Genomic DNA, 57,671 nt, shown 5'->3' with positions numbered 1-57,671 from the left:
CACATGTCGTAGGCACCGCGCATACCGCCTTCGTCGGTGGCGTGGCTGACCTTGTCGCCGTTTTCAGTGGTGATTTCGCGGTTCAGGCCGCGATTGACCAGGATCGGCGCGTCGACGCCGGCGTACGAGCCGCGCTGCACGCGGTCCCACGCTTCGGCGTCGTCGGGGCTGCCGAAACCGAACGGGCCCTGGAAGTGTTCGTGAATGCGCATGCGTTCGCGGTTGGCGATTTCCGGACCGCCGTCCATGCCGAGGGCAACGTGACGGATCTCGGTTTCAGTGACCGACACCGGGCGCAGCACACGGAAGAACGACATCGACATCGCCACGTTGGGGAACAGGTTCAGGTTGAAACCGGCGCCGTGCAGCGAGCGCACGATGCGGCGGACCTGATCGGCCGGCATCGTCTTCGACAGTTCTTCGGTGACGTGGGCAAACCGTTCTTGCAGTTGCTCAGTGCCGTCGTCGTGATCCAGATCGACATGCTCCGGCACCATCACCATCACGCTGTGACCGTTGCCCAGGGAGTGGGTGACGGCTTGTTCGTCGGTCATGAACGAGAGCATTTCCGAGGTTTCTTCATCCACCGACGACATGAACGACTTGTGCACGATCGGGAAGTGGTAGCCGTCGGTGGTGTTTTCCAGCTGGATCTTCCAGTTGCCCTTGAAGCTGAACTTGTGTTCGCCCTGGGTCTTGATCGGGTAGCCGGCGCCCTGCTTCATGAACAGGTCCATCCAGTGCTTGGCGCCGCCGAGGAAATCTTCCAGCGGTTCGATCTCGTCGTTGTAGCTGGCGAAGACCATGCCGGCGTAGCTTTCCACGCGCAGGCTGGTCAGCGGCAGTTCGGACTTTTCCAGGATGCCTTCATAGCCGTCCGGATACGGCAGCGCGCGCAGCTTGCCGTCCAGGCCATAGGACCAGCTGTGGTACGGGCAGGTAAAACCGGTGGCATTGCCCTTGTGCTTCTCGCACACGGTGGCGCCACGGTGACGGCAACGGTTTTCCAGCACGTTGATGTTGTTCTTCTTGTCGCGCACGACAATCACCGGGCGACGGCCGATGGTGGCGGTCTTGAAATCGCCGCTGTTGCGCACTTCGCTTTCGTGGGCAACCCACACCCAGGTGCGGTAGAAAATCTTCTCGAGCTCGGCTTCGAACAGCGCCGGGTCGTTGTACAGCGAGACGTCAACGCGGTCATGCTGGACCAGGTCTTCGGGGCTTTTCGACGTTGCGATCAGCCGGTATTCATGAGTGCTCATGCGGTTCTCCTCATGGCTTCTTTTTATGATTGATTGGTTGAGGCTTGCAGCTGCGCACCTAAGGCGCAGACCAGTTCGTCCTGACCTTTGCGACCGACGATCTGCAGACCGACTTTCAGCCCGCCGCAATCGAGTTCCACCGGCACGCTCAGCGCCGGGTGACCGCTGAGATTGAAAGGCCTTACCAGCGGAGTCATGCCGGCCACGGCCTTGCTGCCGCTACGCGCCTCGCTCAGCGTCGGTGGAAGGCTTGGCAGCGTTGGCAGCAGCAATACGGCAAAGTCTTCCAGCGCCGCGTCCACTTGTTGAGTGAACGCTGTGCGCACGGCTTCGGCCCGGGCCAGCTCTTCGCGGGTGGTGCGGCTGGCCGCCAGCAGGCGTGTTTCCACATCGGCGCCAATCAGGCCCTTGCCGGTCAGGTGGCCGAACGCCGCCCAGTTTTCGAAATTGATCACGGTCAGGCCGGCGGCAAAGGCTGCCTCGAATTCGCTCAGGTGCACGTTGCCACGTCGCCATCCGGCGCGGTCAGCGGCGGCTCCCAGGCTGGCTTGCAGGTGCGGGTCGCAGCTCACTTCAACGAACGCGACTCTGGAACCGGCGCCCGGCAGGCCCTGCACTTCAAAGCCCGGGCAAATCACCTGCATGGCAGCGATCAGGTCGTCCATGGATCTGGCGAACGGCCCGACGCAATCGAGGCTGGATTCCAGCGGATGGGCGCCAACGCGACTGACACGGCCGTAAGTCGGCTTGAGCCCGGCGATGCCGCAGCAGGCCGCCGGCACCCGCACAGATCCACCGGTGTCGGTGCCGATGGCGATGTCCGCAAGGCCCGCCGCGACCGCCGAAGCCGAACCGCTGGAGGAACCACCGGGCACACGGTCCGGTGCTTGCGGATTGATCGGCGTGCCGGTCCAGTCGTTGATGCCGGTGACGCCGAAAGCCAGCTCATGCAGGTTGGTCTTGCCGACGATCTGCCACCCGGCATTGAGAATCGCGTCCACCACTTCAGCGTTTTTAGTTGCTGCAGGTGCATCGGCAAAGGCGCGGCTGCCCGAACGGGTCGGATGGCCGGCGATGTCGATGGAATCCTTGATGGCCACGCGCTTGCCGCTGCCACCGAGGAGGAATTCACTGATGAACGTACTCATGCATTGAGCTCCGTGTTGAACAGCCGTTGCGTACGGAAATGCGCGATCAGCCAGGTGCCGTCGACACAGCGAAAATCGATGTTCAGCCGCGTGCCGAACAACTCGCTGCGGCCATCGGCGTAGGTGGAAATCTGCTGCATGATCCACTGCCCTTGCGCCGTGCTGCCGTCGACCTGGATCGACTCGCTGGTGAGGTAATGCAGGTTCAGGCGGAAGTGGTCCGATGGCGGCAGGTAACCACCGACAAAGGCTGCCACCGCTTCACGTCCACGGTGTTGGCCAAACGTCTGTGCGGTGGTACTGCCAACGCCTTCCCATATCGCATCGACGGTGAACAGCCGGGCCAACTCACTGACTTCAACCAGCGCCCGCGGCACATCGCACAGGTCCATGTAGCGCGCCATCAAGCGACGCACAGCACTTTCCCCTTCGAGCGTCGCCAGACGCTGCAGCAAGGCCTCGTTCATGGCTTACACCTTGGCCGCATCAGGGATGGTCAGCGGGCGACCGATGCGCGCTTCGATCTTGGCGTAGCGCCACAGGCTGTATTGGCCGACCGGCGTGGTGCGGAACAGGTTGCAGGCGTCGATCACCGACTGGTGGCAGTCGACGTCGGCCATGATGTACACGGTCCAGGGCGAAGTGGTCGAGGGGCCGACCATCAAGCGGTCGTCGTCCATGGCGCCGAGCACGGTGATGCCGGGCATCGCGCCGAGGTCGCCCATCATCTGGCTGAAGCCTTTCCACACGCTCAGGCCTTCGCCGGTGGGCAGGTCGAAAAAGTTCTGGGTGATGCCGATGCAGAAGACGACGCGCAGTGGTTCTTGAGTGGTCTGGGTCATGGGTGTTGATCCTTGGAAAAGAGGGTTCAGATGTAGCCCGGGAACGGCGGTACGCCGAGGAACACCGAGCCGGCGCCGTCGTACAGCCCTTCGCTGAGAAAGGCGTGCTGGGTCACCACCATCGAGTCGCGCAGGTAGCGCTGTAACGGATGGCGCAGGTAAATGGCGGTGGTACCGGCCAGGCTGTAGGCGCTCTGCACCACGGCGGCACCGGCCTGGGACACGTGGATCGCGGACAGGCGCAGCAGGCTCGTTTGTTCCGGCGTGACCGGGTTGCCGGCCAGGATCGAGTTCCACACCTGTTCGGTGGCGTTGTAGAAGAACCCGCGGGCAGCGGCGAGCTTCGCTTCAGCCTTGGCAATCTCGATACGCACATAAGCGCGGTCGGCCATTTTCGGCGCACCCGTGATACCTCCCCCGCCGGCCATGCGGCTGACTTCGTCGATGGCAGCGCGGGCCAGACCGAGGTTGACCACCGCCAGCACTTGCGCGGCGTAGGCAATCGACGGGTAGCGGAACAGCGGCTCATCGATGGTTGCCGCCCCGCCGCGAATAAACGTCCAGCGCTCGTCGATGCGCTTGTCGGTGACGCGCAGGTCGTGGCTGCCGGTGCCCTTGAGGCCCACCACGTCCCAGTTTTCGACGATCTCGACCTGGTCCGGACGGAACACCGCTGTGCGCGGCTTGCCGCCGGCGGCACCAATGCCCACGCCCAGCAGGTCGGCGCCTTTGCAGCCGCTGGCAAATTTCCAGGTGCCGTTGACTTGATAGCCACCTTCGACCACCTCGGCGGGTTGCAGCGGAAACAGGCCGCCGGCGAAGACAAGGTCAGGGCTTTGCGAATAAAGTTCGGCCAGGGTTTCTGCCGGCAACGCGGCGAGATAGACACCGGCGCTGCCGAAGCTGGCAACCCAGCCGGCAGAGCCGTCGGCTTCGGAGATGCGCTCGATCATCTGCAGAAACTTTGCCGGGGCCAGGGCATCGCCGCCGTAGCATTTCGGCGTGGCGGCACGGTAGATGCCCACCTGCTTGAAGCGCTCGATCATGTCCCGCGGCACATGGGAGCCGGCGTCGAATTCGTTGCGGCGTTGGCGTACTTCTTCCAGTACCTGCGCAAAGGCCGGGCTGTCGACGACATTCTCGTCAACATCGATCGATGCGTCTTGTTGCGCGACCGCTGAACGCAGCATGGGCTTTCTCCGTTTTGCTTTTTGTGTAGGAGCAAGCTTGCTCGCGATGGACGACCCGACACCGTGGGCCATCGGACAGCCCGCGTCATCGTTGACGTTTTGCGCGAGCAAGCTCGCTCCTACAGGTAAAGGGTGTTGGTCACCCTTGCATTTCGGTCCAGTGTAAAAACCGCATGCCGGCGCAACTATTGGTGCGTGCAGCCTCCCGACTAAAGAAATCCCCTAGCGCCACGCCGGTTACCTCTGAGCGCATCCCCATGCGTGAGCAGGTATAAAAAGCCATACTTGCGATTCCACCGGTCGCAACCTTCTGCCGCCAAGGGCCGTGCGATGTACTTGCCAAAACCGAATGATTTTTTTGCGCTGATCGAAGCCATGCCGCTGTGCATCATTCTTCACGATGCGCAGACCAAGGAAATTCTCTGGGCTAACGCCGCCGCCCTGGCGGCGCTGGGTTTCACCCTGGAGGAATTGACGCCACTCAAGGCCCCGGACATGACCCGCGATGCGCCCAAGTACCGGCGCTCGGTGGGCCTGCGCTGGCTGGAAGGTGCCGCGCGCACCGGCCAGCGCGCCATCGAGTGGTGCTATCGCTCCAAGCAAGGCGTCGAGATTCTTTCCGAGGCGGTGGCGACCCTGGTGCACCTGGATGGGCGCGATGTGCTGATGGTGCAGTTTCGCGACATCTCCAAGGAGGACAAGGTCAAGCGTGACCTCAAGCGTTTCGAAAGCCGGCTCAAGGCCTTCATGCAGGATTTGGCCGAAGGCGTGGCGGTGCTGGGCCCCGAGGGTGACATCCGGTTTATCAGCGACTCCGGCGCGCACTTGCTCGGCAATGAAGTGCACCCACTGATGGGCAAGAACTTCCTGGCCGGGTGCGACGACGCTTCGCGCCAGCGCCTGCTGCAACGGTTCGCCCATGAATCCCCGGAGCACGCGCCGTTCAACGTGCATTACAAAGTGCAGCGACGGGACGGCGAATGGCGCTGGCATGACGCAACGTGCCGCTATATAGAGATCGAGGATGACCTGGTCGGCCATCTGCTGCTGTTTCGCGACGTCACCGAGCAGGTGCAAGCCGAAGAAGCCCGACGGGTCAGCGAGCAGAAACTCGAATACCTGGCGCGCTACAACGCCATGGGCGAGATGGCCGTGGCCATCGCCCATGAACTGAGCCAGCCGCTGGCCGCCACGCGCAATTTCATCGAAGGCGCGGTGATTCGCCTGGGCAATGCCGCTGACGCCGATCAAGGCGTCGCCTGGGGTCTGCACAATGCCGTGCGGCAGATCGAGCACGCCTCGGTGATCATCAAGAGCGTGCGCGATTACGTGGTGAAACTGGAGCAGAGCGAAGAGCTGGTCGACCTCAACGAGCTGCTGCGCGAAACCCGCTACTTCATCAGCCTGAGGGCCGACCCGAGCCTGGTGCGCGTGGAGGTCGTGACCTCGCCCGAGCCGCTGCGGGTGAGCTGCGAGAAGGTGTTGATCGGCCAGGTGATCCTCAACCTGGCTTTCAATGCGATCGAAGAAATGGCCGACCTGCCAATCGAACGCCGATTGTTGCGCATTCATGCCAGCGCCCAGGACGGCGTGGCGCTGGTACGCATCGAAGACAGAGGCCGCGGCATCCAGGCCCAGGCGCAGGAGAAGCTGTTCGATGGCTTCTTCTCCTCCAAGGTCAGCGGCAATGGCATCGGCCTGGCGCTGTGCAAGAACATCATCGGCCGTCATCGGGGCGATATCTGGGCGCAAAACCTGGAGCCTTGTGGTGCCGTGTTCAGTTTTTCCCTTCCCCTCGCAATTCCCGCCTGACACCCCCTTCTCCTGCTCGTTCCCTCGCTCTGCGTGGGAACGAGCGATCCTCCCCCACGACTGGCACAGATACACAAACACTTGGCAGGCAGGGCAATTCCCCCGATCGCCGGGCGAGGCACTATTCGATGGTCAGAATCTGCCCACTCACCCGCGATCCGCGTTACCTACAATTCAGGAAGTTCCCCTTATGCGAACAAACAGGATCTCCGTACAGTCAGCGCTAGGCCTGAGCCTGCTTGTACTCGGTTTGAACAGTGCCCGTGCGGACCTGCCAGCCGACACCATCGGCCAGACCACCCTGGCCTTCCCCGCCGAGCCGCACCGTGCGTTCGTGGTCGATGTCGAGTTCGAGAGCTTCGTCGCCGGGCGTATCACCGTGGTCGATCCCGACCAGAAACGCGTGCTCGGCATGGTGCCGACCGGCTTTGCCGCCCCTTCGACCCTGAGCCACGACGGCAAGCTGATCTACAGTGCCGACATCTGGTACTCGCGTGGTACCCGCGGCACCCGCACCGACGTCCTGACCGCCTGGGACAGCTCGACCCTGTCGCCGGCCTGGGAAGTGCTGATCCCGAACAAGCGCGCCGAATCGCTGACCCAGCGCTACGGCCTGAAGACCAGCGGCGACGACCGTTTCGTCTACGTCTACAACTTCACCCCGTCGACCTCGGTAACCGTGGTCGACACCCAGAGCAAGGCCGTCGCCAGCGAAATCTCGATCCCTGGCTGCGTGCTCAATTACCCGGTGGGCAAACGTCGTTTCGCCTCGCTGTGCGGCGACGGCAGCCTGCAGGTGGTGACCCTCAACGACCAGGGCCAGGAAACCGCGCGCAACCGCACGCCGTTCTTCGACCCGAATGCGCAGAAGCTGGTGGAGCGCGCGGTCAACGTCGGCGACACCTACTACTTCACCACCACCACCGGCACCGTGCGCGCCGTGGACTTCTCCGGCGACACGCCAAAAATCCTGCCGAGCTGGTCGCTGGTCACCGAGGAAGAAAAGAAAGCCGGCTGGGCCCCGGGCGGCTGGCAACTGATGGCCGTCGCGCCGAAGCTCAACCGCCTGTACGTGCTGATGCATGACGCCCACGAACCGATGAAGTGGGAAGACCCGAGCACCTTCATCTGGGCCTTCGATCTCAAGACCCTGAAAAAAGTCGCCACCCTGGAAGCCCCGGCTCCGGTGTGGAGCATGCAGGCAACCGGCGACGACAAGCCGCTGTTGCTGGGCACCGACGTTGAGGGCGGCTTGCAGATCTTCGACCTCAAGACCAACCAGCACACCGGCAGCATGGCCAAGGTCGCCAAAACCGCGACCCAGGTCATGAGCTACTAAAAGAGATTCGGCCCATGCAATCAGATCCGATCTTCATTAATGCCTGCGCCCTCGCCATTTCGGCGTTGCTGGCCAGTGCCGCGACCCACAAGGTGCGGGCCCCGGGGCGCTTCGCCAGGCAGTTGGCGGATTATCAGCTGCTGCCTGCCGCCCTGGTTCGCCCGAGCGCCCGCTTGATCCCGCTGCTGGAACTGGCCATCGCTTTCGCGCTGCTGGTCCCGGTCAGCCGGGGCTGGGCGGCGTTGGGCGCGGCCAGCCTGCTGGCACTGTACGCCGCCGCCATCGGCATCAACCTGTGGCGCGGTCGTCGCGACATCGACTGCGGCTGTGCCGGCCCAGACCAGGCGCAACCGCTGCGCCCGGTGCTGCTGCTGCGCAACAGCGTGCTGGTGGCGCTGGCGTTGCTGGCCAGCGTGGCGCCGGTGGTGCGTGACATGACTGTGTTCGATGGCTTCGTGACCCTGGCTGCCGCCGCTGTCGCGCTGCTCATCTACGCCGCGGCCGATGGCTTGCTGGCGAACTCCCCTCTTCTGCTCAAACTGATTGGTAGGTAATCGAAATGGAAGGCTTGATCGTTTCCAATGTTCTGCTCTGGGTGCTGCTGGTGGCGGTGGCGTTTGTCGTCATGGGCCTGGTCCGTCAGATCGGCGTGCTGCACGGTCGCCTGGCGCCGGCCGGCGCACTGATGGTGGACAAAGGCGTGGCCGTCAACGAAGCCGCACCGCAAATCACCGCCGCCGATCGCAAGGGCCGCCCGGTGAACTTCGGCTACGCCGGTGAAAAATCGCAACTGCTGTTTTTCCTCTCGCCGACCTGCCCGATCTGCAAATCCCTGCTGCCGGCGATCAAATCCATCGCCAAGGAACAGGCCGGTACGCTCGACGTGGTGTTCGTCAGCGATGGCGACATGGATGCCCAGCAAGCGCTGATCCGCGAACACAAGCTCGAAGACGCCACCTACGTGGTCGGCCCGGAAGTGGGCATGACCTACCAGATCGGCAAGCTGCCGTACGCCGCGCTGATCGACAAGTCCGGCACCCTGCGCGCCAAGGGCTTGGTGAACTCTCGCGAGCACCTGGACAGCCTGTTCGAAGTCGAGCACCTCAAGCACGCGACGCTGCAGCAGTACCTCAATGCGCAGCCCCACGACCTTTCTCACAATCATGCTCACGACCATAGCCACGGCCATAGCCACTGATAAGGCAGGGAGACCTTCATGAAACTGCTGGATCTGTTATTCGAGCGCTCCACGCGCCGTGTTGCCGACACTACTTCGCGCCGCAAACTGTTGTCGCGCATGGGTTCGCTGATGGTGGCCGGTGCCGCCCTGCCCCTGCTGCTGCCCCTGGACCGAACCAGCAAGGCGCTGGCCGCCACCGACCCGAAGGCCGGAGACCCGGGTGATCCGAACAGTTGCGACTACTGGCGCTACTGTTCCATCGACGGCTTCCTGTGCAGCTGCTGCGGTGGCTCGGTGACGTCCTGCCCGCCGGGCACCGAAGCGTCGCAAGTGACCTGGATCGGTACCTGCCGCAACCCGGCCGACGGCAAGGACTACATCATTTCGTACAACGACTGCTGCGGTAAGCAAAGCTGCGCCCAGTGCGCCTGCACCCGTAACGACAGTGAAGAACCGGCCTACCGCCCGTTCAACAACAACGATGTGAACTGGTGCCTGGCCGCCAAGTCGCACATCTATCACTGCACCGTTTCGATCATCCGTGGCGTGGCGGTCTGACACGCGCTTTACCGCCGGTTGCCTGGGCAATCGGCGCTGTCCCTTGCAGGCGCTGGCTTGCCAGCGCCTACAGGTCCTCTAAGGAGACATCTCATGCGCAATGTGCTCATCCTCGGTCTCGTCTGCGCCCTGAGCGCCCCGCTCGTCCAGGCCCGGGCCATCCCGGACCCGACGCAACGTCACGCCCCCGGCAACGAGGAACTGCAAAAGCCCATCGCCCAGGCCGGCTACAGCGTGGGCGTGAACTATCAGCTGCAATGCGCCGGTTGCCATCTGGGCAACGGCATGGGTTCGGCGGCCAATGACACGCCGAGAATGACGGGATTTGTCGGTAACTTCCTGAAAGTCCCCGGCGGTCGTGAATTCCTGGTACGCGTGCCAGGCATGTCGCAATCGGCGCTGAACAACGCGCAACTGGCTGACCTGCTCAACTGGCTGATGCGCGAGGACGGCATGGCCGGCAAAAGCAGGCCCGCCGACTACCAGCCCTACAACGCAGACGAAGTCGCGGCACTGCGTGCCAAGACCATGCTCAACCTGCCGGGCACCCGGGCCGAACTGATCAACAAGATGCGCGCCCAAGGCATCGCCATCGAAGACGGGATGAGCAACTGAGTAGTTTTTCCTGATACAACCGGGGCCCAGGCCTTCGCGCCTGCCCGGATAATTCCCTTGCGACCGATGGTCGTCCAGACACCCTAAAAGCAAACCGACCGACGCCTGCGTCACGGCTCCCGACTAAACTTCGTCCATAACGTGAATGAATCCACAGTGCTGCTAAAGTGATAGCACGGGACCCCGCATTCTCCCCTGCTCTGCGAATTTCGGTGGAGGGTGGATTTCTCGACTATAAGTAGCTTGCCGTTGAGGCTAAAGCTCTGAAACGAGGGTAGTTTTGACCTGGATCGCGTTCTTGTTGGGCGTGAGGGGGTAGCAAAAATGGGATCTGATCATGATTTTTGAGCCGAGCAGTAGCCGTTCCGTACTCCAGCGAAGAAGCAGTACCAGTATCTTTATCCAGGCCGGCCTCGATAGTCTTGCTGTAACCGGAGTCGCTTGGTACCTGATTGACTACCACATCGGCTACATCACCCAGGCCTATGTGATCATGGTCCTGCTGTTGCTGGGGGCATTGGCCGTCGTCTACGACCATTACGCCATTTATCGAAGCAATGTCGTGTTCGCCGTCAAGGCCTTCAAACTGTTCAAGGCATGGACCGCCGCCTTTTGTTTTCTCGTCGCCATGGCCTTTCTTACGAAACAGAGCGAACAGTACTCACGCCTGTTGGTCGGTGAGTTGTTCGTCATTGGCTATTTTGCCCAGCTGCTGTTGCACCTGGGGAGCCGTGAACTGCAAAAGAAGTTCCTGGCGCATCCCACCCAACGGGACAACGCGCTGATCATTGGCTCGGGAGAGCTGGCGGACTTCCTCCACCAGAAAATCAGCAACAACCCGTGGCTGGGTGAACGGGTCGTCGGTTCCGTGCTGATCGGAGCGGCGGATGACCATGGCAAGGATGGTTCGGAAAACCCCAACCGCCTGGCGATCCTGGGAAACTTGTCCGACCTTGATGACCTGGTCGCGCAACACTCCATTCGCACCGTCTACTTCGTCACGCCCCTGGACGGATCGCAGGTGATCAAGGATGTGTATTTGAAGTTGTTCGACAAACACATCTCGGTCAACTGGGTGCCGGACATCTTCTCCCTGCGCCTGATCAATCACAGCGTTCGCGAAATTGCCGGCATTCCCGTGCTGACTTTGTCCGAAACCCCACTGATGGGCATGCGCCTGCTGCTCAAGAACCTTGAAGACCGCGTGCTGGCGTTTCTCATTTTGCTTTTCGCCGCTCCAGTGTTGGCCATCGTGGCCATTGCCATCAAGCTCGATAGCCCCGGGCCGGTGTTCTTTCGCCAGCAACGGATGGGCTGGAGTGGCGGACCTTTTCGCATCTGGAAGTTCAGGAGCATGGTCGTCCACCAGCCGGAAGACGGCGTGGTCAAGCAAGCGCAAAAGAACGATCCGCGCATGACCCGGGTCGGCGCCTTCATTCGCAAGACCAGCCTGGATGAACTGCCGCAGCTGTTCAATGTGCTGATGGGCGAAATGTCCCTGGTGGGACCTCGTCCCCATGCCATCCAGCACGATGCGCAGTATTCGCCTGACATCGCCGACTACTTTGCGCGCCACAACATCAAGCCAGGCATCACCGGCCTGGCCCAGGTGCGTGGGTATCGGGGCGAAACCAAAGATATCGAACAGATGATTCGTCGGGTCGATTCGGACATCGAATACATCAACAACTGGTCGCTGTGGCTCGACTTCGTCATTCTTGCCCGGACGGTGACGGCGTTCTCCGGCAAGCATGCCTACTAGGGGTGCCTTGCGTGCGCGAGTCGCCCGGTGGCGCTGGCAATCAGCGCTACCGGGTTGCGAAAAGGCAGGTAAAAGCCTGGAAGCCCGTCAGGCCGGGAACAGATCGAGCGTGCGTTCAACCTCGTCCGGGTCGATCCTGAAACCTTCGCCGTCCGGGGTACCCACCACAAAACCGAAGTTTTGCTGATCGCGATCCGTCAGGTACTTGAAGAAGCAGACGAAACGATCAGGCGGTTGCAGGATCAGCAACGAACCGCCGGGCTGCAGCAGATTGACGCCGTGAATGAGCTGGCTGCCTTCGATGCCGATCACTGTCCTGGCCCCGGCACAGGCCGCGACGATGGTTGGCACATCGCACTTCGACGGGTCAATGATGCGAAAACCCCGGCGCTCGCGCAGCCGTTCAGCCAACTCCAGTTCATTGCGCAACAAGCGCAACTCGCCCTTGTTGCCCCGCAGAACGAATACGCCGGGGTGAGAATTGACATTGACATGCGACAGCAACTTTTCAGACATTCCGCGAAAGCGCAGGTGCTTATGGCGGTTGTGACTGATGTCGTCAAAGATCACCAGCTCTCGAAAAAACGCATTGCGCACACGAACCGGATTCATCCCCAGCCAGTCTTCATAACCTGGCGCGTGAAGAATCCCGTGCCTGGCAACGGAAACGGCGTCTTCGCGGAGCACCGTCGTCACCGGGACGCCCTCCTGGCTGGCCATGGGATAGGTGATGCAATCATCGACCATCCATGAGCCAAACCACTTGTTCCCGCCCATGGTGCAATACATCGCCCCGCGATCGATTTCTCTTTCTATGCGGATCTTCGGCAACCATTCAATCCTGGGCGACAACCATGACTTGGCATCACCTTTGTAAATCGCACCGTCGATCAACCAGGCGTCCTTGATCAGAAAGGCGCGTGTCGGGCGGTGCTGGACGAGACCATTGCCCTCCATGGTGCGTCGGGGATGTTCGAAGGGATAAAACTGCCATCCCGTCACGCGCTCAAGCTGGTTGGGCAGATAAAAAGCAGGCGGCGCAATGGATGCATCCGCCGGAGCAACTTCCCAGGTCTTCACCGCGACGCTCTGCAATTCCTGCGACGGTTTTCTGGCAAGTTTCTCCTTTAACAAGTGTTTATACGCAGCAAAACTCCATTTCGCCCCAGCGCCGCTCACCAACATATTCGATTGCGACATAAGGATTACCACTCTACGTTTAAATACCAATAACGCTTGTCATCTGCTTGCTCGACATCAACATCAGTTGCAAATCAGGCTTTCCATGGCAGGGGGCGATTTCAGATGACTATAGCGACCGCGTAAGGTCTCCAGCAGTGTTTCCTGCGGCGCCTTGGCGCAGTGAAGATAGACCTTGGAGAGCCCTCCAAAACCCATTTCACGATAGCGTTCGGCAATTTCCTCATCACTTGGCCCGTCCGGCAGTCCAAGATGAAGGGTCAGTTTTTTACCCTCTACAGCAAACAGCGGTGTTTCCCAGAGAAATTGTGCGACGCCGACCCTGGGCAATCGGACAAACAGATAGCCATGGTTATTGAGCGTATCGACATCGCCGCCACGCCTTCTTTTCCATTCCAGCAGGCCATCGTCCGGACGCGCCAGGCATGTGCCGATATCGTAATAGTCGAAGCCGTTTTCCAGCGCCCATTCCAGCGCCATGAAGGTGGTGATCGAGTTGATTTCGCGCAGCTTTTTCGCATCCGAGTACACCGTTTCCGGGTAGCCGAAACGGATCGTGCTCCAGTAGCGCTTGCCCCCGCGGGTGATCACGCAACCGAGGTGGCAGGCGACGACTTCGTCCTCCAGCAGCACCAGGTCCAGTCGCCCGGCGGTTTTCGCCACCCTGCGCACCTCCTGCTGTTCGATTTGCGAAGCGGATGTGCCATGCCTTGCGCTGGCATAAGGTTGCAGCATGCCCTGGTCGGCGCTTTCGATTTCGTCATCGTTCAACGCCTGTTTCAGGCGATAACGCAGGCGGTTCTTGCGCAGATTGCGGCGCAACTCGGAGTTGTATCTGGCGGTTATATCCTCGATCGACCTGCCCAAAGGAACAACCGCGCTAAGATATTGCGGCACGCACAATGCGCCCGGCGTCGGTATTTCGCTGACAAATACCGTACGACCTGATTTATCCGGTTTAACTGGCTGATTGGCAACCTGGGGTTCGGCGCCCATCAGCACTTTGACAAATTCACGCTGGGCTTTGCGACCCACATAGAGAATGTCGTAAGCGCTCGCTTCGCGCAGCTTGAACCTGACGATTTCCCAGCGCCAGAAACACGCTCGACCGGCAATGTCGCGCAGCCAGGCGTGGGTTTTCCTCAGTTCAAAGCGTACTGACGGCGTTATCAACTGACGCAACAGTGCCTTTACATATTCTTTCATTTCGTATTAACACTAATTAATTAAGAAAAGATTATTCGAAAGTTCGAATCGATGAATAAGACACTGAAAACCAGGCTTCGATACGGTGGCGGTTGACGTCAAACTTTCGTCGTTTTTTACATTAATTACGACGCAAGTCTCGACCGCGCCAGCAAGTCGTCGCTTAATGAGCAGTAAAGATGCTGCGCCTGAGTTTTGCAAGATATTACGACGCTAAGCCTATATATAACGCCCGCGTTTCACCCGCCCGTCGGCGCCGAGCAGGCAAGCGTCCTCAATATGAACATCGGGTTACCGACCACATATCGACTGAACAGGCGCCTGGGCTCACTGACCAGCCTGAACACCCATTCGCAGCCCAGGCCACGCATCCATTGCGGAGCGCGACTCACCTTGCCACCGAGAAAGTCCAGGATCGCCCCGCCACACACGATCAGGCACGGCACACCGCTGGCCGCCAGCCTGGCAGCAACGACTTCCTGCTTGGGCATGCCCATGCCCAACACCACCAGTTCCGGCTGATATTGCCGGGCAAGATCCAGGTAGGTCTGCACTTCGGCGAAACCATGGTGGGCAGACACCACATTGACCGCCCATGCCGCTTCGCAGTGCCTCGCCGCATTGGCCAGGAAAGGCTCTTGCGTGCCCCACAAAGCCACGCGTCGGCCTTTGTACGCCGACAGCAGCTTGGGGATCAGGTCCGTGCCGTTCATGTTCAGCCCCGGTGCACGACCCAGTCGGCGAAACAGGATGGACATGCCGGAGCCATCGCGCAGCAACACATCCGCGGCCGACAGCGCCTGGTAGTAGTCATTGTCCCTGGCGATCAGGTTCATCGCATGGGCATTGACGAACCCAAGTACCGTCACCGCCTGCGGCCTGGACAAAGCCTCGATCAAGCGCTGCTCCTGATCGACGTCCACCACGACCTTGAGCGACTGAATGATCGTTTGCCAGTTGTGCTGCCAGGCCAATACGCGCATCAGGAGTCGTCTCGCTTGGAACGTACCCATTCAACCTGGCGTTTAATCAGGAAGCCCAGGTACAGGGGGATTTTCTTCAGCGCGTAGAACGGCGCATAAAGCAAAGCAGAAAAGGCGATGATGCCGCGACCAAAGCGGCTCCAGGCCAGCAGGATGGTCACCATCAACATGGCCACCGCGAGCGAAGCGATCAACGCCGGCAGCCATGCGCCGAACAGCAGGAGCACCAGCCAGGAGAGGATAAACGCCGCGCCCAACAACAAGGTCAGCAAGGCTAGCGGCGGCACCAGCAGATCCAGGGTCATGGCCAGCAGGTTGAGGTTGCGCCGGGCAATCGACTCGCCAAGCAATTTTGGCGCGTCCCCCAGGATCACGCCCAAGTGACCATGTTCCCAGCGCGTGCGCTGGGTAGTGAGGCCTTCGTCACTGCGCGGAAAATAGCTGGTGACCAAGGCCTCGGGGCAAAACAACGGCGGCTTGCCGCTACGACAGAAATCCAGGCCCATCTTCAGGTCTTCGACAATGTGACCACTGGCCAGCGTGATCAAGGGCAGGTCGCGCCAGACGAACGCCATGCCGGTGCCCATCAGCTGGCAGGGCAAACCCAATCGGGCCCAGCCTAGCGGGCGCGCCTTGTTCTTCACGCACCAGGCAAACTCGGCGATCTGCACCTTCAGCCCGGAATTCGCCGGTGCGCGCATCAGATCAAGGGCCTGGGTTGGCCGTCCCGAATCGATGCACCGGATGGCCAGGCACTCGATGAAGCCTTCGCTCACCTGGCAATCGGCATCGACAATGATCAGTACGTCCGGCGCATCGCTGGCCAGATGACGCGCGCCAAAATCCAGCGCATAGCCCTTGCCACGCTGCTGGTCGTTACTGCGCTCGACCACCTCGGCACCCGCTGCGCGAGCTGTTGCCGCGGTGTCATCAGAGCAGTTGTCCGCCACCACCAGCAGGCGGTCGCCCGCCAGCAGTTGCGGGCGCAGGGAATCGAGTGTGGCCTTGATGATCGAGGACTCATTGTGAGCCGGCACCAGCACCGCCACCCGCGGACGCGAGCGTTGTGCCAGCGCAGGCGCCCGCACTGGCATGCCCGCCAGCAGCACCTGCACGAACAGCACCAACACCGGCAGGAGGAGGATTGCCAGCGGTACGCCAAGAAGCCAATTGAGGAATGTGATCATGCTTGCGCCTTGAACAGATGAGCCAACTTGGTCGCTTCGGTATCGATATCGTGGCGCTCGAGCACGCGCTGATAAGCCGCCTCGCCCATGCGCTGCAACACCTCGACAGGTTGCGCGAGGCAGTCCGCCAGCGCCGCGGTCAACTCGTCCACCGCGCCGGCGGGAAACAGCCAGCCGTTCTCGCCCTGGCGTACCAGTTCGGGAATGCCTGCGACATAGGTCGTCAGCACCGGCCGGCGCAACGCCATGGCTTCCATGATCACCACCGGCAGGCCTTCGGCGAAGCTCGGCAGGACCAGGGCCCGCGCGGCGAGAATTTCCGTGCGCACCTGTTCGCTGCTGATCCAGCCGGTGATTCGCACCTGCGATTGCAAGCCATGCCGGGTGATCAGTGCTTCGATCTGCGGACGCATTTCGCCGTCGCCGGCCAGGACCATCTCGAACGCCACACCTTGCTCGGCCAACCGGCGCGCGGCCTCAAGCAACAGCAACTGGCCCTTCTGCTCACACAAGCGCCCTACGCAGACCAACCGCGGCGCGGCCGGCACCGGCACCGCCGGCACATCGTGAAAAGCCCGCTCCAGGCCACAATGCACAACCTTGACCCGTGCCCAATGCGCGTGGTCGACCCAGCGATACAGCTGGCTGCGCCCATAGGCGCTGATGGCCGCGACAAACGCCGAGCGCCGGACTTTCTCGCCCAGATGAATGAACTGCGGCTTGTCGAACTCTTCCGGGCCATGCACGGTGAAACTGTACGCCGGCCCGCCCAAGGCGTTGGCCAGCATCACCACTTCGGTCGAGTTGGTGCCGAAATGGGCATGCACGTGCCGGGCGCCGAACGCCTTCGTCCAGGACAGCACGCGGCACGCCTCGAGCAAATAGATCAGGTGGTACGGCCAGGAACGATCGGCGCGCTGGCCCATGCGCAAGGCCAGCCACAGTGTCGAAAAAAACCGTCGCGGCTGGACGCGCAGCACCTGCAGCGCAGGTTTCAACAGCGCCTTGACGCCGCCCTCCAGCACATACTGGGTTTTGCTGCGCTCGGACTCGTCCTCGGTGTCCACCAACTCGGCATCCCAGCCTCGCAGCGCGATGCGTTGTACCTCAAAGCCCTGGCGTTCCAGCGCCAGGATCTCGCGACGAATGAAGCTATGGCTGACCTTCGGGTATTGATTGATGAAGTAAGCGATACGCATGGGCACCCGGCTTTTGTCGTCGAAATTGTTACTGCAGGTACCCCCACAGTAGTCCAGTCACCGGTCACGTCAATTCACGGCGTAGCTGCCTGCCAGCACCTTGTCGATCTGGGCAAAGGCGTCGTCCAGCAGTTCATAGCGTCGGCGATACATGGCGCGTTTTTTTGAAGCAATGGTTTCAAGGGGCTTCCTGGACGACGCCATGGGAATTTCAAAGAAGTCTTCGCGCTCCGAGGGGGTCGCCCCGTGCTCCAGCCAGATCGAATCGTAATTGGCGGCCAGCTGCTGGGCCTTGTGCGCACCAAAATACGGGTGGCGATGGTGACGGTAGACATCCCCTACCGCGTAGATTTTTCCGACACCGATATTGCCGGCAATGTACTTGATCACTTCAATCAGCAAGCTTCTGGGGCGCAGGCCTTCGAAGTCCTTGGTGACGTCCCGGTAGATGGCCAGCGACCTGTCGCTCTCGATGCCTTTATGGATGCCCTGGACGGCACCTATGAAAATGCACAGTTCACCCTCCGTTAAACACAAGGTGAAGGCTATCGAGGCGATGCGCAGGTCGCCCTGGAACAGGTTCAGCACCAGCTCGCCTTCTCGCATGAACCAGAACGGACGATCCAGCACCAGGGTGCAACCTGGCGACCAGGCCGTCAGATCGCTCAGGACCAGGCTGTCGTCGCGCCCGAACAACAGCAATTGCGGACAGCTTTTGCTGACCACTTCGTAGTGCGAGGCCATGACCCCGAGTTTGTCCTGGGCGCCCCAGCTTTTGCTGATGTAGGGCCAGTGAACGACGCCCAGGCAATCACCGCCGAGCTTCTCGATACCGGTGCTGCCCAGGGCGTTGGACATGCGCCCGAAAAACAGATTCAGCTCGGCCCGGTTCCTGGCCACCAACAGCAGGAACTTGAGTTTGTTCTTCAATGCCCTCAGGGAGTAACCAGCGTGTACGGAGAAGACGCTTTTGACGATCAACCAATAGTCCATCGAAGTCTCACTTGTATTCGATCAGTGCGGATTTTCCGGCACCGAACCTGTTCAAAAGAAACTTGACCTGCCCGACCATCTCGGGAAATTTGCCCAGCACGAGGAAGAACGCCAGCAGCCAGTTTTGCCGCGCGGGACCGGCACCCCGCTGAGCCAGGCGCGCAACCTGCAGGGGATAGACCAGCAGCACCAGCAGCCCGGTCCAACCCAGCATCAGCGTGGCAACGAGCGTTGCCAGCGGCACGCCCAGGCCCCAGAACCAGGCACGGCGCGACTCGCGGCGCCAATGGCGCTCGGGCGCGGCGCCATGTAAAAACGCGCCCTCGGCAAAGGCATAACCACCGCGCAGGGTTCGTCGCCACCATTGGCCGAAGCGAGTCATGCTCGCATCGTGCAAGGTCATTTCCTCGGCCAGCCGCCAGATCTTCCAGCCCTTGGCTCGCAGCCGCACACAGAGCTCCGGCTCTTCGCCGGCAATCAGGTCCGGCCGGTACCCGCCAGCCGTGGCGAAGGCGTCCGCGCGCATCAGGGCATCGCCACCACAGGCGCTGGTCGCACCGGTTGGCGTATCCCATTCGAGATCGCACATCAGGTTATAAATGGACCGCTGCGGAAAACGTTCGCGGCGCCGTCCGCAAACCACGGCCACCTCGGGTTGCGCATCAAGAAAAGCCTGGGCATGGGGCAACCAACTGGCGACCACCTCGCAATCGCCATCGACGAACTGCACGTGACGCATCGACGGCAACAAGCGTTGCAAACGGGCGAACCCTTCGTTGCGCGCGCGCGCAGCGGTGAAGGCAATGCGCATGTCCAGCTCGACCACCTCGACGCCAAGCCTTTGCGCCATCTGTACCGAACCATCGGTTGACCCGGAGTCGACATAGACAATCTGCTGCGCCATACCGACCAGTGAAGCCAGGCAGCGCTCAAGTCGCTGGCCTTCGTTGCGACCGATGACAACGACGCCCACACCTGTCGTCGCCGTGCTCATGAGTATTGCCCGGCATCGACGACTTTGCGCTGCTTGATGGTCGCCGGCACGCCGACGGCCACCGAGTTGTCCGGTACGTCGGTCAACACCACGGCATTGGCGCCGATCACCACATTGTTGCCAATGCGGATATTGCCCAGCACCTTGGCGCCGGTGCCGATATCGACGTTGTTGCCCATTATCGGAGCGATCGGCTCGTTCACGTTCTTGAGGCCCACGACCACGCCATTGCGGATCCGGCAGTCATCACCGAACTGCGCATAGCCACTGATCACGATGCCGCCGAAGTGATCGATGACGAAGTTGCGCCCGACCACCACCTCGCACGGCAGCTCGATGCCCGTCACGATCTGCACCAGTTTGAAAAGCACTTTGTAGAAAAAGGACAGCAATTTACGCAACGGTGCCGGGCGCACGCCATAGCGCCAGCGTCCGAAGCGATACACCAGCATCACCCAGAAACCCTGGGCGCCCCAGTCACCCTCGTATGCCCGCAAGTCCGCACGTATGTTATCGAACATGGACTGACCTACCGTGTGGGTTGGCTACCGAGTTTGGTTTTGCGCAGCAGTGCCCAGGTCACCCGTGTATGTTGCCAACACGCCTTGATGGCGGCCCGACCGCGACCTTTCAACACAGCCTTGAGCCCCAGGATCAGGTCACACAGGCAGACCAGTAGCATGTGCAAGGCCAACCCCGACAGACCGTGGTGCTTGCGGAAGTACAACAGCTCGCTTTCGATTTGCAGCGTCTGCAGCTGTCGACCGTCCATGTTGAGTTTGTCGACCGACTTGGCACTCTCGCCACCGATATGCACCACCGTGGTGTGGGGGTAGTAGACCACCTTCCACCCCGCCTGCTTGACGCGCCGGCAGTGATCGACCTCCTCGTAGTAAAGGAAATAGCGCGGGTCGAACAAGCCGACCTTGTCGATCACTTCACGGCGAATCAGGTAATAGCAGCCTGGCACCCAGTCGCACTCGCGCACCGAGGCATGATCCCAGTCCAGGTCGTCGACCAGTTTCACCCAGGGAAAAAAACGCTCGAGCCCGGCAGTGACGAGGAACACATTCAGCGGTGTCGGAAAATAGCGACAGGAGGGTTGCAGCTCTCCGTCCCGACCGACCAGGCGTACACCGAGGATCCCGCAATCGGGATGAGCCTCCATGTACTCCAGGGTCTTGGCCAGCGTGTCGTCGGACACAAATGCATCGGTGTTGAGCAGCAACGCGTACTTGCCCTGCAGGTGTTCAACCAATTGATTGTTGGCCCGGCCAAAGCCGACATTGTCTTTATTGGCCAGCAGCACGGCCTCTGGGCAAATACTGCCCAGGCAATCCAGCGAGTTGTCCGCCGAGGCATTGTCCACCACCAGGTAGCGCGCCCTATCGGTGCTCTTGGACTGGCGCAGCGCATTGAACATGGGCTGCAACAGCCCCGCCGTGTTGTAGTTGACGACCAGCACGTCCAGGGGCGCACTACTCATTGGCTTTCTCGCCAAAGAAGTACTGCGCTCTCATGGCCTTGAGCTTGGGCTCGTAATCGGGGTCGAAGTGAGTGCCGCGCTGACGGATGAGTTCCATCCACGGATAGGCTTCGCAACGCTCTTCGATTTTCTTGATCAGTTCTTCAACGGTGCAGAGCACCTTCGCCGGATTCCCCCCCACCACCACACCGGGTGGCACATCCCGGGTGACGACGGCACCGGCGGCGACGATTGAATTCGGACCGATTTTGCGACCCGGCATGATGATCGACTGATAACCGATAAAACAGTTGTCGAATATATCGACCGCACCGACGGAGTCGAGCTGTTTACCCGCACTGAGCTCGAATACGCCAATGAGTCCGTCGTGCCCGAATATCGTGCAATCGGACAAGCCGACGTTGTTGCCAATGCGCAACAGCGAAGGGTCGGGGATGTTGCAGCCGGGGTTGATCCACACGCCCTTGCCGACCGAATATATGCCTCCCCAACGCGCAAGGTAATCGGCCCATTCATAGCCGGTGGGGTGGCAAAACTTCTTGTACAAGCCTTTCGCCTTACCCGTTTTGGTGACGTAGTAACGTAATGCACGCTTTGCTAGCCCAATCATCCTGTTAGCCTCACAAATTTCAGCGTTTCACATCGGTACCAAGACCAGATGCACCATGGTTGTTGTTTTTGTGGCACCCCGATTTGGCTGCTCTCCCTAAGACTGTTCCACCCAAGAATACCTGCCTGTTGCAGGCCCCATTTGATGATTGAGGTAGTCCGCCAATCGCAGCGCCAGCTGCAACAGCGGCATGGTTGGATTGCTCGCACCGGCCGTCGAAAACACACTGCTGCCAGCGACGTACAGGTTATTGGTCCCGAACACTTTGCAGTTCTCGTCGACCACCCCGAACTCGGGGGAGGTCGCCATCCGGGTCGTACCCATGTGATGGGCATGCGGACCGACCCTCAGCGGCTTGGAAACGTCATAAACCGCTTCGTCCAACTTGACATAGCCAAGCCCCTCTTCGGCAAAACACTTGGCCACCTCCAGGCCGATGCTTTTTATGGTTTCCCGGTCCTCAGGCGCGAGCTCCCAATTGAGGTTGACCATTCTCATGCCCAGTTCATCGCGCTCTTGCGTCAACGAGACGCGACTCTTGCGATTGGGAAACTGCTCGATCATCGTGGTGAGTTCCCCGTCACCGGGGCAGTTGAACTTGCTTATGAACTCGATCTTGTGTGCCACGCCAGCTTTGCAGGCCAGGTTTTCGAAAAAGCCCTTGATGGCCGCCATGCGCCCGTAGGTTTCCACGCTCGACACCAGCGAAGCGGTAACATTGCCTTTACCTGAATGATGCTCGACCACAAAGGCATCCTTGGTGAAGAACTGCCTGGCCTCCCGGCTTTCACCGTCGTTGAGGATGAAGGTGCCGAGGGCGATGTTCAGGTGTTCCATGAAGCATCGACCGACCAGGCTATCCTCGGTGACCACACCGGCAGCGGCCAATGACTGGCTATTGAGCAACTGCCTGGCATTCTCGATCGCGCCGGTGGCCAGAATGAATTGCTTGGCCGAGATGCGCTCTTTATTGCCCTCGTAATCGGACACTACAACGGCGATGACACGGCCGCTGCCCTTGTCGAAGTCCAGGTCGACACAGTTGCAATTGATGAAGACATCCAGGCCCTCGGTCTCGTTGAGCTCCTTGGCATATTTTTGTGCAAAGCGAGTTGGCGGACTGAGCAGGAAACGGTCGGCTTCGAATTCGTCGCTTTTAAAGGCCGCGTTGACGGTCTTGAATCCCGAGTCCAGCGGCAGGTCCAGGATAGCCATGGCCGCTGGCAGGTTGCGCTCCATCTCGGAAAACGCGATGGGCCAGCCGGGCAGATTCGACTGCGGGGCCAAGGCAAAGTCGGACGGTTCGAAGGGCCGGCAACGACCGGCCCAGTGGTTGGAGGTCCCCCCAAGGTAGCGCAGGCGGGTTTCTTCGGTGTAGGCCTCCAGTCCCGAGGACGCCGTCTTGTAGAGATTTTGTGAATAGGGAGCATATTCACGCCCCCCACCCTCTATAAGCACTACGCGCCAACCATTGCCAGCCAAACGCAAAGCCAGCGTGATGCCGGCCGGGCCTGCGCCAACGATGCAGAAATCATAGTGATCGCGCAGGTCTTTCTGCGTTTGGTAATCTTTGATCATATTTGCAGTTACCGGAAATGCGCGGCAGGTAACACCCACCCGTTGATAACGACAAACTCCGATTTTCCTGCAGGAGGCCGGGCCCCAACCCCGGAAAATTTCACTACAAGCCCCCCCAGGCTTAACAGGGCAAATGCCCGAATGAGTCCTCTGCGACTGATGACAGAGGTATTCGACACGCGTTCACTCATCACTCATGGCTCCATGGGATCGAGATAGCTTCCGAGATTTCAAGGGCGCAACAACATCAGGAAAACCTGGCCAGCCGGCTCAACCGAAAAGCCAGCTGAAAGCGACCAGTACCAACTCGCCACACAAGGCCCCTACCACCAGCATAGGCAACACGATCAGCTCGCGCTTGATATCGAGGATACCCACGCGACGATTGACATACACGACCAGTATCAAGGTCGGCAACGTATGCAGTGCGACGCCCCAGAGCGCGTACTCGACCCCACCCAAAGCCAGTAACAGCGGCACCAGCACCCATAGCGAAACGACACGAATGATGTTGTCGATGGCCTGGTACTTGGTAAGCCCCAGGGCAATCCAGATCTGATTGGCCACGATGTAGCGCATCATGAAAAAAGAGGTCGACAGGATGGCCATCATCTTGCCAGCTTCGTGGTAACGCTCATCGTACAAGATGCTTATGATCAGTGGACTGGTGACCCAGAACAGCCCGCACAGAAACAGCAGCGCAACGTCGACCAGCATCTTGAACTTGAAGTACAACTGGCGCAGACGATCGAAATCATTGGTTCTCGCGGCCTCGCCGAAGGCCGGCAGGGCCACGGCCCCGACCACTTTCAGCACACCGGTCTGGACCGCGCCAAGGATCAGCACGGCAATGGAATACACGCCCATTTCGGTGACTGTCATGCTGCCACCGAAAATGATCCGGTCGCCTTGCATGGAGAGCACGCCCACGGCGGAAGACAGGAGGATCCAGCGACCGAAGACCACCAGTTCGTCGAGCGCGGCGCGTTCCCAGCGCAGGCTGTTGGACGGCCCCTCGAACCAGTAGTGCCCAAGCAGCGTGCTGACCAGCGCCGTGATCAGCCCGGCAGCCACCAGCGACCAGATGGAATGGGTGAAATAACCGATGACCAGCATCGCCAGCAGGCCGACGACCTGGGAAGCGAACTCGGCGATCACCACTTTCTTTTGCTGGAAAGCGCGAACGGCCAGGTCGACTTTTGTCGACTGGAACCCGTAGATGATCGCGGTAAGGCCAGTCCAGGCCAACACTGCCGGCAATTGCGGTGAGGCGTAGGTGGAGTTGTGCGACCAGAAATCGATGGCTTGCGAATACCAGGCCGCGGCGGCGAGAAACAGCGTCAGGGCGAACAGCACAAAACCGCGCACGATCTGCACGGTCCACAGGGTATTGAGAAACTCCGGATCGTCGCCCCGTGGGCTCTGCAGGATGTTCTGCCGCAACCCCACGTCGGAAAGCAGGTGCAGGACGAACAAAACAGTGGTGGCGATGGCGATGATGCCGAACATTTCCGGCATCAGCAGACGGGTCATTACCAGGTTGCCACCCAGGCGGATCAACTGCGAAGTGACCAGTGCTCCCAGGTTCCATGCCCCAGCAGATATCGCTTTGCGACGAAGGCCAAACGATGGCGATATGTGAACTGAAGGCATAACATCAAATCCCCGGTATTGGATGACTCGAAAGGTACTATAGTCGCTATTAGGCAAAGCACTAGCCATTAGCCATCGCTCACTCATCAAATAAATCGGTAGCCCATGCCTGAGCACTTTCGCGCGTTAGTCGTCATCCTGGTCCTTGCCGGTATCGTCTTCGCTTTTGCACGGCGACCGGCGGCAGACCTGATCCCTCACAGTGATTTCACCCGTCGACGCAATCTCTGGTTTGCACTGACGCTGCTGGCATTTTTTTCCCACAGCTTCTGGGTGTACGCGGCCGTTACCGCCGTCATCCTGACGCTCACGCGGCAGCGTGAGCGCAATCCCCTGGCGTTGTTTTTCTTCCTGCTGTTTCTCATTCCTCCCGCCACGGCGCAGATTCCCGGTTTCGGCGTGGTCAACTATCTGTTTGACCTGAACCATGTGCGGCTATTGATCCTGTGTGTGTTGCTCCCGGCTTTTCTCGCGTTGCGCAGGCGGTCGGACACACTGCCCTTCGGGCGCACCCTGGCGGACAAACTCCTGTTGGCCTATCTGCTTCTGACGGCTGCGCTGTTCCTGCGCCAGACCACGCCCACAGATACCTTGCGTCAGTCGCTCTACCTGTTCGTCGACGTTTTCCTGCCTTACTACGTCGCCAGTCGGGCCCTGAAGAATGTCAGCGAGTTCAAGGACGCGATGTTGGGCTTTCTGCTCGCCGCCATGGTGATGTCGCTGATCGGTCTCTTCGAATTTACCCGCCGATGGCTGCTGTACAACGCGCTGACCGACGCCATGGGCATGCAATGGGAAATCTCCAGCTATCTCAGCCGTGGCGGCTCGCTGCGCGCCAGCGTCACCACGGGCCAGGCTATTGCGCTGGGCTATGTCATTGCCGTGGCCATCGGCTTTTACCTGTTCCTGCAGGAAGGCGTGCGCAGCAAAATGCAGCGCCGGCTCGGCGCCCTCCTGCTCGCCGGGGGCCTGTTTGCCCCGCTGTCGCGCGGGCCGTGGATCGGTGCCGCGGTCATGATCATCATGTTCATCGGCACCGGCCGGTATGCGGTCAAGCGCCTGATGCTGCTCGGGATCGCCGCCGTGCTCGCCCTGCCGTTGCTGGCCATCCTGCCCGGCGGGCAGAAAGTCCTCGATCTGCTGCCCTTCATCGGTTCGGTGGAAACAGAGAACATCACGTACCGCCACCGCCTGATCGAAAACTCGATGATCGTCATCCAGCGCAACCTGTGGCTGGGTTCCTTCGATTACCGCAGCACCCCTGAGATGCAGGCACTGACCCAAGGCCAGGGCATCATCGACATCGTCAACACCTATGTCGCCATCGCCCTGCAAATGGGCGTGATCGGGCTGACGCTGTTCGTGGGTTTTTTCGCCACCATTGCGCTCGGTATCCGCAAGGCGATGCGTTCGTACCCTAACAAGGACGATGAGGCGCGCCGACTGGGCCGTGCACTGCTGGCGACCCTGGCCGGGATCCTGATAACCATCATCACCGTCAGCAGTATCACGGTAATCCCCGTGGTGTATTGGTCGGTAGCCGGACTGGGTGTGTCCTATGCTCAGATGGCGCGCAAGCTCAAGCGCGCCGAGATTGCAAGCAACAAGAGTACCCTCCTACAGACCTGGTAACGCTCATGACGTGTTTTTTTCACCGCATGCCTCTGCTGTCAGTGTTGTTCTTGTTGGTTGTGATCTGGCCCTTCAGCACCCGGGCGGCGGAGTGGGCCGTCAGCGTGGATGAACGCAGCGGCCTGCCCCAGGTCACGCGCGGCGGCAGTCCTGCCGTCGCCTCCCAATTCGTCTTTTGGGGAGGTAACTGGGACTGGGCGGATTTCACCCCTTCGCTCAAGGTGATCTCGCCCTATGTCTATGCCATGGAAGGCAAGAGCCAGAGGCTGGATTTCGACGCGACCGGGCAAATCCGCAAGGAAGACGAGCAGACGCTGAGCATCGACCTGGTCCTCAATGCCCACAGCATGAAGTCGAACGTCATGGGTGGCGGCATCGTCTTCAACTTCGACCCGGCCCTTGCCGAAGAAATGGGCGTGCCGGTGTTGCTGCCTGACAACCGTGGCTGGACCTGGGGCAATGCCCAGGGGCGGCGTATCGAGATGCGCTTCGAGCCGGCGCTGGCGAAAGTGTATTTCGAACCGGGCGATCGCGCCCAGGTGCGGGCGTTCCTCTACAAGGATCGGATCAAACCGGGTCGGGAAAGCTTCAAGGCCACGTTCAGCGTGTCCGGCGATGTAGCGCTGGCGCCAACCGCCGCCGAGCGCTTCGGTATCGCAGACCCGAAGACCTGGCCGAGCGACAGGCTGCAATGGAAAACCGCACCGGTCGACCTGTCCTTTCTCAACGCCCAGGAAAAGCCCGCAGGCAAGCGCGGCTTCGTCAAGGCTGTGGGCGAGCAACTGCTGTTTGCCGACAACACCCCGGCACGCTTCTGGGGCACCAACCTGTCGGCCTACACGCTGTTCCGCACGGAGGATGATGCGATCAAGCTGCAGGCCAAGCGCCTCTCGGCCCTGGGTTTCAACCTGGTGCGACTGCATCACCATGACTCGCCGTGGGTCCTCCCCAACATCTTCGGAGACGGCAGGCAAGTGCATGATACCCAGCACCTGAACGCAGAATCGCTGAAGAAGCTCGATTTGTGGATCAAGAGCCTGAAGGACGAAGGCATCTATGTCTGGCTCGACATGCACGTCGAACGAGCCCTCTGGCCGAATGACAACATCTTTGCCTTCGATGAATTGCCCAAGAGCCAGTATGGCATCGCCGACCTCAAGGGCTATGCCTACGTAAACGTCACGATCCAGCAGGCCATGAAACGCTTTGCCAAGGATTACCTGAGCCATGTGAACAGCTATACCGGCCTTGCCTACAAAGACGATCCGGCGATTGCCGCCGTCCTGATCACCAACGAAAACGACATCACCCAACACTATGGCAACGCCCTGTTGCCCGACAAACCAGTGCGCCGGCACACCGAGCTGTACTTGAAAGCGGCCAAGGCCTTTGCCAAACAGTACAACCTGTCGGAAGACAAGACCTGGCGATCCTGGGAGCCAGGCCCCGCCAAGCTGTTCCTCAACGACCTGGAACAGCGTTTCAACGTAGACATGATCGATTCCTTGCGCGAGATCGGCGTCAAAGTGCCGATTGCCACCACCAGCACCTGGGGCGGCAACGGCCTGAGCGCCCTGCCCGCCCTGACCGCCGGAGACGTGGTCGACGTGCATATCTACGGTGGGCCGGGGTCGCTGGAGAAAAACCCGCTGACCAGCGCCAACCTGGTGGACTGGATGGGTGCCGGCCAGGTCGTCGGCAAACCCCTGACCGTGACGGAATGGAACAACGAACCCTTCCCGATCGCCGACCGCCACTCGCTGCCACTCTATGTAGCCGGCACGGCCAGTCATCAGGGCTGGGACGCGCTGATGCAATATGCCTATAGCCAGGAGCAACTCACCGAGCAAGGGATGTCGGCGGGCAACTGGCACGCCTACAACGACCCGGCCATGCTGGCTACCCTGCCCGCCGCGGCCTTGCTTTATCGTCGTGCTGACGTTCACGAAGCGAAGACCACCTATGTCTTCGCGCCGACGCCAGAGACTTTGTTCAACCAGCGCATCACACCGGACAACTCGGCGCTGCTGCGTACCGCCATGGAAAAAGGCAAGCTGCAGATCGCCATGCCGCAGACGCCGCAACTGCCCTGGTTGCAACCGGGGAACATCGCCAGTAACGCGCAGGTGTTTCATGACCCGGCGAAGTCACTACTGGACGCCACGGCCACCGAGGCCACCACGGACACCGGCGAGCTAAAGCGCAATTGGAAACAAGGCATCTACACCATCGATACGCCCCGCACCCAGGCGGCAACCGGCTGGATTGGCGGCAGATCGATCAAGCTGGGCAATATCCAGGTGCAGATCAAAACCCCCTACGCCAGCGTGGTGGTGCAAAGCCTGAACGACGCACCCGTCGGCAAGTCTGCGGACCTGCTGATCTCTCTAGGCTCCCGGGCCATCCCCAAGGCCGACGACAGGACGCCTTTTTACGTCGAGCCCCTCGAGGGCACGCTGACCCTCCAGGCCCCAGCGGGCCTGACCCTGTACACCCAGGGCGGGCCCGGAGGACAACCTGGAAAACTGCCCGCCACTTACCTGGATGGCCGCTACACGATCAAGTTCGACGGCCTGCAGGCGTCCAATTGGTTGTTCCTGAAAAAAGCATCGCAAGCGAGTGACAGTCTCAAGTGACAGCAGAGGACTTTTAAAGGACGGGTCAGGCCCCCACCGCTGACACCGCGACGATATCAAGGAGAGCTGCATGAAATTCCTGGTAATTGGCGGCGCAGGCTACATCGGTTCGCACATGGTCAAGCAGCTCCTGGGCGCGGGGCATGAACTGGTGGTGGCGGACAACTTTTCAACGGGGTATCGCAGCGCGGTGTTGGGCGGGACCCTGATCGAACTCGACATCGCCGACGCCCAGGCGCTGGACGCCCTGTTCGGCACCCACCGCTTCGATGCCGTGTTCCACTTCGCGTCCTTCATCCAGGTGGGCGAATCCGTCACTGAACCGGCCAAGTATTACCAGAACAACCTGGCGGCCACCCTGACGCTGCTCAAGGCTATGGTCCGCGCCGGGGTCAAGCACTTCATCTTTTCCTCGACCGCCGCCGTCTATGGCGACCCGAAATATGTGCCGATCGATGAAGCGCACCCCAAGGCCGCGATCAACCCCTACGGTCGCAGCAAGTGGATGGTGGAGCAGGTGCTGGAAGATTTCGACCGCGCCTACGGGCTCAAGTCGGTTTGCCTGCGCTACTTCAACGCCGCCGGTGCAGACCCCGAGGGGCAGTTGGGCGAACGCCATGAACCTGAGACCCATCTGCTGCCGCTGATCCTGCAGGCGGCCTCCGGCCGGCGCAAAACCATCACCGTCTATGGCTTTGACTACGACACGCCGGACGGTACCTGTATTCGCGATTACGTCCACGTTAGCGACCTGGTGGCCGCTCACGCGCTGGCCGTGGACTATTTATTGGCGGGGGGAACCAGCACAGCCTTCAACCTCGGCAATGGCCAAGGCTTCTCAGTGCAGCAAGTGATCGACACGGCCCGCCGCGTGACCGGCCGGGACATCTACATCAGCGAAGCAGCACGCCGCGCAGGCGACCCGCCAAGGCTGGTGGCGGATGCCCGAAGGGCCAACAGCCTGCTGGGCTGGCAACCGCAGTACAACACACTGGAACAGATCGTGACGCACGCGTGGGAGTGGGAGAAGAAGTACCCCTGGCACTGAATGCAAACCTGCAAACACCCGCCTTTAACCACTCATCAGGCCGAGCGTTAGCTCGCCTGCAGCGCTTGATCTTGATCTTGATCTACCCGCCCCTTCGGAAGGCTGAGTGGAGGCGTTCATCCGGGGGTGGGCGCGTAGCGCCGTGCGGCGAAGCCGCACACATCGAGAGGAGGTCGAAGCGAAGCCGACCGGAGGCGATGCCCCCGGATGAATGCCGGAGCGAAGGAACGCCGAGCCCTAGCGAGGGGCCGGACGCTGGGGCGAGCCTTTTTTTGCTTACTTTTTTTTGGCGTTTGAAAAAAAAGTGAGTCGCCGTAAGGGCGAAACCCTAAGTGGCCGTTACCGCAGCAATGGATATGCACTCGGCCCACCACATCCAGGTCGGCTGGCAGGCCGCCTTCGCTGACAAGCCAGCGCCTACAGTGGATCGGGTTTGGCCGTGGGAGATGGGTCGGCTTTGAGGACGCTTTCGCTGGAAAGCCAGCTCCTACAGTGGATCGGGTATGGCCGTGGGAGATGGTCGGTTTTGAGGACGCTTTCGCTGGCAAGCCAGCTCCTACAGTGGATCGGGTATGGCAGTGCTCGCCTGCAGCGCTTGATCTTGATCTTGATCTTGATCTTGATCTACCCGCCCCTTCGGGAGGCTGAGTGGAGGCGTTCATCCGGGGGTGGGCGCGTAGCGCCGTGCGGCGAAGCCGCACACATCGAGAGGAGGTCGAAGCGAAGCCGACCGGAGGCGATGCCCCCGGATGAATGCCGAAGCGAAGGAACGCCGAGCCCTAGCGAGGGGCCGGACGCTGGGGCGAGCCTTTTTTTGCTTACTTTTTTTTGGCGTTTGAAAAAAAAGTGAGTCGCCGTAAGGGCGAAACCCTAAGTGGCCGTTACCGCAGCAATGGATATGTACCCGGTCCACCACATCCAGGTCGGCTGTCAGGCCGCCTTCGCTGGAAAGCCAGCGCCTACAGTGGATCGGGTGCAGCCGTGGGAGATGGGTCGGCTGTCAGGCCGCCTTCAGCGGCGGTCCGACAACCCAGACCAACAGAGCATCAGTAAGGACGTTTCGCCGGCCCGGACTTGTTCAACACCGTGCCGATCAGGTTGGCCCTGCCCAGGTGATGCAGGCTTTCCTCGATCTCTTTCTTGGTGTTCATGCCGTTGGCGACCACCAGCAACACGCAGTCGAACTTGGGCAGGATGGTAATCACATCGTCCGAACTCAACACTGGCGGCAAGTCAAAGATCACGATGCGAGAGCTGTAGCGATCGCGCAAATCCATGATCAACTCCCCCACCGCCGGCGACGACAGCACCTCGGTGGACAGCGGGACCGGTTCGCGCGTCGGCAGGACCACAAAGCGCGGCAAGGTCGGATTGACCAGCACCTCCTGCAGCTCCGCTTCGTTGTTCAGCAATTCATTGAGGGATTTGTCCATCGGCAGCCCCAGATAGCTACCCACCTTGGGACAACGTAAATCGAAATCCACCAGCAACGCCGTCTTGGTCGTGTGATGCGCGATACTCATGGCCAGGTTGATCGCCAGCACCGACTTGCCCGCCTCCGGCGTCGGCGAGGTAATGGCGAGCGTGCGCCAGCCATTTTCCTCCATGGCCTTGAGGACCTGGGTACGCAACAGGTCGAACGCCCAGCCCATGTTCGAGTTCTTGTTGTAGGCGACAATGCGATGGCGCTCCAGGTGCTCTGCTCGCAACGGCACAACCTTGGTTTGTACGTAACTGAGCGCATTGAGCGGTGCAGGCTGTCCGGATGATGAGATCACCAGGCCTGACGAGGGTGGCTGTTCGCCTTTTCCCAGAGGTGGCTTAATAATTTCCATCGCAATATTCCTTATTCGAACCGCGCCAGAGCCTTGAACATCAGCAGATCCAATGGCATGTAGAAGAAGTGCAGGAGCACCAGCGAGACCACGATCATCACGACGCAACAGAGCACCAGTATCGTTCGCCACTGTTTGCGACGAGCCAGTTCCGCCTGGGTATGAATGTAGGGAATGGCAACCAGTACGCGTCTACCCAGCACACTGGTCAGCGCGTCGACACCGCGTACCCGCTGGCTCAGCATCTCCAGCAGCATCACCAGCGCACCCGCCCCTACCGGCGCGAGGACAAAGCCCAGGGCCACGACTTTCTTGCGGTTCGGCCGCACTGGTTTTTCCGGCATCAGCGGCGCTTCGAGCAGCACAAAACGTTCTGCCTTGTTTTCCTGCTCCAGGCTTTCGGTAATCTTCGCACTCATTTCCTTGGTGCGAATTTCCTCGTATTTCTTGCGTGCGTTTTCATGGTCGCGCATCAGCGTGACCAGGCCACGCTCCACTTGCGGCGCCTCAAGAATCTGGCTCTCCAGGGTCGCGATCTTGTTGAGCAATTCCTGCTTCTGCGTGGCCAGCGAACGCATGCGCTGTTCCGAGGCGGCGATGCGCGCCTGGACCCTGGCCACGTCCAGGCTGACCGGCGTGACGGAACTGCCGCGGCCCTGGGTTGCCTGCATGGCGGCAATCTTGCGTTTAACCGCCCGTACATCCGGATGAGCTTCGGTATACATCGTCTGCAGCCGGGCGTACTCGGCCTTGAGGCTGGCCAGGTCCTGCACCGGTTCTGCGACCGCACCCGCCGTGCCCGCCTTGATTGGCAGACCGGCATGGGCCGCCGACAGCTCCAGGTCCTGGAAGCGCAACTCCTCATTGGCTGCCTTGTAGTCGCGGTCAATGTCCTTGAGTTCGAGTTCAGAGCGCGACAACATGTTCATGCGCAGTTCCTGATGCTCGGGCAGCGCGTTGCCGTGCGCCTGCTTGAAGTCCGCCAGCTTGTTCTCCAGCACTTCCAGCTCGGTGCGCAGCTTGTTCGCTTCCTGGGTCAGGAACTCGGTGGTTTCACTGGCGCGCTCGGTGCGCTGCTTGATGTTCTCGTTGAGGAACAGCGTCACCAGTTCCTTGGCCACTTCATTCGCGACTTGCGGTTCGCGATGTTCGAAGGCAAGGCGAAAGGCAATCGTCACTTCGCCTCGCCCCTTGACCGCCGCACTGACCAGGGCGACCGAAATCGCATTGCGCATTTCTTCGATCTTTTCGGTCAGGGTCAGCCGCCGGCTGCCCGTTTCGAAAAGATTGTACTTGTTGATGATCGCTTCCAGATGCTCGCGGGTCATCACGCGTTGGCGGATGACCTCGATGCGCTCGTCAGCAAAGGTATTGTTGTTCCCCGCCACCAGGTCCGGCGATATCTGCTGCGACTCGACCAGGATAGTCCCGGACGACTGATAGATCGGTGGCATGGACGTCGCCACCAATATAGCCGCCCCGATTATCACGACCACCGTCACAATCAACAGCAAGGCCCGGTGCTTGATTACTGCAATGTAGTCGTTGACCGACATTTCGTATTCAGAGGACATAAATACCACGCTGCTGAAGGTCAGAAGTCGGGGTGACTATAGATCAAGGTCATCCCTATGATGTTGGCATCGGCATCCGGCAAGCCGTCTCGCTCGCGCTCTTTGTAGGTGAAGGATAGGCGTGCAAGCCAAAAAGGCGAGAGTTCCCGACTCACATAGGCGCCGTATGTGCGAAAGGTACTGGCCGCCTCCCCTTTGGTTTTTTGCCAGGAGCCATCAACACCGACACGACTGGTTTCGTCGAGCAAATAACTCAAGTTACCCCGTAGCTCATCGGATTCGACCAAGCCGTTCTCGCCGTTGGCGATCGTGCTGCGACTGGCTTCGACGTTGGACTCGACACGTTCGCCGGCGTAACGCAGGCTCATACCACCCTGGCCGGTGGGGCCACTGTTGCTGTTGGAAACCTCGTTGACGCCGCCGTACACCGATCCCGTAAACCGCTCGGAGATCTGGTAGTTCACGCCGACCACCGGGGTGTAGCTGTTCGAGGAGCCAATGGTGGTGTTGTCGTCCTTAGGCTCATAGCGCGTCGCTTCGAAACGGGTGAACAGTTCAGTTCGCTCATTCCATTGATAAAGCCAGCTGAAACGGTTGGTGAGCTCATCGTAGTTGGTCAGCGTGTCGGTGTCGTATTCGACATGGGTGAGGTCGATCTCGTTGACCAGGGTGCTGCGCTCGGTCACCGCGCTTCGCCAGTTACCGCCGATGTTCGAGAGCTTTTGCGTGCCATCGGTCGAGTCTGTTACACCGGTCTCCTGGACTTCAGTGGAGAGCGTCGAGCTCTCGATGTACCTCGCCGTGAGCCCGTAACTACCCTGTTCAGTCTCGCGCTGCCAGCCAAACGACAGCCTCGGATCTTCTCGATTGGACACGACGTCGGTATCGGACGAGCGCTCGACATTGACACCGAGGCCGAACGTCCACTGATCCCGATCAAAATTACCCAGCAGCGTGTAATCGGGGGCAATGATCGTTCGAGTCACCGCTTTTTCGTCAGCCGTCAAGAGCAATGGATTGCTGTCGTGCTCGACTGTCATGGGCAGCGCAACTGCCGACTGCCAGGTGCCGGCGTAGGTCATGCCGGAACATGGCAAAGTCAATATTGCCATCACCACTCCGGTTGTTTGCAATGAACGCAAGTTAATCCTTAATGCATCGCGCAATGTCAGGGAACGACCAGCGTATCGCCGGCCTTAAGTTCGTAGTTAGTGGACAAGTCACGTCCGGAAATCAGAGCACTGTAATCGACGGGCATGACTTTCTGTCTTTTCCCTTCGCGGCGCAAGACCTTGATATCGTCCTTGTCCGCGAACTTGTCGAGCGGACCGGTCTCACTCAATAGTTGCAGTACATTGGTATCACCGGTCAGCTGCACCTTGCCAGGCTTGAGTACTTTGCCCTGGACATAGACGACATTGCCCTTGGCTTCGGTGACAACAACGCTGACTACTGGGTCAGGATAATATTTTATGAGTTTTTTAGTGATTATTGTTTCCGCTTGAGCCGTATCAAGCCCTTTGACCTTGACCGGCCCTGCCAACTTCAGCGTTATGTAGCCATTGGGCAGCACATCTACGCGCTCTATTTTCTCCGTTGGCTCGCCCCAAATGGACACTTCAACCTTGTCTCCAGAGTTCAGGAGATAGAGATCTTCTTCGGCGGCACGGGCCACGCTGGGCAAAATAGCCAGCGCACACAGTGCAGGTAGCAGTAAACGCAGCATCTGGATTCCTCCGCCTGGTTAGCACATCTAATGAGGATCAACCGTTACAATCAGCGTCCTCTTTAAAGCTGTAACACTTGCAAGAAAAAACTGTCTCGAAAAGTCATTCCTAGATCTTGCGTCGATTGGCTACGACGATGAAGCCCAATAGTGCGGAAGAGAATAACCATACAACCGCAGACACAGGCAGGGCATTGGGTTGAGTGTCGTGGAACGCCGATTCTCCAGTCAGTCCCTTGTCCTGGACTGGCCCGATGACGAACTGCGCCTTGGCAACTTCCGTCATTAAACCGTCGCACGCTGAAGTATTGACGGAAGCGTTCGCTCCCGACTTGGATCCATTATTAGAGCTGGGAAGTTGGGCAATTGTGGCCTCGAGCGAAGAGCCACCATGGTCTTTGCCAGTATTCGTCTTCGCGGCGGTGCCGCCCGTGGTCGAAGCGTCGACCGCCAGAGCTCGTGCACCCTCGCAAGCGGTACTTATGCGACTAATTTCCAAAGGCAAATTGGTCGCATGCGCGCTGGCAATGGCTACCCCATTTACGGTTGCAAATAACACCATCAACTTAATGAAAACTGTCGTCCGCATATAACCGCCTCCCTGCGCTGAGGGTTTGCAATTGGTCGGTTGAAGAATCTGAATCAGGCTAAATGGAGCCTATAAGCAGATAGCCAGTACGTCAATAGCACGTCACAATAATAAATAGAAATATAAAACTCGGCCGAATAACGTCAAATAAACGACGCATCAAGTCGAAGTCACTGGCCAGACACAGCAAGTGACTATGCGTGCTGTCAGCTCGCGAAAAAACACTGTCAAACACGCGTCGTACAATTAAAAGAATGCAATGACGATGCCGTCGAGCGTTACGTTGGTCGCTTCAACGTGGAGGTAACTTAATGCTCCTGACTGCACCCGCGTTCTTCTCTGGCGCCCCCGCGCTAGAGCGGGCGCCCGCCCGCTGCCACGCATAATTGGCGGTACGCCTCTACCAGTTGCTCAAGGCTGAAGGCGCGATTTCGCCCGCTGGGGTTGGGCAGGACCCAGACCGCGGCATTGCCGAAGGTTTTCGACTGAGGGCCCCAGGCAACGTCGCGCTGAGCGGATAAGGCGCAGTACGCCGCCTTGCCGAGAAATGCCACGAAACGTGGCGCATAGCTGCCGATCTTGCGTTCGAATGCCGCTGCGGCCGCGGCAAACTCATGGGCTGACAACTGATCTGCCCGCGCCGTCGGCCGCTCGACCACGGCCGTCAACCCGCACCGATAGTCGAGGATTGACCTGTCTCGCTCCGGCAACAGTTGCTGTGACGTAAAACCGGCGAGGTGCAGGGTGCGCCAGAAGCGATTGCCGCGACCGGCAAAATGGTGCCCTTGGGCCGCGGCCGTCACGCCTGGGTTGATGCCGCAAAAAACCACGCCCAGTTGCTGCGCCAATATGTCGTCGAGCCCCTCACCCACCGCAGATCACACCGACCGCATTTTCAGCGAGCGTCGTCAGCTCTGCACGTGACTTGCCCGCCCGTGCCCGGATCGAAATGCTGTGCAACAGGGACGACGCGAGTACGGCCAGCGCCCCGGCATCGACATCGCTTTTCAATTCGCCAGCTTCCATGGCAGCGCGCAGACGCGCCTCCAGATCGGCATCCAGGCGGCTCAAGCGATCGCCCAGCACCTCACGAATCTGCGGATCCTCGACGGCCTCGGTCGTTGCCGTGCCAATCGCGAAACAGCCGCGTGGCTGGCCGTCGCCCGAGAAGTAGATCGACAACTGCCCTTCATAAAAGCGCATCAGGGCCTGGCGCAAGGTCAGGTCGCTAGCGGTCAGCGCCGCGTGCATGTCGGCAGCGGCAAACTCCCAGTACTGTTCGAGCGCCTTGATGTACAGGGCGTGTTTGTCACCGAAGGCCGCATAGAGACTGGGGCGATTCATTCCGGCCGCCGTGGCGATGCTGTCCAGGGAGGCGCCGGAATAGCCGGTGCTCCAGAACACACCAAGCGCTTGTTGCAATGCTGTCTGCGGGTCGTATGCACGGGGCCGGCCGCGACCTTTACCCTCTGTCACTTTATTTTGTGCCATGTCGTACAAAATCCTTGCAGGAAGGTGGATGAGGGGATATTTTTACACCATCGCACAAAAATAAGGAACCACAAATTCCTTGATCCATGTTTGTTCAAGCGAAGCTCGAACCGGGTGTTGCAGCGACGAAACAGAGGCGCCGGAGCGATCCTCCCAACCGCCTGCGGGTTTGCTTTTCCACAACATTCATTGACGTCGGCGCCAGGCGAAAACTGCAGGCCCGCCTTCCCGGTTAAAGGTGCATTCGATCATGACTCAACCCATCGACATCACGGCTGCGCAGGCCCATGAGGCCCAATCTCCGATCAAAAAAAACCTGAAGGAAAAACTGCGGCCCTGGCTGATGGTGGGGCTGCCTGCCCTCTTCGCCGCCGCAGGTTATGCGTACTACGTGGCGGGCGAGCCCTTCGTCACCACCGACAATGCCTACGCCCGGGTGGCCAAGGCCTCGGTCAATGCGCGGATTTCCGGGCAGGTCGTAGAGATTGCGGTCGAGGACAATCAAAAGGTCAGCAAGGGCCAGGTGCTGTTTCGCCTCGACCCCAAGCCCTTGCAGATTGCAATCGAGCGTGCCGAGGCGCAGCTGAATGTTGCGCGGCTGCGTATCGATGGGCTCAAGGCCAGCTACCGTCAGCAGCAGGCTGAACTGCAATCGGCGAAAGCGTCGGCGGACTTCGACCAGAAGGAATTTGCCCGCAAGAAAGCCTTGGTCGCCACCGAGTTCGTGTCCCGGGCCCTTTATGAGCGCGCGGAAACCGACCTGAAGATCTCCCGGCAACGCATCGCCTCCATCGAACAACAGATCGCCAGCACCGTCGTGGCCTTGGACGGCAACCCGAACATCGAGGCCGACAGTCACCCTGCGGTGCGCGAGGCCAGGGCGCAGCTCGACGAAGCGCAGCTGTACTTGTCCTACGCCACGGTCTATGCGCCCGCCGACGGCATTGTCGCCAAGGTCGACGATCTGCAGGTGGGCAACTACCTCAACAACGGCGCGCCGGCCTTTGCGTTGATTTCCGATCACGAGACCTGGGTCGAGGCCAACTTCCGGGAAACCCAGGTCACGCATATGCGTGCGGGCCAGGAAGCGACCATCAGCATCGACACCTACCCAGGTCGCGTGTTCAAGGCCCACGTGACCAGCATGAGCCCCGGCGCCGGGTCGGACTTTGCCCTGCTGCCACCGGAAAACGCCACCGGCAATTGGGTGAAGGTGGTGCAGCGGGTACCGGTTCGCCTCGAACTGGATGACGCGGACCCTGCCCTGCCGCTGTTTTCCGGCACCAGCGCCACGGTCAAGGTCGATACCGGGCATCGCACGCCATGGTGGCACCCGCTCAAGTCGCTGCTGACCGCAGGTAACTTCTGATGAGCGCCCATGCACAGTTAACCCCGGACCCGGGTGGTGCGCGCTCGCTCAGGTTGGCGGTGCTGCTCGCGACTTACATGCAGTCGGCCAACCTGCCGCTGCCGAACGCGGTACTGCGGCTGATTCAAGGCAGCCTGTCGATGACCGACGACCAGGCCGGCTGGATTTTCACCGCGTACCTCGCGGCCAGCGCCATTACCATGCTCATAGCCCAGTGGCTCGCCGCACGCTTTGGCTTAAAGTGCATCTATCAGGCCGCGCTGGCCTTTTTCGTCCTCGGCTTGTTGCTCGCGACAGTGGCCACGACGCCGCTTCAGTTCATCGGCGCACGGATCATCCAGGGCCTGGCCAGTGGCATGCTGGCGCCCCTGTCGATGGCGATTGCCATGGACACGCTGGCACCCGAGAAGCGCCTGAAATTCGGCGCGAGCTGGACCGCCATCGTGCTCCTGGGCATCGTCAGCGGCCCGAGCATCGGCGGCTGGATCGCCGAGCACTTCGACTGGCGACCGATCTTCTACATCAGCCTGCCGTTATCGGCGTACATCTTCCTGGTCGTGGCCCTTTTGCTGGCCGAGAAAAAAGCCGTTAAGGCGCCGTCTTTCGACTTCTTCGGCTTCGGCAGCTTCACCCTGGGCTTGATCAGCCTGCAGATGCTGCTCGACCGTGGTGAACGCCTGGACTGGTTCGACTCGCCGGAAATCTGGGTCGAGGCACTGGCCTGCGGTCTGGGTTTGTATGTGTTCATGGTGCACCGGTTGACCACCCAGGTGCATTTCCTCAACAAGCGCTTGTTCAGCGATCGCAATTTCGTGCTGTCGACCCTCATCTTTTTCGCCGTGGGATTCGTGCTGCTGTCGACCATGGCGCTGACCTCGCCGATGCTCGATGAGATTCTCGGTTACCCGCCTGACACCACAGGCGCCCTGACCATTCCACGGGGCATTGGCCTGGTCGGCGCGTTCCTGCTGATGGGGCGTGTTCCAGAGCGTTTCGACCGTCGACTGTTCGTGGCGGCAGGCGTGGCGCTGGTGATCTATGCCAACTGGCTGATGCTCGGGTTCTCCCCATTGATGGACTGGTCGCCGGTAGCCGTTGCCGGCGCCATCCAGGGCATCGGCATCGGCCTGTTGATGCCGGCGCTCACCAAGGTGGCGTTCAGCACCCTGGACCCCGCGCTGCGCCCGGAAGGTACCGGCCTGTTCAACCTGTCGCGTGTCTACGGCAGCACCCTCGGCGTGGCGATCGTGCAGATTTTCTTTTTCAACAATACCCAGGCGATGCACCTGGCGCTGGCCAGCAACGTGACGCCGTATCGCGCCGCCGCCCATTTCGGCACGGCGTCGATGCCCTTGCCGGCACTTGAAGGGCTGAACCACATGATCACCCACCAGGCCGCATTCATCGCTGTCGTCGACCAGTTCAAGCTCTTGCTGGTGGCGATGCTGGTGGTCAGCCCGCTGGTGGTCTTTCTTCGCAAACCCGTAACCGCCAACTAAGTTTTCGTGGAGTCTGCATCATGAAATCCAGTCATCTGTTGCCAACGAAACTCACGACACTGGCGGCGCTGGTCTTGCTTTCGGCCTGCACTGTCGGCCCCGACTTCGAGACCCCGACGGCGAGCCCGTCACAGCATTACGATCAACAGGCCGAACAGCGTCTTGGCCAGGGCGGTTCGCAGCGTATTGCCCTGGGCAACAAAGTCCGCGGGCAATGGTGGTCCGCCCTTGGCTCGCCCAAGCTCGATCAGGTGATGCGCCGTGCCATCGACGGCAACCTGGAATTGGTCGCCGCCGACGCGACGATCCGCCAGGCGGCGCAATCGGTGGCCGCGGCGCAAGGTGCGCTGTATCCGCAGGTCGACTTCGGTGCTACAGCAGGTCGCCAACGCGTGCACAACGCCAAGGAACCCTCGATCACCAACTTCTATGCGATCGGGCCACGGGTCGGTTTCGACCTGGATGTCTTCGGTGGCAACAAACGGCTGATCGAACAGCAGCAAGCCTTTACCGATCTGCAAACCCATCGTTACGAAGCGGCCTACCTGACCCTTACCGGCGAGGTGGCCAGCCAGGCATTGCTGATGGCGTCTGCCAATGCCCAGATGCAGGCCGTGGAGACCTTGCTGGACAACGACGTCCGCAACCTCGAACTGGTGCGCGCGGCCCATGTCAACGGCACCACCACGCAGATCGACGTGTCGCTGGCCGAAACCCGGCTGGCCCAGGACCGCACGCTGCTACCGCCCTTGGCGCAGCAACGGGATGCGGCTCGCCATGCGCTGTCGATCCTGACCGGCAAAGGCCCGGCTGACTGGATCGCGCCGGACTTTCACCTTGATGAATTTGCCTTGCCGTCGAACGTGCCGGTCAGCCTGCCTTCGGAAATGGCCCACGACCGGCCGGACGTACGCCAGGCCGAGGCTGAGTTGCACATCGCCAGCGCCGCAGTCGGCGTGGCGACCGCCAATCTCTATCCTCGGGTGACCTTGTCCGCCAACCTGGTGCAGGCCGCGTCGGGCAATGGTGGCGCGGCGCTCTGGGGCTTCGCGGCGGGGATCGCCGGGCCGATCTTCAACGGCGGAACCCTCAAGGCTGAACGCCAGGCCGCCGTCGAGGGTTACAACGCGACACTCGCGGGCTATCAGCAGACTGTCATCAGTTCGTTCGGCCAGGTCGCCGACACCCTGCAAGCGATCAACCATGACGCGCAGGCGTATCGCGCCCAGGAGGATGCCCTGCAAGCGGCCGACAGCAGTTTGCGCCTGAACCGGCAAGCCTTCGCCCAAGGCGAGAACGGCATCCTCCAGGTGCTGGAAGCCGAGCGCGCCTACCAACAGGCGCTGCTGGGCCAGGTCCGCGTCAAGACGGCGCAGTACCTCGACACCGTGCAACTGTTTGTAGCCCTCGGCGGCAACTCCGTCGGCGTGTTCGAGCAACAGGTTGCCAGCCGCGAAACAGCACGACGTTCGTATCAGTAGAGGCTGCGGCCTCGGTTATTGGAGTAGTGACATGTCTTACGAAGCTTTTCACGATGAACTTCGCGATACCCGATTTGCCCTCAATCACGGTACGGGGAAGATGCCTGCCGTGGGCTTCGGAACCCTGTTCAAAGACCTGAGCGTCACCACCCAGGCAATCACCCACGCCCTGGAAACCGGGTTCCGCCATTTCGATTGTGCCGAGCGTTATCGCAACGAAGAGAGCGTCGGCGTTGCCCTGCAAGCCTTCATGGACGCGGGCAAGGCAAGGCGCGAAGAGCTGTTCATCACCACCAAACTGTGGAACACCAACCACCGTCCCGAGCGAGTGCGGCCGGCCTTTGACGCCAGTTGCCGACGGCTGCAGGTGGAGTACATCGATTGCTACCTGATCCACACGCCCTTCGCTTTTCAGGCCGGGGACGACCAGGACCCGAGGGACGCGTTCGGTCACGTCCTCTACGACTCCGGCGTGACCTTGATCGACACCTGGCGGGCCCTTGAGCAACTGGTGGACGAAGGTCGCTGCAAGTCCATCGGTCTGTCGGACATCACCCTGCCGGCGCTGAAAGAGATCGTCGCCGTGGCGCGAATCAAACCCGCCGTGGTGCAAGTCGAAGCCCATCCGTACCTGCCGGAATGGGAAATGCTCGACTACTGCAAGGAACACGGGATCATCGTCCTGGCCTTTGCCCCGCTGGGGCATGGTATGGAACCGAACGTACTGGACGACGAGGTGATTACCGGGATCGCCCGGCATTTGCAACGAACCCCGGCCCAAGTCTTGCTGGCCTGGGCTGTTCAACGAGGTGCAGCGTTCCTGACCACTTCGGCAACACTGAGCCATATCCGCGAAAACTTTGATATCGCGACCCTGCCCCACCGGGCCATGCTGGAAATTCGCGAAGAGATCACAACGCGAATACGCTTCAATTCGGTCGTGGAAACCGGTGTACCGGGCTTCATCCCGCGCAAGAAATAACAGGCCACCAGGGACGGTCCTGGGCCGTCCTTTTTTTTGTTGAGCGCTTGAGGTGACAACGATGGATGTTTTCCAGAGCATGCGGTTTTTCATGGCCGTCGCCCAGAGCGGCAGCTTTACCGCGGCGGCGCAATTGCTGGACACCACCACGACCCATGTTTCCAAAGCGGTCTCCAGCCTGGAGGCCCGGCTGCAAACCCGCCTGATCAACCGCACGACCCGGCGCCTGGCGTTGACCGAAGCCGGTACGCGCTATTTGCGGCGCTGCGAGAGAATCCTGGAAGAACTGCGTGAAGCGGAAGAGGAAGCAGGCACCGCACAGGTCACCCCCATGGGCCGCCTGAAGATTCATGCGATGTCGGCCATCGGCAATCATTACGTGATCGACGCCATTGCCAAATACCGCGAGTCACACCCCTCGGTACTGTTTGACCTGGCCCTGACCAATCGACTGCCGGATCTACTGGAAGAAGGCTTCGACATGTCGATCATCCTCGCACGGGAGCTGCCCGACTCGGGCTTTGTCGCCCAGCGGCTGGGGATCACCTACAGCATTCTTTGCGCCTCGCCGACGTACCTTGAGAAACGCGGAATACCCGACACGCCGGGTGCGCTTGGCGCCCATGATTGCCTGAGAATCGTCAACACGGTGATGCCGGCCGAGCACTGGGTGTTCGAAGGCCCCGAAGGCGTGGAGACCGTCAACACACCGGTGTCACCGTTCCACGTGAACACTGCCGACGCCATGACAGTCGCCATCACCCGGGGCATGGGGATCGGCATCCAGCCGATTGCCTCCGCCGTGGCCGGCCTCAAGGCAGGAACTTTGGTGCGGGTACTGCCGCAATACCATTTTGAAGAGTTGAACCTGTTCGCCATCTACCCTTCACGAAAATTCGTCGATGCAAAAATAAAAACCTGGGTGGAGTTTCTCAAGGACTACCTGCCCGGGTTGTTGGCTGCCGATGACAAAATTGCCCGTGCATCAAAAAAAACCAGGAACCTCTGAGGATGGAGTGTCGACCCTCCACCGCCACCGCCGCACTCAACCGTTCGAGCATCCGCTGCCCAGGACCTGATACTGCATGACATGGCGCTGCCCCTGGGAATCCTCGTAGGTCATCTGCGCCGAAACCGGACCACACTCCGGCCCGACATCGGACACGGAAATGACCTTCTTGATGTCCAGGTTCGAACCGTAGGTGTAGGTCTCGATCGGAGGTTTGCTGGCCGCGGTTTTGGCCTGGCTTTCTTCGGCAAAGGCCTGGGCAGCGATGCAACTGAGTGCAAGGACAATCGCTATTTTTTTCATGGGGTTCACCGTCTCGTCAAAGGTAGGGGTACCTTCCGTACCCGTGGGCCGGGTTCAGTCGGTAGAGACGATGCTAGGGCTTTACCCCGCGGCCAAACAGCGCCTTGGCAGATAAACACTGTTAACAGAATGCGCAGGAATCGAGGGATCGAAACTTGATGGGTGGACATGAAAGCGAAACCGCCTGCTGTGTCAGCGGACGGTTTCGGCAGGTTCATGGCTGCCTCGGCGAGGCTCAGTAAGCGGTCGTTGCCGTCAGGGCTGGGCTTGCACCCAGGTTCGATGGCGCTTCACGTCCTTCCTGCCTGGAAAGCGCTTGCTCCGGCTGAGGCTCCTGCGCAGGCGTCCAGGCCGGCACACTCGGCATCTCCTTGCGCAAGCTATGGATCAGGGTATAGGACATCACCAGCAGCAACATGGCGATCGGCAAGCCGGCGGCGATACTCGCCATCTGGATGGCCTTGAGCCCTCCTGCCAGCAACAGGCCCGCGGCAATGGCACCTTCCAGAATGCACCAGAGCAACCGGATCCAGTTGGGTGGATTGGTGCTGCCCAGGGCACACAAAGTGCACAACACCTGGGTTCCGGCATCTGCCGTGGTGACAAAGTGCACACCCAGCAACACACACACCAGTATCGAGAGAACGGCGCCAACAGTAGGGCCATCAAGTGTCTGAACCAGCGTGAACATCGCCGCCGTGGTTTCTTTCTTGGTGGCAAGCAGCACCGTGCCGCCTTCGAACTTCGGTTGTTCCTGACCCACAACCTGGCTGGCAACGGATGCCTGGTAGGCCTGCCGATCCTGCTGTTCATTTTTCAGCGCCGCGCCACCGAACACCGACATCCACAGGATGGTCACCAGGGTCGGCACCACCAGCGCGCCAATCACCAGTTCACGGATGGTCCGGCCTTTGGAAATGCGCGCGATGAACAGACCGACAAAAGGCCCCCAGGTCATCCACCACGGCCAGTAGAACGCCGTCCACCAGTTTTGCCATTCGGTGTCTTTCTGCGTGTCCATCCAGAAGCTGAGGCCGACGATGTTTTGTACATAGTCGCCGGTGGATTCAAACATCAAGTTGAGGATGTAACGAGTTGGACCGATAGCCAGTACCGCCAACATCAAAATAAATGACAGGTACATGTTAAGCGTGGAGATGCGCTTCATACCCTTTGACAGCCCGGCAAGTAGCGAAATGCAGGCAATGATACTGACAACCAGAATGATAGATAACTGTAACCCGATACTGACCGGAATACCGAATACCTGGTGCAGCCCGGTATTGATCTGCGCAACGCCGAGGCCAAGCGATTGGGAGACCCCAAAGGCCGTGATGACGACACCCATGATATCGACAACATGCCCGATCCAGCCGTAGATTCGGTCACCAATCAGCGGGTAAAGCAGCGAACGCAGGGCCAGCGGCAAACCTTTACGGTAGGCAAAGTAGGCCAGGCTCAGGCCGATCATGGAGAAGATCGCCCAAGGATGCAGGCCCCAGTGGAACAAGGTGATGCGCATCGCCAGGGTGGCCGACTCGTCCGTCAGGCCCTTGGAAAACGGGTTGTCGGCATAATGCAGCATGGGTTCGGCCACGGACCAGAAAATCAGGCCGATGCCCATGCCCGCACTGAACAGCATGGCAATCCATGACGCGAAACTGAACTCGGGCCGATCGTGCTCGGTGCCCAGTTTGAGATTGCCGAAACGGCTGACGGAGATATACAGCAGCAAACCGAGCACGCCACTGATCAGGGCGATGTAATACCACTTAAAGTTATGCAGGATAAACACCGAAGCCATTTCAAAAGCCTTGGCTGCCTGCTCATCTTTAAATGCACAAAACAGAACAAATGAGATCACCGCCACTATCGAAGCGACTGTGACATTCGGGTTCAAGCCTTTTAACATGCCTGATTGCGCACGCATTGTTTTCCCCTTTTGTTTTTGTTTAAGGGTTTTAGAGAGTATTCCGCAAGATACTGCCCCCTTGATGTCGAATGACATCAGGGCGCTGTATATCTTCAGATTAATTCCGGTCTAACTCTGTTTTTGGCAGTATCGCCAAGATGATTGAAACCTGACCATCGCTCAAACCATTTTTAATCACCGACTCATGAGAAAAACGCATCAATAAATCCGGCTCGCCCTCCTCCACTTAACGCCCGTCGATGCACTCACCCAGGGGGTCAACCACCGATACCAGGTTAGAGCTGGCAATCCCGTTTGGCGTCACCGGATGATCCAGCGGCGCATCCTTTTGCAGGTGCTTGCCCGTGATTTTCGCCTGGCCTACGCACAGTGCGAGCAACGCGGCGCTGCCGGCATAGAAAAAGTAGAAGCTTGAGGTGCCGAAGAACTCCATCAGCAGACCCGCAATCAGCGGACCGATGCAGGCACCGACACCGAAGGTGATCAACAACATGCCCGACAGCGAAACGCGCAGTTGCGGCTCCATGTTGTCGTTGGCCAACGCCACGCCCAACGGATAGAGGCAGAACTGCAGAAAGCCGATCGCCGAGCCGAACCACAGCAGAGTCACGAATGTTGGCGCTTGATTGAAGCCCAGCGGCAGGCTGATGAGCACCAGCAAGACCGCCACCGCGCGGATCAGACTTGCACGAGGCAGACGATCCGAGAGCCAGCCCAACGGCAACTGCGCCAACAGCCCGGCACCGATGGTCAACGCCATGAGCTGGCCGACCTGTGCTGTTTCCAGTCCCTGTTTGCTGGCATAGATCGCGGCCAGCCCGTAGAAGCTGCCATTGATCATGCCGGACACCAGAATCGTCACCAGGGACTGCGGAATGCGCCGCAGAAACAACCGCAGGTCGATCGAAGCCGCGGGCACCGCCGTCGGATGGGCGCTGCGAGTGAGCGCCACCGGCACCGAGCACAGCGCAAACACCATCGCCACACCCAGCAGCGCACGAATTCCCAACCCCTCGTCGAGACTCAAGGCCAACTGACCGAGCATCATGCCGACGTAGCTGGCGACCATGTACAACGCCAGCACGCTGCCGCGCTGCTCGGTCCGGGCCTGGTCGTTGAGCCAGCTTTCCAGCACCATCAGCTGGCACATCATGGCCAGCCCGACCAGCCCCCGCAGCACCAGCCAGAAAGGCAGGGACGTGCTGAACTCATGCGCCAGAACCGCTGCCGCAATCAGTCCGGCACAGGCCGCATAGGTTCGAATATGCCCGACCTGTGCGATCAGGCTGCGCCCGACCCAGCCACCCAGCACCATCCCCAGGGCATTGGCGGCCATCAACGCACCCCCTGCCGTTTCACTCGCCCCCATCGCATTGAGGCGCAGTGCCAGATAGGTCATCAGCAATGTCGATCCCAGCTGCATCAACAGGCTGGCCAGATAAAGAGCACCGAAGGTTTTTGTCAGTCTTATCACCGTGCGATCCCCCGAAATTTGCGCTTCAAGCCAAGCCGTGAATGTGCTTCCAGTTGCCGGGGTGAACCACATACCCGAACAACGCATGCCCGCCATAAATCAGTTCGGTGCCTTCGGGTATCCACAGCAACTGCCCGGGCGTGACCTCAAAAAGCTCGTCACCAACGCGCAATTCGAAACAACCTTCGATCACGAAAATCACCTCGTCGTACAGCACCGTCCAGGCCACTTGCGCACCTTCCCAGCGGGCGAAACCCACGCCGATGTTCGGCGATACTTCGTTGCTGATGGCGCGCGCCACATACGCGGCGCCTGGCGGGCCGCCGCGAAAGGTAAAGTCCAGGTCCTGATGGTCGATGCGCAGTACCCGACGCTTGGCGTCATTCGTCCGGCTCATAACTCACTCCGGCTGTTCCAGGCCGCCAGGCGAATGCGCGAGCGAACGCCCAGGCCGAGAAAGGGTTCCGGCGGATTGAGCGATGGCATCCCGGTCACCGCGCGAATATCGTTGAGCTGCGCCGAGTCGGCACCCACCGCGAGATCGGCCAGCATCGTTCCGGAAATGGTGCCCCAGGCAGCACCGACGCCGTTGTCGCACGCCGAGGCGTAGACACCGTTTTCCAGCTCGCCGAAAAAGTTGGTGAAGTTACGCGAGATGGCGTAGACGCCACCCCACGTATGGCTGAAAGGCACCCCGGCCAGCTGCGGGAAGCGCGCCAGGAAAGCCTTGCGGTGCGAGTCCTGCACTTTCGAACGCATGCCATCGCTGGTGCTGCGACCGTATTTGGGCACGTGCTTGTAGGTGTTGCGAATGATCAGCCGACGGTCCTGGGTCATGCGTACCGTGGTGCCGGCGTGATCCGCCGGGGTCAGCCCCCAGTCCAGTTGGCCGCCATAGGTGGCCAGTTCCGCATCGGTCAAGGGGCGGGTCCAGCTGGCAAAGGTCATGACCGGCAACAGGCGGTTGCGCAGGTAGCCAAACTCCTGGGTGAAGATACTCGTGCCCAACAGCAGTTGCGGGGTACGGATCTGCCCTGCACTGCCGTGCAAGATCCAACCGCCACGGCCGTCGCGCTCCAGGCGCTGGATCGGTGATTCTTCCAGCAACTCGACATTGGCCGGCAAGGTCCGGGCCAGGCCCGTGACCAGCGCCGCCGGTTGCATCAGGTAGCAGCCGGGGGTGTAGATGGCGCCGCGGTAGTGCCCGGTGCCCAGCACCTTGGCCAGTTCTGCGCTATCGGCGCGGCGGAACGGTTCGCCAAGGTCGCTCATCAGTCGTTCGAAATGATCCAGGTAGGCCAGGCCGCGTTCGCCGACGGCGCCTTGGTACTTGCCGGCATGGGACCATTGGCAATCGATCCCACGGCTTTGCACCAGGCCTTGCAGTTGCGCAATCGCGGCGCGGTTGAGCGACAGCAAACGCTGTTTGTGCGCGGGGTCCGGATGCTCCAGCGCGAACTTGTGCGGCAGGTCGATCACAAAGCCCGAGTTGCGCCCCGAAGCGCCATGGGCGACCCGCTGCGCATCCACCAGAAGAATACGGGCTTGCGGATGATGCTCAGCCAGGCGGCGGGCCGCGGCCAGGCCGGCAAAGCCCGCGCCGATCACGGCATAGTCGGCGCGCTGCTCGCCGGACAGGCGCTTGCAGGCCGGTTGCGCGGGCAGCGCTGCATACCAGCCGCAACTCGCATCGTCATAAGGCAGGTTGATCAAGTTTTTCATGTGTCTGGCCTCAGGCGACCGCCTGCTGAGAGTGCTGACAGGACTGCAGCAATGCGCTGCGTTGCGTTTGCGCTTGGCGACCGAGCAGGACAAAGCCATTGAGCTGGCCCTGGGCGCCGTAGAAACCCGCGCTCAAGCCATCCTCTGTCGGCGTGCAGCGCCACTCACCCTGGCTGTCGATGGCCGGCGCCAACAGGCATAGCGGTGCGGCCGGGGTCTTGACCGTGACGGGCATCAAGGGGTAGTCGACGGCGGTCGGATGGCCAAGCAGGGTTTTACTCAGCGCCTGGATGCCCTGGTTGATCGGTGCCAGGTAAGGCAGCAGTTGCCCGCCGATTTCGATGCAGTCACCCAGGGCGTAGATGCCCGGCACCGAGGTTTGCAGATGGGCATTCACCTGAATGCCTCGTCCAACCGCCACGCCGGCACTTTCGGCCAGGCTCAGGTCGGGGCGCAGACCGACGGCGGACAACACCAGATCGGCCTCCAGGGTGTGGCCATCGGCAAGTGTCAGGCGATAGCCCTGCCCGCTGGCGTCAATGGCTTGCAGGGTGTTCTGCAAATGCCAGGTCACTCCCAGTTCACTCAGCGCATGCTGCAGCATCTGCCCGGCATCGACGGGCAACAGGCGCTCCATCGGCCAGCGGCCCAGACCGATGACATCGACGCTGAAGCCATTGTGGGCCAGGTCGTTGGCAAACTCGCAGCCAATCAGACCGTCCCCGAGGATGGCGACACGTCGCACGCCACCCAAGCGTTCACGGAAGCCGTGATAGTCCTGCAGATTGTTGACGCTGATCAGCGCTGAAGTATCGCCCTGGATCGGCAAGCGAATCGGTTGCGCACCGCTGGCGAGGACCAACTGGCCGTATTCCATGTCACCGAAGCTGGTGCGCAGGCGCCGCGCCGCACTGTCGATGCCCAGCACCTTGCAGTAAGGATAAACCCGCAGGTCCAGACGCTGCTCGATGGCCAGCGGCGTTTCGCCGGACAATGCCTCGGCGCTTTTGCCCTGGGACAACCCGATCGAAAGCGCGGGCTTGGAGTACAGGTGACCGGACTCCTGCGTCAGCACGCGGATCTCGACCTTGGGGTCGGCCTTGCGCAATGCCTGGGCCAGGCCGTAACCGGCGTAACCGCTGCCGATGATGACGATCGGCTGGCGCGGCGACGGCGTTGCGACAGACACCGGCGGCACGCTGACCGGCACGCTGGCGACCGCTGCCGCCTGGGTGTATTCGCTGATATCGAGCATCTCGAAATCGGCCTTGCCCACGTGGCATTCGGGGCACATCCAGTCTTCGGGGACATCTTCCCAGCGGGTGCCAGCGGCGATGCCGTCCTGAGGCCAGCCCAGGGCCTCGTCGTAGATCAAGCCACACACGATGCAAAGCCAGGTCTTGAACATGCTATTCACTCCCCCGCCACCCGGATGGCTACGTTTTTGGTGCGCACGTAGCTGTACAAGGCTTCCTGGCCCTTCTCCCGACCAAAGCCGGACAGACCGACACCGCCGAATGGCGTTTCAATGCCGCCGGCATACCATTCGTTGACGAACACCTGGCCGGATTTCAGGCGGCGCGTGCAGCGCATCGCGCGGCTGATGTCCTGGGTGAACACACCGGCTACCAGGCCGAACTCAGTGCCGTTGGCGATGGCAATCGCCTCTTCTTCGGTGTCGAACGGCATGATGGCCAGTACCGGCCCGAACACTTCTTCGCGGGCAATGCACATCTGTGCAGTCACGTCGCGGAACACGGTCGGGCGCATGAAATGCCCGGCCCGATCAGCGAATGCTTCGCCACCGGTGACCGCCACCGCGCCGTCTTCCACTGCGCGGCGACACAAGGCTTCGATACCTGCCAGTTGCCCGGCGCTGACCACAGGCGTGAGCTCGGCGTTGTCCTGGCCCAGGCCGACGCCGAGCCCTTGGGCCATGGCGACGACGGCCTCGACCACCTCTTCATAAATCTCGCGCTGCACCAGCAGTCGCGACATTGCCGAACAGACCTGGCCGGCATTGAAGAAAATGCCCGACTGGACGCTGGCCAGCAGTTGCTCGCGGTCGGCATCGGCGAAGGCGATCGCCGCGGACTTGCCGCCCAGCTCCATCACGCTGGGAATCGCATGCTGCGCGGCATCACGCAAGATCGACTGGCCCGTCGGTACGGAACCGGTGAACACTATCTGATCGACAGCACGATGACTGACCAGATATGCGCCGACTTCGCGGCCGCGGCCGCAAATCAGGTTGACCGCGCCGTCGGGCAAGCCGGCCTTGGCAATGGCGCGGATCAGCACACACACGCCCAGGGGTGAAAGCTCGGGGGACTTGATGACCACCGCATTGCCAGCCGCCAGGGCCGGGGCCAGCGAACGGGCGCAGATCGACACCGGAAAATTCCATGGAACGATCTGAGCCGAAACGCCCATCGGGTCGTACAGGGTAAAGTCCATGTAGCCATTGCCCAGCGGGATCGACGTGCCCTCGATCTTGTCGGCCATGCCGGCGTAATACTCGAAGTAGCGCGCGGCCTCGATGAATTCGTCCCGGGCATCGCAGAGGCGCTTGCCGTTTTCCTGGCACAACACCCAGGCGCCCTCATCGGCCACGGCGCGAATTTCCTCGGCAATGCGCAGCAGCCAAGTGACCCGCTGCGCCGGACGCACCCGGGTCAACTCACCGCTGTCGGCACAGCGGCGGGCCGCCAGCAACGCCCGCTCGGCATCGGCCACGCCGGCCTGGGCGATGGTCGCGACCGGCTCGGCCGTTCCCGGGTTGTTCACCGCCAGATGCTGGTCGCTGTCGCACCATTGACCGTCGATGTAATTGAGCCAGTGGGAGGCTATCGGATACATGGGACCTCCTCAGGCAGACGGTGTGGTGGCGAGCAGTTGACGCGCGGCCCACTGGTGGAAGAAGTGCGTCGGGATGTCCATCTCCGGCGAAAACGCGCCGCCCTTGTAGCCCGGAGAATGACGGCCTTTCTGCATGCCTTCGACCGAGCTGATGTCCTCGGCGAACACCACTTTCCAGGACTCCAGGATCGCCTCACGGCAAGCGCTGAACTCATCGCTGCCCGCCGCGTCGTCACCGACATAGAACAGGCGCAAATGTTCGATGGTGCGTCCCGGCGCGACTGGCTCCAGTTGCATGGCGAAGGCATGGTCGGCCTGGATGCCGAGCAGCACGTTGGGGAAGAACGCGACATATTCGGCGTTGCGCAGGCGATCCAGCGGCCAGGCCGGGAATTTCGGCAGATGCGTGCCGGCGACGTCCGACAGGTTGTAGGCATAGCTGCCCTGGCCGGCGAAATGCTGGTCAAAAATGATGTTGTAGTGGTCTTCCAGGCGCGAGTACGAGTTCAGGCTCGGGTGCACCCACGGCAGGTGATAGGCCTCGCAGTAGTTCTCCACCGCCAGCTTCCAGTTGCAGTTGATGTCCAGCGTGGTGGCGTCATGCCCCGGACGACGGCGCAGCAGGCTCATGCCGTCCTCGCCGAGAAATTGCGCCCAGCGTGTGGTCAGGGGCGCCAGCATGTCTTCGAGCGGTTGTGCGTCGCCGGACAGGTTGATGAACACCATGTCCATCCAGATGGCACTGCGGATCGCTTTCAAGCCGTGCTTTTCACAGGCGAAGCGTTCGTCCTTGTGCTGGTCGATGCCGCCGACATGGGGAGTACCGCGCAGCCCGCCGTTGAGGTCGTAGGTCCAGGAATGGTAAGGGCAACGAATGACGCCCTGCACTTCACCGGCCTCCTCCACCAGCTTCATGCCACGGTGGCTGCAAACGTTATGGAACACCTGCACCAGGCCTTCACGGTTGCGCATCAGCAACAAAGGCAAGCCCATGAAATCGACAGGCTTGACCGAGCCGGCCTTGCCCAGGTCGCTGGCGAAACCGACACAAGCCCAGGTTTTACCCATGACCTGATCGCGCTCAAGCTCAAAGTAGCGTTGCTCGGTGTAGAACTCGTTGCCGAGGCCAGTCGCTTCGTGAATCGGATTGAGGACGGTTTCAAGCTGATGCACAGGAATTTGCTGGATGCTGCTCATTATTGTTCTCCCCTGCTGGGCACGGTATTGAAGGGTCGGCAGGCGCATTGGCCCGGGTCCGCTGGCAGCAAGTTTGGGAAAACAGGGGGTATCTCGACAAACGATATTTCCGGCGCAATTCATGACTTTTTGTCATAAATACGCGTATGCGAATTAGCCGCTCGGCATTAGAAATACCGAGGGTTCGAGGCATGAGTGTTAAAGAATTTCAGTGGGTCTGTATGACAGCCATCGCAACGTCGTTAATCGTTATCCTGGGGCGCTGGAAGTTGATTCATCAGCCAGGTGCGGAAGCGTTTTACACTTTGGCGCATGCCACCACGCGCCAAGGGTTCCAGTAAACAGAACTGCGCGTCTGTGCGTAAAACGGTGTCGAGCGGTCGCACCAGGGCACCGGTCTGCAGGTGATCATCGACCAGATTCGACCAGGCCAGCGCAATACCCTGTCCGCCGATAGCCGACTGGATCAGCATCGAGTAGCTGTTGATATTGATCCGGCGCTTGGGCTCGACGTTTTTCAGACCCAGGCTGCGGAACCATTCGGGCCAGCCGATCCAGTCACGCTGCAGGTCGTCGAGGAACAGCCACGTGCAGGCTGCCAGGTCCTCAGGCTTGTTCAGGGCCGGATACTTGGCCAGGTAAGCGGGGCTGCACACCGGGAAGACCTCTTCGGAAAACAACGGCGTGACCTGCATGTCCCTGGGCGGTGTCCGGCAGTAATACAGGGCCAGGTCACAATCCAGGCGAGAGAAATCCTTGACCTGGTCGTGGGCGATGATCCGCAGATCGATCTCTTCGTTCTCCCGTTGAAACTCACTCACTTTTGGCAACAGCCACAGGGATGCCATCGCGGTACTGGTGGCGACCGTCACTTGCCCGGCACCCTGCCAATGGCGAATTTCACCCGTGGCCTGGGCAACTTGCAGCAGTGACGCACGGACCGTTTCATAATATTGGCTGGCTGCCGGGGTCAGGTGGATGGTGCGGGTAGTGCGTTCGAACAGGACCTTGCCTAAATAGTCTTCGAGCAGACGCACCTGTCGACTGATCGCCCCTTGGGTGACGTTCAATTCTTGCGCAGCCAGGGTAAAGCTCAAATGCCGCGCGGCCGCTTCAAACGCGACCAGGCTATTGAGTGGCGGTAGAGGGTGGATTTTCATACAAGGCAGGTCACGTCGTTATTATGTTTTATCGCGGCAGTCTAGCCCCTGTCGCAGCGGGTGGACAGCGGCTTCGATGGCTCGTTGCCGAGAGCCTCGGACGCAGACCTGGATTGGGTAAATAGCCATTGTTGCAGGCGCTGGCGATGCTCCTCCCTGAACTGTCGCCAGGACCTTTTTTTCAACTCAAACGAGCTTGACCGTGACGTTGATGTTGTTGCGGGTGGCTTTGGAGTACGGGCAATACTTGTGGCCGGTATCGACCAGTTTCTGCGCGGTTTCGCGGTCCAGTCCCGGCAGGCTCACATTCAGTCGCGCCTGCAGCAGGTAGCCCTCTTCATTGGTGCCCAGGTCGACTTCGGTATCGACCGCCACGTCCTTGGGCAGCGCCACTTTCAATTCCTTGGCGGCGACGCCCATCGCGCCAATGAAACAGGCTGACCAACCGGCGGCGAACAGTTGCTCCGGATTGGTGCCGCCGCCACCGGCCCCAGGGGACGACAGCTTGATATCGAGTATGCCGTCAGAGCTGCGCGATGCGCCATCGCGACCACCGGTGGTGTGGGTTTTTGCGGTGTACAGGACTTTGTCGAGCTGGGTCATGATGATCTCCTGATAGATTTTGGGGTTCATGCAATGTCAGGTGAATCAGCGTTCAGGCTTGATGCCAGGCATTCAATATAGACGGCGTTGCCCGACCCAGCGCCCGATCCGACAAAGGCCATCTTCTGCACTGTAGGAGCTGGCTTGCCAGCGAAGGCGGCCTCACAGCCGCCACATCTCTCGCGGCCGTACTTGATCTACTGTGGGAGCCAGCCTGCCGGCGATGGCGTCCTGACAGACGACCTATTATTTGCTAACCGAGTACATATCCATTCCTGCGGTAACGGCCACTTATGGTTTCGCTCTTACAGCGAGTCACTTGGAAGAACGGAACGCCGCCCGGCACCAAGTAACCAAGGGCTCTTGCCCCTGGCGTTCGGTGCCTCGCTGTGGCTCGGCATACCCTCGCTCCGGTCCTGCTCCGTGGGCCCGCCGCGCTGGGCCATCCATGGCCCAGCGCGGCTAACCCGGCATCCATGCCGGGTTGCCCGCTGCGCAGAACCGGAACGAAGCCTCTCGATGGGGCAAGAAAATCAAAAGCCAAAACCAAAGCCAAAGCCAAAGCCAAAGCCAAAGCCAAAGCCAAAGCCAAAGCGAGGCGGTCTGTCGGCCGGCCTGGTTTGTTATGCGTATGGGTATCTCTTAACGTTCACACGTTTTAGTTACTTACGCGCCAACTTGTACCTCAAACAATCATCATAAAAACTTTGCCTTACCGCCGCCGGTTTGATCCGCGTCGGGCTGTCGTAAGTTTGTTCGGTAATGCCCATTGCCATCATCCGCATCCACGGCTTGGCAAACTTGTATGACTGGATCTTTTGCCGCGCCGCATACAGGGAAACCCCGGATAACTTGAGTTCCTGGGCTCTTGCTGCCGTGCCCGCGCCCCAACTGCACATGTAAGTATCACCGGGCTTCAGTTCCCTGGCCTGGGCAGAAACTGTAAGACCCGCGACGCTGAAAGAGAACAGCACGAACCAGACATTGCGCATTTGCATCCCACCTAACCGCCTGAAAATAAAGCGATTCTGGCGACAAGCGGAGAACATGGGGGCCAGCATAATGCCTTCTATGCAATACGTTGACCTGCATCAGTACGCCAAAGTCATTTTCTTGCGACATTTCAAAACTTTGCTATAGCTAAGCTCTCTCCGCAATGAACGAGGCAACGGAATGTCAGTCGCAAAGAAAATGAGTGTGGGTCAACTGACGATGTTGACCGCGGTCAACATGTTAGGCTCAGGTATTATTCTACTACCCTCGAAACTCGCGGAAGTGGGAGGAATTTCGATACTTTCCTGGCTGATTACAGCCACCGGTTCACTGGCATTGGCCTACGCCTTTGCGCGGTGCGGGATGCTCAGCCGAAAGACCGGCGGCATGGGGGGATACGCGGAGTACACCTTCGGCAAGGCCGGTAACTACCTCACCAACTACACCTATGGTCTCTCGCTGTTGATTGCCAACGTGGCGATCAGTATTACGGCGGTCGGCTATATCCAGGAACTGTTCCACATCCAACTGGACTCACTGCAAGTGGGCCTGGCGACCATTGCGCTGTTGTGGATCACCACGTTCGCCAACTTTGGCGGTGCGCGGATCACCGGCCGGATCGGCTCGGTCACCGTGTGGGGCGTGATTGCGCCCGTGGTGCTGGTGTCCACGGTTGGTTGGTTCTGGTTCGACAGCAGCGTGTACGCCGCGGGTTGGAACCCGCACAACATGGGCTGGCTAGACGCTGCGGGGGCTTCGGTGGCGATCACCTTGTGGGCCTTCCTCGGCCTTGAATCGGCGTGCGCCAACACCGATGCGGTGGAGAACCCCGAGAAGAACGTACCGATCGCGGTACTCGGCGGCACCCTTGGCGCGGCGGTGATCTACATCGTTTCCACCAACGTCATCGCGGGCATCGTCGACAACCCGGAGCTGGCCGCCTCTACCGCACCCTTCGGCCTGGTCTTCGCCAAGATGTTCACCCCATTGGTCGGCGACATTGTGATGGCCGCGATGGTGCTGGCCTGCATCGGCTCGCTGCTGGGCTGGCAGTTCACCATCGCGCAGGTCTACAAAAGCTCGGCGGACACCGGTTACTTCCTGTCGATCTTCGCCAAGGCCAACAAGGCCGGAACGCCAATCGTCGGCATGCTGGTGCTGCTGGCCGCACAGACGGCGCTGGGTTTCCTCACCATCAGCCCGGACCTCAGTAAACAGTTCGACACCCTGGTCAACCTCGCGGTGGTCACCAACCTGGTGCCGTACATCCTCTCCATGGCCGCGTTGATGACCATGCAGAAGGTGTCCAACGTACCGGCCGGCAAGGCATTGGCCACCAACATCATTGCCTGGGTGGCGGCCGCCTACAGCTACCTGGCGCTCTACAGTTCGGGCGAACAGGCGCTGATGCTCGGCGGCGTGGCGACCATCTTCGGCTACACCCTGTTCGGCTTCGTCAACAACCGCCTGATTCGTCTCGAAGCACTCAACAACAGCGTGCCGACACAGACCGTCAGCGCGCAGCACATCACTGGCAAACCGGTGCCGGTGAACAGCTTGAATAAAGCCACTCTGGAGGTTCACGCATGACGGAATATAAACACTCTCTCGGGATGCTCGCGCTACTGGTCAGTAGTCCGGCGGACAAGCGCACGGTATTTGGTCGCGCCCTCGATCAGTTGGTCAGTGATGTAGAGGGTCGTGGCGTCAGCGTACTGGCCTCGGAAAGCCTCAGCGATGCCGCGTCGATCCTGCGTTC

The 57,671-nt window shown here is 60.4% G+C and carries 52 protein-coding genes and 1 pseudogene (2 of these 53 running past the window's edge); 17 read left to right on the top strand and 36 right to left on the bottom strand.

Going from position 1 to position 57,671, the window contains the following annotated elements:
• The 5 genes in view from NQL71_RS13550 to NQL71_RS13530 are tightly spaced (at most 26 nt apart) and all read right to left on the bottom strand, a layout consistent with a single transcriptional unit that may run on beyond the window.
• Positions 1–1,262, bottom strand: the 5' portion of a protein-coding gene (locus NQL71_RS13550; protein ID WP_274642791.1) for an aromatic ring-hydroxylating oxygenase subunit alpha. The gene continues 22 nt to the left of window position 1, outside the view; 1,262 of the gene's 1,284 nt are visible here — the first part of the coding sequence; it begins with the start codon at positions 1,260–1,262; its stop codon lies off the left edge, out of view.
• A 23-nt stretch (positions 1,263–1,285) separates the two neighbouring features.
• Complete coding sequence (locus tag NQL71_RS13545) at positions 1,286–2,410, bottom strand: amidase (RefSeq protein WP_046816381.1); 1,125 nt, start codon at positions 2,408–2,410, stop codon at positions 1,286–1,288.
• Positions 2,407–2,877 carry a nuclear transport factor 2 family protein gene (locus NQL71_RS13540; RefSeq protein ID WP_046816380.1) on the bottom strand — a complete coding sequence of 157 codons (471 nt, stop codon included), beginning with the start codon at positions 2,875–2,877 and terminating at the stop codon, positions 2,407–2,409. The genes NQL71_RS13545 and NQL71_RS13540 overlap by 4 nt, the downstream gene beginning before the upstream one ends.
• A gap of 3 nt (positions 2,878–2,880) precedes the next feature.
• Positions 2,881–3,252 (bottom strand): hypothetical protein, encoded by a 372-nt coding sequence (locus NQL71_RS13535; RefSeq protein WP_034150260.1) that lies wholly within the window; start codon positions 3,250–3,252, stop codon positions 2,881–2,883.
• Between the two features lie 26 nt (positions 3,253–3,278).
• The gene (locus tag NQL71_RS13530) at positions 3,279–4,442 is read right to left on the bottom strand and encodes an acyl-CoA dehydrogenase family protein (RefSeq protein ID WP_274642790.1); all 1,164 of its coding nucleotides are present in this window, start codon (positions 4,440–4,442) and stop codon (positions 3,279–3,281) included.
• Positions 4,443–4,772: 330 nt separating this feature from the next.
• On the opposite strand from NQL71_RS13530, the gene NQL71_RS13525 reads away from it, so the two are divergent.
• The 7 genes from NQL71_RS13525 to NQL71_RS13495 all read left to right on the top strand — a co-directional run bounded on the left by NQL71_RS13525 (position 4,773) and on the right by NQL71_RS13495 (position 11,708).
• Positions 4,773–6,254, top strand: a complete 1,482-nt coding sequence (locus NQL71_RS13525) for a sensor histidine kinase (protein ID WP_166619697.1) — start codon at positions 4,773–4,775, stop codon at positions 6,252–6,254.
• Between the two features lie 190 nt (positions 6,255–6,444).
• A complete protein-coding gene (locus NQL71_RS13520; RefSeq protein WP_274642789.1) occupies positions 6,445–7,593 on the top strand; it encodes an amine dehydrogenase large subunit in 1,149 nt (382 codons plus the stop codon).
• A 14-nt stretch (positions 7,594–7,607) separates the two neighbouring features.
• Positions 7,608–8,147, top strand: a complete 540-nt coding sequence (locus tag NQL71_RS13515) for a MauE/DoxX family redox-associated membrane protein (protein WP_046816375.1) — start codon at positions 7,608–7,610, stop codon at positions 8,145–8,147.
• A 5-nt stretch (positions 8,148–8,152) separates the two neighbouring features.
• A complete protein-coding gene (gene mauD / locus NQL71_RS13510) occupies positions 8,153–8,791 on the top strand; it encodes a methylamine dehydrogenase accessory protein MauD (protein WP_046816374.1) in 639 nt (212 codons plus the stop codon).
• An 18-nt stretch (positions 8,792–8,809) separates the two neighbouring features.
• The gene (locus NQL71_RS13505; protein ID WP_027620621.1) at positions 8,810–9,331 is read left to right on the top strand and encodes a methylamine dehydrogenase light chain; all 522 of its coding nucleotides are present in this window, start codon (positions 8,810–8,812) and stop codon (positions 9,329–9,331) included.
• Between the two features lie 93 nt (positions 9,332–9,424).
• Entirely contained in the window at positions 9,425–9,946 is a 522-nt protein-coding gene (locus tag NQL71_RS13500; RefSeq protein WP_274642788.1) for a cytochrome C, read from the top strand.
• 337 nt (positions 9,947–10,283) lie between these two features.
• Positions 10,284–11,708, top strand: coding sequence for an undecaprenyl-phosphate glucose phosphotransferase (locus NQL71_RS13495; RefSeq protein ID WP_166619695.1), 1,425 nt, complete (start codon positions 10,284–10,286; stop codon positions 11,706–11,708).
• Between the two features lie 87 nt (positions 11,709–11,795).
• Here NQL71_RS13495 and NQL71_RS13490 read toward each other — a convergent pair whose 3' ends face one another.
• From NQL71_RS13490 to NQL71_RS13435, 12 genes are all read right to left on the bottom strand, one after another.
• Positions 11,796–12,908: a glycosyltransferase 61 family protein gene (locus NQL71_RS13490; protein ID WP_077183025.1), complete on the bottom strand. Its 1,113-nt coding sequence runs from the start codon at positions 12,906–12,908 to the stop codon at positions 11,796–11,798.
• 63 nt (positions 12,909–12,971) lie between these two features.
• Positions 12,972–14,114 carry a hypothetical protein gene (locus tag NQL71_RS13485; protein ID WP_046816370.1) on the bottom strand — a complete coding sequence of 381 codons (1,143 nt, stop codon included), beginning with the start codon at positions 14,112–14,114 and terminating at the stop codon, positions 12,972–12,974.
• 239 nt (positions 14,115–14,353) lie between these two features.
• Complete coding sequence (locus NQL71_RS13480) at positions 14,354–15,097, bottom strand: WecB/TagA/CpsF family glycosyltransferase (RefSeq protein WP_274642787.1); 744 nt, start codon at positions 15,095–15,097, stop codon at positions 14,354–14,356.
• Positions 15,097–16,284 carry a glycosyltransferase family 2 protein gene (locus NQL71_RS13475; RefSeq protein ID WP_274642786.1) on the bottom strand — a complete coding sequence of 396 codons (1,188 nt, stop codon included), beginning with the start codon at positions 16,282–16,284 and terminating at the stop codon, positions 15,097–15,099. The genes NQL71_RS13480 and NQL71_RS13475 overlap by 1 nt, the downstream gene beginning before the upstream one ends.
• The gene (locus NQL71_RS13470; protein ID WP_274642785.1) at positions 16,281–17,483 is read right to left on the bottom strand and encodes a glycosyltransferase family 4 protein; all 1,203 of its coding nucleotides are present in this window, start codon (positions 17,481–17,483) and stop codon (positions 16,281–16,283) included. The genes NQL71_RS13475 and NQL71_RS13470 overlap by 4 nt, the downstream gene beginning before the upstream one ends.
• Positions 17,484–17,552: 69 nt before the next feature.
• Entirely contained in the window at positions 17,553–18,476 is a 924-nt protein-coding gene (locus NQL71_RS13465; protein WP_274642784.1) for a DUF535 family protein, read from the bottom strand.
• Positions 18,477–18,483: 7 nt separating this feature from the next.
• Positions 18,484–19,470, bottom strand: a complete 987-nt coding sequence (locus tag NQL71_RS13460; RefSeq protein WP_248687140.1) for a glycosyltransferase family 2 protein — start codon at positions 19,468–19,470, stop codon at positions 18,484–18,486.
• Complete coding sequence (locus NQL71_RS13455) at positions 19,467–19,991, bottom strand: serine O-acetyltransferase (protein WP_274642783.1); 525 nt, start codon at positions 19,989–19,991, stop codon at positions 19,467–19,469. Before NQL71_RS13455 ends, NQL71_RS13460 begins: the two co-directional genes overlap by 4 nt.
• Before the next feature lie 8 nt (positions 19,992–19,999).
• Complete coding sequence (locus NQL71_RS13450) at positions 20,000–20,956, bottom strand: glycosyltransferase family 2 protein (RefSeq protein ID WP_046816363.1); 957 nt, start codon at positions 20,954–20,956, stop codon at positions 20,000–20,002.
• The gene (locus NQL71_RS13445; RefSeq protein ID WP_046816362.1) at positions 20,949–21,566 is read right to left on the bottom strand and encodes an acyltransferase; all 618 of its coding nucleotides are present in this window, start codon (positions 21,564–21,566) and stop codon (positions 20,949–20,951) included. Before NQL71_RS13445 ends, NQL71_RS13450 begins: the two co-directional genes overlap by 8 nt.
• Positions 21,567–21,662: 96 nt before the next feature.
• On the bottom strand, positions 21,663–23,144 hold the full coding sequence (locus tag NQL71_RS13440; RefSeq protein ID WP_046816361.1) for an FAD-dependent oxidoreductase: 1,482 nt from the start codon (positions 23,142–23,144) through the stop codon (positions 21,663–21,665).
• Positions 23,145–23,414: 270 nt separating this feature from the next.
• Positions 23,415–24,797 (bottom strand): oligosaccharide flippase family protein, encoded by a 1,383-nt coding sequence (locus NQL71_RS13435; RefSeq protein WP_077183017.1) that lies wholly within the window; start codon positions 24,795–24,797, stop codon positions 23,415–23,417.
• Between the two features lie 105 nt (positions 24,798–24,902).
• Here NQL71_RS13435 and NQL71_RS13430 point away from each other — a divergent pair, with 105 nt between their 5' ends.
• The 3 genes from NQL71_RS13430 to galE all read left to right on the top strand — a co-directional run bounded on the left by NQL71_RS13430 (position 24,903) and on the right by galE (position 30,113).
• On the top strand, positions 24,903–26,429 hold the full coding sequence (locus NQL71_RS13430; protein ID WP_077183016.1) for an O-antigen ligase family protein: 1,527 nt from the start codon (positions 24,903–24,905) through the stop codon (positions 26,427–26,429).
• 5 nt (positions 26,430–26,434) lie between these two features.
• The gene (locus NQL71_RS13425) at positions 26,435–29,065 is read left to right on the top strand and encodes a glycoside hydrolase family protein (protein WP_274642782.1); all 2,631 of its coding nucleotides are present in this window, start codon (positions 26,435–26,437) and stop codon (positions 29,063–29,065) included.
• A gap of 70 nt (positions 29,066–29,135) precedes the next feature.
• On the top strand, positions 29,136–30,113 hold the full coding sequence (gene galE / locus NQL71_RS13420) for a UDP-glucose 4-epimerase GalE (protein WP_274642781.1): 978 nt from the start codon (positions 29,136–29,138) through the stop codon (positions 30,111–30,113).
• A 1,046-nt stretch (positions 30,114–31,159) separates the two neighbouring features.
• On the opposite strand, the gene NQL71_RS13415 is transcribed toward galE, so the two are convergent.
• From NQL71_RS13415 to NQL71_RS13385, 7 genes are all read right to left on the bottom strand, one after another.
• The gene (locus tag NQL71_RS13415; RefSeq protein ID WP_046816345.1) at positions 31,160–31,948 is read right to left on the bottom strand and encodes a CpsD/CapB family tyrosine-protein kinase; all 789 of its coding nucleotides are present in this window, start codon (positions 31,946–31,948) and stop codon (positions 31,160–31,162) included.
• An 11-nt stretch (positions 31,949–31,959) separates the two neighbouring features.
• Entirely contained in the window at positions 31,960–33,522 is a 1,563-nt protein-coding gene (locus NQL71_RS13410; RefSeq protein WP_077183014.1) for a GumC family protein, read from the bottom strand.
• A 20-nt stretch (positions 33,523–33,542) separates the two neighbouring features.
• Positions 33,543–34,634 (bottom strand): hypothetical protein, encoded by a 1,092-nt coding sequence (locus tag NQL71_RS13405; RefSeq protein ID WP_046816343.1) that lies wholly within the window; start codon positions 34,632–34,634, stop codon positions 33,543–33,545.
• A 56-nt stretch (positions 34,635–34,690) separates the two neighbouring features.
• Positions 34,691–35,248, bottom strand: a complete 558-nt coding sequence (locus NQL71_RS13400; RefSeq protein WP_046816342.1) for a polysaccharide biosynthesis/export family protein — start codon at positions 35,246–35,248, stop codon at positions 34,691–34,693.
• A gap of 109 nt (positions 35,249–35,357) precedes the next feature.
• A complete protein-coding gene (locus tag NQL71_RS13395) occupies positions 35,358–35,837 on the bottom strand; it encodes a hypothetical protein (RefSeq protein WP_077183013.1) in 480 nt (159 codons plus the stop codon).
• Between the two features lie 353 nt (positions 35,838–36,190).
• Positions 36,191–36,709: a G/U mismatch-specific DNA glycosylase gene (gene mug / locus NQL71_RS13390; protein WP_274642780.1), complete on the bottom strand. Its 519-nt coding sequence runs from the start codon at positions 36,707–36,709 to the stop codon at positions 36,191–36,193.
• Positions 36,702–37,328 (bottom strand): TetR/AcrR family transcriptional regulator, encoded by a 627-nt coding sequence (locus tag NQL71_RS13385; RefSeq protein ID WP_077183011.1) that lies wholly within the window; start codon positions 37,326–37,328, stop codon positions 36,702–36,704. Before NQL71_RS13385 ends, mug begins: the two co-directional genes overlap by 8 nt.
• A gap of 250 nt (positions 37,329–37,578) precedes the next feature.
• Between NQL71_RS13385 and NQL71_RS13380 the strand changes: the two genes are divergently transcribed.
• The 5 genes from NQL71_RS13380 to NQL71_RS13360 all read left to right on the top strand — a co-directional run bounded on the left by NQL71_RS13380 (position 37,579) and on the right by NQL71_RS13360 (position 43,668).
• On the top strand, positions 37,579–38,697 hold the full coding sequence (locus NQL71_RS13380; RefSeq protein ID WP_077183010.1) for an HlyD family secretion protein: 1,119 nt from the start codon (positions 37,579–37,581) through the stop codon (positions 38,695–38,697).
• Positions 38,697–40,196, top strand: a complete 1,500-nt coding sequence (locus NQL71_RS13375) for a DHA2 family efflux MFS transporter permease subunit (protein WP_274642779.1) — start codon at positions 38,697–38,699, stop codon at positions 40,194–40,196. The genes NQL71_RS13380 and NQL71_RS13375 overlap by 1 nt, the downstream gene beginning before the upstream one ends.
• A 20-nt stretch (positions 40,197–40,216) precedes the next feature.
• The gene (locus tag NQL71_RS13370; RefSeq protein WP_274642778.1) at positions 40,217–41,677 is read left to right on the top strand and encodes an efflux transporter outer membrane subunit; all 1,461 of its coding nucleotides are present in this window, start codon (positions 40,217–40,219) and stop codon (positions 41,675–41,677) included.
• A 31-nt stretch (positions 41,678–41,708) separates the two neighbouring features.
• Positions 41,709–42,659, top strand: coding sequence for an aldo/keto reductase (locus tag NQL71_RS13365; RefSeq protein ID WP_274642777.1), 951 nt, complete (start codon positions 41,709–41,711; stop codon positions 42,657–42,659).
• 61 nt (positions 42,660–42,720) lie between these two features.
• Positions 42,721–43,668, top strand: a complete 948-nt coding sequence (locus tag NQL71_RS13360; protein ID WP_274642776.1) for a LysR family transcriptional regulator — start codon at positions 42,721–42,723, stop codon at positions 43,666–43,668.
• Positions 43,669–43,704: 36 nt separating this feature from the next.
• Here the strand turns inward: NQL71_RS13360 and NQL71_RS13355 are convergent, their stop codons facing one another.
• The 12 genes and pseudogenes from NQL71_RS13355 to NQL71_RS13300 all read right to left on the bottom strand — a co-directional run bounded on the left by NQL71_RS13355 (position 43,705) and on the right by NQL71_RS13300 (position 55,911).
• Positions 43,705–43,971 carry a DUF2790 domain-containing protein gene (locus tag NQL71_RS13355; RefSeq protein WP_274642775.1) on the bottom strand — a complete coding sequence of 89 codons (267 nt, stop codon included), beginning with the start codon at positions 43,969–43,971 and terminating at the stop codon, positions 43,705–43,707.
• Positions 43,972–44,206: 235 nt separating this feature from the next.
• Positions 44,207–45,901, bottom strand: a complete 1,695-nt coding sequence (locus NQL71_RS13350) for a BCCT family transporter (RefSeq protein WP_274642774.1) — start codon at positions 45,899–45,901, stop codon at positions 44,207–44,209.
• Positions 45,902–46,130: 229 nt separating this feature from the next.
• A complete protein-coding gene (locus NQL71_RS13345) occupies positions 46,131–47,378 on the bottom strand; it encodes an MFS transporter (protein ID WP_179092128.1) in 1,248 nt (415 codons plus the stop codon).
• 25 nt (positions 47,379–47,403) lie between these two features.
• Positions 47,404–47,775, bottom strand: a complete 372-nt coding sequence (locus NQL71_RS13340; protein WP_166619951.1) for a EutQ-related cupin domain-containing protein — start codon at positions 47,773–47,775, stop codon at positions 47,404–47,406.
• On the bottom strand, positions 47,772–49,100 hold the full coding sequence (locus NQL71_RS13335; protein WP_046816335.1) for an NAD(P)/FAD-dependent oxidoreductase: 1,329 nt from the start codon (positions 49,098–49,100) through the stop codon (positions 47,772–47,774). The genes NQL71_RS13340 and NQL71_RS13335 overlap by 4 nt, the downstream gene beginning before the upstream one ends.
• A 10-nt stretch (positions 49,101–49,110) precedes the next feature.
• On the bottom strand, positions 49,111–50,355 hold the full coding sequence (locus tag NQL71_RS13330) for an FAD-dependent oxidoreductase (protein WP_248687181.1): 1,245 nt from the start codon (positions 50,353–50,355) through the stop codon (positions 49,111–49,113).
• Positions 50,344–50,508 (bottom strand): annotated as a pseudogene (locus tag NQL71_RS13325) (rubredoxin); the annotation flags it as partial. The pseudogene NQL71_RS13325 and the gene NQL71_RS13330, both read right to left, overlap by 12 nt.
• Positions 50,509–50,513: 5 nt before the next feature.
• Entirely contained in the window at positions 50,514–51,959 is a 1,446-nt protein-coding gene (locus NQL71_RS13320) for an aldehyde dehydrogenase family protein (RefSeq protein WP_077183003.1), read from the bottom strand.
• A gap of 9 nt (positions 51,960–51,968) precedes the next feature.
• Positions 51,969–53,156, bottom strand: coding sequence for an aromatic ring-hydroxylating oxygenase subunit alpha (locus tag NQL71_RS13315; protein WP_178134416.1), 1,188 nt, complete (start codon positions 53,154–53,156; stop codon positions 51,969–51,971).
• 242 nt (positions 53,157–53,398) lie between these two features.
• The gene (locus tag NQL71_RS13310) at positions 53,399–54,316 is read right to left on the bottom strand and encodes a LysR substrate-binding domain-containing protein (protein ID WP_046816332.1); all 918 of its coding nucleotides are present in this window, start codon (positions 54,314–54,316) and stop codon (positions 53,399–53,401) included.
• Between the two features lie 186 nt (positions 54,317–54,502).
• Positions 54,503–54,919 (bottom strand): organic hydroperoxide resistance protein, encoded by a 417-nt coding sequence (locus NQL71_RS13305; RefSeq protein WP_046816352.1) that lies wholly within the window; start codon positions 54,917–54,919, stop codon positions 54,503–54,505.
• Positions 54,920–55,581: 662 nt separating this feature from the next.
• Entirely contained in the window at positions 55,582–55,911 is a 330-nt protein-coding gene (locus tag NQL71_RS13300) for a hypothetical protein (RefSeq protein WP_046816351.1), read from the bottom strand.
• 181 nt (positions 55,912–56,092) lie between these two features.
• Between NQL71_RS13300 and potE the strand changes: the two genes are divergently transcribed.
• A complete protein-coding gene (gene potE, locus NQL71_RS13295; protein WP_046816331.1) occupies positions 56,093–57,502 on the top strand; it encodes a putrescine-ornithine antiporter in 1,410 nt (469 codons plus the stop codon).
• Positions 57,499–57,671 carry the 5' end (the start) of an Orn/Lys/Arg family decarboxylase gene (locus NQL71_RS13290; protein ID WP_046816330.1) on the top strand. The gene runs 2,113 nt beyond the window's last position, so only the first 173 of its 2,286 coding nucleotides appear in the window; it begins with the start codon at positions 57,499–57,501; its stop codon lies off the right edge, out of view. The genes potE and NQL71_RS13290 overlap by 4 nt, the downstream gene beginning before the upstream one ends.

Origin of the sequence: Pseudomonas serbica (assembly GCF_028823535.1) — a bacterium.
In the GTDB taxonomy this organism is placed as follows: Bacteria; Pseudomonadota; Gammaproteobacteria; order Pseudomonadales; family Pseudomonadaceae; genus Aquipseudomonas; species Aquipseudomonas serbica.
The sequence above is the reverse complement of the archived record's forward strand: the minus strand, read 5'-3'. Positions and strand labels throughout refer to the sequence as shown.

Coding starts and splice junctions, on each gene's coding strand:
- NQL71_RS13505 (WP_027620621.1), top strand. CDS start 8,810: ATGAAACTGCTGGATCTGTTATTCGAGCGCTCCACGCGCCGTGTTGCC.
- NQL71_RS13365 (WP_274642777.1), top strand. CDS start 41,709: ATGTCTTACGAAGCTTTTCACGATGAACTTCGCGATACCCGATTTGCC.
- NQL71_RS13395 (WP_077183013.1), bottom strand. CDS start 35,837: ATGCGGACGACAGTTTTCATTAAGTTGATGGTGTTATTTGCAACCGTA.
- NQL71_RS13460 (WP_248687140.1), bottom strand. CDS start 19,470: ATGAGCACGGCGACGACAGGTGTGGGCGTCGTTGTCATCGGTCGCAAC.
- NQL71_RS13540 (WP_046816380.1), bottom strand. CDS start 2,877: ATGAACGAGGCCTTGCTGCAGCGTCTGGCGACGCTCGAAGGGGAAAGT.
- NQL71_RS13535 (WP_034150260.1), bottom strand. CDS start 3,252: ATGACCCAGACCACTCAAGAACCACTGCGCGTCGTCTTCTGCATCGGC.
- NQL71_RS13340 (WP_166619951.1), bottom strand. CDS start 47,775: ATGAGCCGGACGAATGACGCCAAGCGTCGGGTACTGCGCATCGACCAT.
- NQL71_RS13450 (WP_046816363.1), bottom strand. CDS start 20,956: ATGAGTAGTGCGCCCCTGGACGTGCTGGTCGTCAACTACAACACGGCG.
- NQL71_RS13485 (WP_046816370.1), bottom strand. CDS start 14,114: ATGAAAGAATATGTAAAGGCACTGTTGCGTCAGTTGATAACGCCGTCA.
- NQL71_RS13545 (WP_046816381.1), bottom strand. CDS start 2,410: ATGAGTACGTTCATCAGTGAATTCCTCCTCGGTGGCAGCGGCAAGCGC.
- NQL71_RS13360 (WP_274642776.1), top strand. CDS start 42,721: ATGGATGTTTTCCAGAGCATGCGGTTTTTCATGGCCGTCGCCCAGAGC.
- galE (WP_274642781.1), top strand. CDS start 29,136: ATGAAATTCCTGGTAATTGGCGGCGCAGGCTACATCGGTTCGCACATG.
- NQL71_RS13530 (WP_274642790.1), bottom strand. CDS start 4,442: ATGCTGCGTTCAGCGGTCGCGCAACAAGACGCATCGATCGATGTTGAC.
- NQL71_RS13375 (WP_274642779.1), top strand. CDS start 38,697: ATGAGCGCCCATGCACAGTTAACCCCGGACCCGGGTGGTGCGCGCTCG.
- NQL71_RS13370 (WP_274642778.1), top strand. CDS start 40,217: ATGAAATCCAGTCATCTGTTGCCAACGAAACTCACGACACTGGCGGCG.
- NQL71_RS13495 (WP_166619695.1), top strand. CDS start 10,284: ATGATTTTTGAGCCGAGCAGTAGCCGTTCCGTACTCCAGCGAAGAAGC.
- NQL71_RS13350 (WP_274642774.1), bottom strand. CDS start 45,901: ATGCGTGCGCAATCAGGCATGTTAAAAGGCTTGAACCCGAATGTCACA.
- NQL71_RS13455 (WP_274642783.1), bottom strand. CDS start 19,991: ATGTTCGATAACATACGTGCGGACTTGCGGGCATACGAGGGTGACTGG.
- NQL71_RS13465 (WP_274642784.1), bottom strand. CDS start 18,476: ATGGACTATTGGTTGATCGTCAAAAGCGTCTTCTCCGTACACGCTGGT.
- NQL71_RS13440 (WP_046816361.1), bottom strand. CDS start 23,144: ATGATCAAAGATTACCAAACGCAGAAAGACCTGCGCGATCACTATGAT.
- NQL71_RS13355 (WP_274642775.1), bottom strand. CDS start 43,971: ATGAAAAAAATAGCGATTGTCCTTGCACTCAGTTGCATCGCTGCCCAG.
- NQL71_RS13385 (WP_077183011.1), bottom strand. CDS start 37,328: ATGGCACAAAATAAAGTGACAGAGGGTAAAGGTCGCGGCCGGCCCCGT.
- NQL71_RS13380 (WP_077183010.1), top strand. CDS start 37,579: ATGACTCAACCCATCGACATCACGGCTGCGCAGGCCCATGAGGCCCAA.
- NQL71_RS13515 (WP_046816375.1), top strand. CDS start 7,608: ATGCAATCAGATCCGATCTTCATTAATGCCTGCGCCCTCGCCATTTCG.
- NQL71_RS13400 (WP_046816342.1), bottom strand. CDS start 35,248: ATGCTGCGTTTACTGCTACCTGCACTGTGTGCGCTGGCTATTTTGCCC.
- mauD (WP_046816374.1), top strand. CDS start 8,153: ATGGAAGGCTTGATCGTTTCCAATGTTCTGCTCTGGGTGCTGCTGGTG.
- NQL71_RS13320 (WP_077183003.1), bottom strand. CDS start 51,959: ATGTATCCGATAGCCTCCCACTGGCTCAATTACATCGACGGTCAATGG.
- NQL71_RS13525 (WP_166619697.1), top strand. CDS start 4,773: ATGTACTTGCCAAAACCGAATGATTTTTTTGCGCTGATCGAAGCCATG.
- NQL71_RS13315 (WP_178134416.1), bottom strand. CDS start 53,156: ATGAGCAGCATCCAGCAAATTCCTGTGCATCAGCTTGAAACCGTCCTC.
- NQL71_RS13435 (WP_077183017.1), bottom strand. CDS start 24,797: ATGCCTTCAGTTCACATATCGCCATCGTTTGGCCTTCGTCGCAAAGCG.
- NQL71_RS13500 (WP_274642788.1), top strand. CDS start 9,425: ATGCGCAATGTGCTCATCCTCGGTCTCGTCTGCGCCCTGAGCGCCCCG.
- NQL71_RS13415 (WP_046816345.1), bottom strand. CDS start 31,948: ATGGAAATTATTAAGCCACCTCTGGGAAAAGGCGAACAGCCACCCTCG.
- NQL71_RS13425 (WP_274642782.1), top strand. CDS start 26,435: ATGACGTGTTTTTTTCACCGCATGCCTCTGCTGTCAGTGTTGTTCTTG.
- NQL71_RS13470 (WP_274642785.1), bottom strand. CDS start 17,483: ATGCGTATCGCTTACTTCATCAATCAATACCCGAAGGTCAGCCATAGC.
- potE (WP_046816331.1), top strand. CDS start 56,093: ATGTCAGTCGCAAAGAAAATGAGTGTGGGTCAACTGACGATGTTGACC.
- NQL71_RS13430 (WP_077183016.1), top strand. CDS start 24,903: ATGCCTGAGCACTTTCGCGCGTTAGTCGTCATCCTGGTCCTTGCCGGT.
- NQL71_RS13300 (WP_046816351.1), bottom strand. CDS start 55,911: ATGCGCAATGTCTGGTTCGTGCTGTTCTCTTTCAGCGTCGCGGGTCTT.
- NQL71_RS13520 (WP_274642789.1), top strand. CDS start 6,445: ATGCGAACAAACAGGATCTCCGTACAGTCAGCGCTAGGCCTGAGCCTG.
- NQL71_RS13445 (WP_046816362.1), bottom strand. CDS start 21,566: ATGATTGGGCTAGCAAAGCGTGCATTACGTTACTACGTCACCAAAACG.
- NQL71_RS13475 (WP_274642786.1), bottom strand. CDS start 16,284: ATGATCACATTCCTCAATTGGCTTCTTGGCGTACCGCTGGCAATCCTC.
- NQL71_RS13410 (WP_077183014.1), bottom strand. CDS start 33,522: ATGTCCTCTGAATACGAAATGTCGGTCAACGACTACATTGCAGTAATC.
- NQL71_RS13405 (WP_046816343.1), bottom strand. CDS start 34,634: ATGGCAATATTGACTTTGCCATGTTCCGGCATGACCTACGCCGGCACC.
- NQL71_RS13305 (WP_046816352.1), bottom strand. CDS start 54,919: ATGACCCAGCTCGACAAAGTCCTGTACACCGCAAAAACCCACACCACC.
- NQL71_RS13490 (WP_077183025.1), bottom strand. CDS start 12,908: ATGTCGCAATCGAATATGTTGGTGAGCGGCGCTGGGGCGAAATGGAGT.
- NQL71_RS13335 (WP_046816335.1), bottom strand. CDS start 49,100: ATGAAAAACTTGATCAACCTGCCTTATGACGATGCGAGTTGCGGCTGG.
- NQL71_RS13480 (WP_274642787.1), bottom strand. CDS start 15,097: ATGCGCGTATTGGCCTGGCAGCACAACTGGCAAACGATCATTCAGTCG.
- NQL71_RS13330 (WP_248687181.1), bottom strand. CDS start 50,355: ATGCTCGATATCAGCGAATACACCCAGGCGGCAGCGGTCGCCAGCGTG.
- NQL71_RS13310 (WP_046816332.1), bottom strand. CDS start 54,316: ATGAAAATCCACCCTCTACCGCCACTCAATAGCCTGGTCGCGTTTGAA.